The 57,671-nt window shown below is 30.0% G+C and carries 50 protein-coding genes and 5 tRNA genes (1 of these 55 running past the window's edge); 22 read left to right on the top strand and 33 right to left on the bottom strand.

Annotated features, from left to right (window positions below; genetic code table 11):
- Both RSC72_RS08800 and RSC72_RS08795 read right to left on the bottom strand, forming a co-directional pair.
- Positions 1-37: the 5' portion of a hypothetical protein gene (locus tag RSC72_RS08800; RefSeq protein WP_291095395.1), read on the bottom strand. Its footprint begins 743 nt before the window's first position; only the first 37 of its 780 coding nucleotides appear in the window; the start codon lies at positions 35-37; the stop codon falls past the left edge of the window.
- A gap of 13 nt (positions 38-50) precedes the next feature.
- Positions 51-1,517, bottom strand: coding sequence for a hypothetical protein (locus RSC72_RS08795; RefSeq protein WP_291095397.1), 1,467 nt, complete (start codon positions 1,515-1,517; stop codon positions 51-53).
- Positions 1,518-1,593: 76 nt separating this feature from the next.
- Here RSC72_RS08795 and RSC72_RS08790 point away from each other — a divergent pair, with 76 nt between their 5' ends.
- Positions 1,594-1,908, top strand: a complete 315-nt coding sequence (locus RSC72_RS08790; RefSeq protein ID WP_291095399.1) for a DUF805 domain-containing protein — start codon at positions 1,594-1,596, stop codon at positions 1,906-1,908.
- 41 nt (positions 1,909-1,949) lie between these two features.
- On the opposite strand, the gene RSC72_RS08785 is transcribed toward RSC72_RS08790, so the two are convergent.
- From RSC72_RS08785 to RSC72_RS08720, 14 genes are all read right to left on the bottom strand, one after another.
- Positions 1,950-2,843, bottom strand: a complete 894-nt coding sequence (locus RSC72_RS08785) for a hypothetical protein (RefSeq protein WP_332545476.1) — start codon at positions 2,841-2,843, stop codon at positions 1,950-1,952.
- A gap of 2 nt (positions 2,844-2,845) precedes the next feature.
- Positions 2,846-3,541, bottom strand: coding sequence for a hypothetical protein (locus RSC72_RS08780; protein ID WP_291095403.1), 696 nt, complete (start codon positions 3,539-3,541; stop codon positions 2,846-2,848).
- A complete protein-coding gene (locus RSC72_RS08775; protein WP_291095404.1) occupies positions 3,541-3,981 on the bottom strand; it encodes a hypothetical protein in 441 nt (146 codons plus the stop codon). Before RSC72_RS08775 ends, RSC72_RS08780 begins: the two co-directional genes overlap by 1 nt.
- Complete coding sequence (locus RSC72_RS08770; protein ID WP_291095406.1) at positions 3,981-5,510, bottom strand: hypothetical protein; 1,530 nt, start codon at positions 5,508-5,510, stop codon at positions 3,981-3,983. The genes RSC72_RS08775 and RSC72_RS08770 overlap by 1 nt, the downstream gene beginning before the upstream one ends.
- An 11-nt stretch (positions 5,511-5,521) precedes the next feature.
- On the bottom strand, positions 5,522-6,763 hold the full coding sequence (locus tag RSC72_RS08765) for a hypothetical protein (RefSeq protein WP_291095408.1): 1,242 nt from the start codon (positions 6,761-6,763) through the stop codon (positions 5,522-5,524).
- 11 nt (positions 6,764-6,774) lie between these two features.
- The gene (locus RSC72_RS08760; RefSeq protein WP_291095410.1) at positions 6,775-7,563 is read right to left on the bottom strand and encodes a hypothetical protein; all 789 of its coding nucleotides are present in this window, start codon (positions 7,561-7,563) and stop codon (positions 6,775-6,777) included.
- Positions 7,564-7,757: 194 nt separating this feature from the next.
- On the bottom strand, positions 7,758-9,098 hold the full coding sequence (locus tag RSC72_RS08755; protein ID WP_291095412.1) for a S8 family peptidase: 1,341 nt from the start codon (positions 9,096-9,098) through the stop codon (positions 7,758-7,760).
- Complete coding sequence (locus RSC72_RS08750; protein ID WP_291095414.1) at positions 9,098-9,631, bottom strand: hypothetical protein; 534 nt, start codon at positions 9,629-9,631, stop codon at positions 9,098-9,100. Before RSC72_RS08750 ends, RSC72_RS08755 begins: the two co-directional genes overlap by 1 nt.
- Positions 9,632-9,633: 2 nt before the next feature.
- On the bottom strand, positions 9,634-10,401 hold the full coding sequence (locus RSC72_RS08745) for a hypothetical protein (RefSeq protein ID WP_291095416.1): 768 nt from the start codon (positions 10,399-10,401) through the stop codon (positions 9,634-9,636).
- Positions 10,394-13,180, bottom strand: coding sequence for a virulence factor SrfC family protein (locus tag RSC72_RS08740; protein WP_291095418.1), 2,787 nt, complete (start codon positions 13,178-13,180; stop codon positions 10,394-10,396). The genes RSC72_RS08745 and RSC72_RS08740 overlap by 8 nt, the downstream gene beginning before the upstream one ends.
- A gap of 1 nt (position 13,181) precedes the next feature.
- The gene (locus tag RSC72_RS08735) at positions 13,182-16,181 is read right to left on the bottom strand and encodes a virulence factor SrfB (RefSeq protein ID WP_332546686.1); all 3,000 of its coding nucleotides are present in this window, start codon (positions 16,179-16,181) and stop codon (positions 13,182-13,184) included.
- A gap of 604 nt (positions 16,182-16,785) precedes the next feature.
- Positions 16,786-16,856 (bottom strand) — tRNA-Cys (locus RSC72_RS08730).
- A 52-nt stretch (positions 16,857-16,908) separates the two neighbouring features.
- On the bottom strand, positions 16,909-17,265 hold the full coding sequence (gene folB / locus RSC72_RS08725; RefSeq protein WP_332546687.1) for a dihydroneopterin aldolase: 357 nt from the start codon (positions 17,263-17,265) through the stop codon (positions 16,909-16,911).
- Between the two features lie 69 nt (positions 17,266-17,334).
- A complete protein-coding gene (locus RSC72_RS08720) occupies positions 17,335-17,937 on the bottom strand; it encodes a superoxide dismutase (RefSeq protein ID WP_332546689.1) in 603 nt (200 codons plus the stop codon).
- Between the two features lie 135 nt (positions 17,938-18,072).
- On the opposite strand from RSC72_RS08720, the gene RSC72_RS08715 reads away from it, so the two are divergent.
- Entirely contained in the window at positions 18,073-19,278 is a 1,206-nt protein-coding gene (locus RSC72_RS08715; protein WP_332566013.1) for a serine hydrolase domain-containing protein, read from the top strand.
- The gene (locus RSC72_RS08710) at positions 19,253-19,960 is read left to right on the top strand and encodes a 3'-5' exonuclease (RefSeq protein WP_332543674.1); all 708 of its coding nucleotides are present in this window, start codon (positions 19,253-19,255) and stop codon (positions 19,958-19,960) included. The genes RSC72_RS08715 and RSC72_RS08710 overlap by 26 nt, the downstream gene beginning before the upstream one ends.
- A 53-nt stretch (positions 19,961-20,013) precedes the next feature.
- On the opposite strand, the gene RSC72_RS08705 is transcribed toward RSC72_RS08710, so the two are convergent.
- Complete coding sequence (locus RSC72_RS08705) at positions 20,014-21,435, bottom strand: hemolysin family protein (protein ID WP_332543673.1); 1,422 nt, start codon at positions 21,433-21,435, stop codon at positions 20,014-20,016.
- Positions 21,436-21,640: 205 nt separating this feature from the next.
- Between RSC72_RS08705 and RSC72_RS08700 the strand changes: the two genes are divergently transcribed.
- Positions 21,641-23,344 carry an ABC transporter ATP-binding protein gene (locus RSC72_RS08700; RefSeq protein WP_332543672.1) on the top strand — a complete coding sequence of 568 codons (1,704 nt, stop codon included), beginning with the start codon at positions 21,641-21,643 and terminating at the stop codon, positions 23,342-23,344.
- Between the two features lie 120 nt (positions 23,345-23,464).
- Here the strand turns inward: RSC72_RS08700 and RSC72_RS08695 are convergent.
- From RSC72_RS08695 to RSC72_RS08675, 5 genes are all read right to left on the bottom strand, one after another.
- Positions 23,465-23,536, bottom strand: a tRNA-Glu gene (locus RSC72_RS08695).
- A 98-nt stretch (positions 23,537-23,634) separates the two neighbouring features.
- Positions 23,635-23,706: transfer RNA gene (locus tag RSC72_RS08690), tRNA-Glu, on the bottom strand.
- Positions 23,707-23,997: 291 nt separating this feature from the next.
- Positions 23,998-24,069, bottom strand: a tRNA-Glu gene (locus RSC72_RS08685).
- A gap of 14 nt (positions 24,070-24,083) precedes the next feature.
- Positions 24,084-24,338: a 30S ribosomal protein S20 gene (rpsT, locus tag RSC72_RS08680; RefSeq protein WP_332543671.1), complete on the bottom strand. Its 255-nt coding sequence runs from the start codon at positions 24,336-24,338 to the stop codon at positions 24,084-24,086.
- 94 nt (positions 24,339-24,432) lie between these two features.
- Positions 24,433-24,504, bottom strand: a tRNA-Glu gene (locus RSC72_RS08675).
- 215 nt (positions 24,505-24,719) lie between these two features.
- On the opposite strand from RSC72_RS08675, the gene RSC72_RS08670 reads away from it, so the two are divergent.
- On the top strand, positions 24,720-25,352 hold the full coding sequence (locus tag RSC72_RS08670; protein WP_332543670.1) for a C40 family peptidase: 633 nt from the start codon (positions 24,720-24,722) through the stop codon (positions 25,350-25,352).
- A 72-nt stretch (positions 25,353-25,424) separates the two neighbouring features.
- On the opposite strand, the gene RSC72_RS08665 is transcribed toward RSC72_RS08670, so the two are convergent.
- From RSC72_RS08665 to RSC72_RS08650, 4 genes are read right to left on the bottom strand one after another with little or no spacing between them, the layout of a single operon-like run.
- Positions 25,425-26,132, bottom strand: a complete 708-nt coding sequence (locus tag RSC72_RS08665) for a rhomboid family intramembrane serine protease (RefSeq protein ID WP_332543669.1) — start codon at positions 26,130-26,132, stop codon at positions 25,425-25,427.
- Positions 26,133-28,706 (bottom strand): DNA gyrase/topoisomerase IV subunit A, encoded by a 2,574-nt coding sequence (locus tag RSC72_RS08660; protein ID WP_332543668.1) that lies wholly within the window; start codon positions 28,704-28,706, stop codon positions 26,133-26,135. It lies immediately after the preceding gene.
- Positions 28,707-28,710: 4 nt separating this feature from the next.
- Complete coding sequence (locus RSC72_RS08655; protein WP_332543667.1) at positions 28,711-29,217, bottom strand: hypothetical protein; 507 nt, start codon at positions 29,215-29,217, stop codon at positions 28,711-28,713.
- A 35-nt stretch (positions 29,218-29,252) separates the two neighbouring features.
- Complete coding sequence (locus RSC72_RS08650) at positions 29,253-31,100, bottom strand: DNA topoisomerase IV subunit B (RefSeq protein ID WP_332543666.1); 1,848 nt, start codon at positions 31,098-31,100, stop codon at positions 29,253-29,255.
- 108 nt (positions 31,101-31,208) lie between these two features.
- Between RSC72_RS08650 and RSC72_RS08645 the strand changes: the two genes are divergently transcribed.
- Complete coding sequence (locus RSC72_RS08645) at positions 31,209-32,348, top strand: methionine aminotransferase (RefSeq protein ID WP_332543665.1); 1,140 nt, start codon at positions 31,209-31,211, stop codon at positions 32,346-32,348.
- A 37-nt stretch (positions 32,349-32,385) separates the two neighbouring features.
- On the opposite strand, the gene RSC72_RS08640 is transcribed toward RSC72_RS08645, so the two are convergent.
- The 3 genes from RSC72_RS08640 to RSC72_RS08630 all read right to left on the bottom strand — a co-directional run bounded on the left by RSC72_RS08640 (position 32,386) and on the right by RSC72_RS08630 (position 34,861).
- Positions 32,386-33,183: a T9SS-dependent choice-of-anchor J family protein gene (locus tag RSC72_RS08640; RefSeq protein WP_332543664.1), complete on the bottom strand. Its 798-nt coding sequence runs from the start codon at positions 33,181-33,183 to the stop codon at positions 32,386-32,388.
- A gap of 98 nt (positions 33,184-33,281) precedes the next feature.
- Positions 33,282-34,373 carry a redox-regulated ATPase YchF gene (ychF, locus tag RSC72_RS08635; protein ID WP_332543663.1) on the bottom strand — a complete coding sequence of 364 codons (1,092 nt, stop codon included), beginning with the start codon at positions 34,371-34,373 and terminating at the stop codon, positions 33,282-33,284.
- Positions 34,374-34,462: 89 nt separating this feature from the next.
- The gene (locus tag RSC72_RS08630) at positions 34,463-34,861 is read right to left on the bottom strand and encodes a hypothetical protein (RefSeq protein ID WP_332543662.1); all 399 of its coding nucleotides are present in this window, start codon (positions 34,859-34,861) and stop codon (positions 34,463-34,465) included.
- 63 nt (positions 34,862-34,924) lie between these two features.
- Here RSC72_RS08630 and RSC72_RS08625 point away from each other — a divergent pair, with 63 nt between their 5' ends.
- Complete coding sequence (locus RSC72_RS08625; protein WP_332543661.1) at positions 34,925-35,437, top strand: thioredoxin family protein; 513 nt, start codon at positions 34,925-34,927, stop codon at positions 35,435-35,437.
- Between the two features lie 37 nt (positions 35,438-35,474).
- Here RSC72_RS08625 and RSC72_RS08620 read toward each other — a convergent pair whose 3' ends face one another.
- Positions 35,475-36,170, bottom strand: coding sequence for an ABC transporter ATP-binding protein (locus tag RSC72_RS08620; protein ID WP_332543660.1), 696 nt, complete (start codon positions 36,168-36,170; stop codon positions 35,475-35,477).
- 250 nt (positions 36,171-36,420) lie between these two features.
- On the opposite strand from RSC72_RS08620, the gene RSC72_RS08615 reads away from it, so the two are divergent.
- The 5 genes from RSC72_RS08615 to rsgA are packed head-to-tail and all read left to right on the top strand — an operon-like array spanning position 36,421 to position 41,275.
- A complete protein-coding gene (locus tag RSC72_RS08615; RefSeq protein WP_332543659.1) occupies positions 36,421-37,242 on the top strand; it encodes a prephenate dehydratase in 822 nt (273 codons plus the stop codon).
- Entirely contained in the window at positions 37,239-38,381 is a 1,143-nt protein-coding gene (locus RSC72_RS08610; protein ID WP_332543658.1) for a pyridoxal phosphate-dependent aminotransferase, read from the top strand. The genes RSC72_RS08615 and RSC72_RS08610 overlap by 4 nt, the downstream gene beginning before the upstream one ends.
- Positions 38,378-39,226 carry a prephenate dehydrogenase gene (locus RSC72_RS08605; RefSeq protein WP_332543657.1) on the top strand — a complete coding sequence of 283 codons (849 nt, stop codon included), beginning with the start codon at positions 38,378-38,380 and terminating at the stop codon, positions 39,224-39,226. Before RSC72_RS08610 ends, RSC72_RS08605 begins: the two co-directional genes overlap by 4 nt.
- A 45-nt stretch (positions 39,227-39,271) precedes the next feature.
- Complete coding sequence (locus RSC72_RS08600; protein WP_332543656.1) at positions 39,272-40,351, top strand: bifunctional 3-deoxy-7-phosphoheptulonate synthase/chorismate mutase type II; 1,080 nt, start codon at positions 39,272-39,274, stop codon at positions 40,349-40,351.
- Between the two features lie 6 nt (positions 40,352-40,357).
- Positions 40,358-41,275 carry a ribosome small subunit-dependent GTPase A gene (gene rsgA, locus RSC72_RS08595; protein ID WP_332543655.1) on the top strand — a complete coding sequence of 306 codons (918 nt, stop codon included), beginning with the start codon at positions 40,358-40,360 and terminating at the stop codon, positions 41,273-41,275.
- Here rsgA and RSC72_RS08590 read toward each other — a convergent pair whose 3' ends face one another.
- Positions 41,276-42,151 (bottom strand): DUF6268 family outer membrane beta-barrel protein, encoded by an 876-nt coding sequence (locus tag RSC72_RS08590; RefSeq protein WP_332543654.1) that lies wholly within the window; start codon positions 42,149-42,151, stop codon positions 41,276-41,278. It abuts the gene before it with no gap.
- Between the two features lie 212 nt (positions 42,152-42,363).
- On the opposite strand from RSC72_RS08590, the gene RSC72_RS08585 reads away from it, so the two are divergent.
- From RSC72_RS08585 to RSC72_RS08560, 6 genes are all read left to right on the top strand, one after another.
- The gene (locus RSC72_RS08585; RefSeq protein WP_332543653.1) at positions 42,364-42,636 is read left to right on the top strand and encodes a hypothetical protein; all 273 of its coding nucleotides are present in this window, start codon (positions 42,364-42,366) and stop codon (positions 42,634-42,636) included.
- A gap of 158 nt (positions 42,637-42,794) precedes the next feature.
- Positions 42,795-43,244: a D-aminoacyl-tRNA deacylase gene (dtd, locus tag RSC72_RS08580; RefSeq protein ID WP_332543652.1), complete on the top strand. Its 450-nt coding sequence runs from the start codon at positions 42,795-42,797 to the stop codon at positions 43,242-43,244.
- A gap of 23 nt (positions 43,245-43,267) precedes the next feature.
- Entirely contained in the window at positions 43,268-45,160 is a 1,893-nt protein-coding gene (locus RSC72_RS08575) for a DUF3857 domain-containing protein (protein ID WP_332543651.1), read from the top strand.
- Positions 45,161-45,168: 8 nt separating this feature from the next.
- Complete coding sequence (locus RSC72_RS08570; protein ID WP_332543650.1) at positions 45,169-47,163, top strand: DUF3857 domain-containing protein; 1,995 nt, start codon at positions 45,169-45,171, stop codon at positions 47,161-47,163.
- 88 nt (positions 47,164-47,251) lie between these two features.
- Positions 47,252-47,578: a nucleotide pyrophosphohydrolase gene (locus RSC72_RS08565; RefSeq protein ID WP_332543649.1), complete on the top strand. Its 327-nt coding sequence runs from the start codon at positions 47,252-47,254 to the stop codon at positions 47,576-47,578.
- A gap of 2 nt (positions 47,579-47,580) precedes the next feature.
- Positions 47,581-48,810: a 3-phosphoshikimate 1-carboxyvinyltransferase gene (locus RSC72_RS08560; protein WP_332543648.1), complete on the top strand. Its 1,230-nt coding sequence runs from the start codon at positions 47,581-47,583 to the stop codon at positions 48,808-48,810.
- A 57-nt stretch (positions 48,811-48,867) separates the two neighbouring features.
- On the opposite strand, the gene RSC72_RS08555 is transcribed toward RSC72_RS08560, so the two are convergent.
- Positions 48,868-50,703, bottom strand: a complete 1,836-nt coding sequence (locus RSC72_RS08555; protein ID WP_332543647.1) for an ABC transporter ATP-binding protein — start codon at positions 50,701-50,703, stop codon at positions 48,868-48,870.
- A 142-nt stretch (positions 50,704-50,845) separates the two neighbouring features.
- Positions 50,846-51,271 carry a DUF2147 domain-containing protein gene (locus RSC72_RS08550; protein WP_332543646.1) on the bottom strand — a complete coding sequence of 142 codons (426 nt, stop codon included), beginning with the start codon at positions 51,269-51,271 and terminating at the stop codon, positions 50,846-50,848.
- A gap of 432 nt (positions 51,272-51,703) precedes the next feature.
- On the opposite strand from RSC72_RS08550, the gene clpB reads away from it, so the two are divergent.
- From clpB to RSC72_RS08530, 4 genes are all read left to right on the top strand, one after another.
- Positions 51,704-54,316, top strand: coding sequence for an ATP-dependent chaperone ClpB (clpB, locus tag RSC72_RS08545; RefSeq protein WP_332543645.1), 2,613 nt, complete (start codon positions 51,704-51,706; stop codon positions 54,314-54,316).
- Positions 54,317-54,462: 146 nt separating this feature from the next.
- Complete coding sequence (locus RSC72_RS08540) at positions 54,463-55,293, top strand: hypothetical protein (RefSeq protein WP_332543644.1); 831 nt, start codon at positions 54,463-54,465, stop codon at positions 55,291-55,293.
- A complete protein-coding gene (locus tag RSC72_RS08535; RefSeq protein WP_332543643.1) occupies positions 55,293-56,720 on the top strand; it encodes a lectin-like domain-containing protein in 1,428 nt (475 codons plus the stop codon). The genes RSC72_RS08540 and RSC72_RS08535 overlap by 1 nt, the downstream gene beginning before the upstream one ends.
- 56 nt (positions 56,721-56,776) lie before the next feature.
- Positions 56,777-57,451 (top strand): TIGR02117 family protein, encoded by a 675-nt coding sequence (locus tag RSC72_RS08530; protein WP_332543642.1) that lies wholly within the window; start codon positions 56,777-56,779, stop codon positions 57,449-57,451.
- Positions 57,452-57,671: the final 220 nt, after the last annotated feature.

Below are 57,671 nucleotides of genomic sequence, written 5' to 3'. Positions count from 1 at the left end.
TTGCTCCTTCTGGAAAAGAATTAACTTGAATTTTCATCTTGTTCTATAATTTAGTAACCATCATAATAATAAACCGAAGAATCTACTAGAATAACTGAAGGATCAACTTCAGCTACTGCAGAATCAACAACAGAATCATCATAATAATATTGATTAGGTGTAGAATCATCTACGACTACAGAATCAACAACCGCTGCAGCAGAGTCAACATATGCCGCCAGAGAATCAATAACCATAGATTCTTCTTCAGAATTATCTCGAACATAAAAATCTGAAAACACTGCATTATTGTACAAAATAACTATAATCATTGCTACAAATAACAATCCAACATACCACCAAAAAACAGAACGTTGAGTTGTATCTACATATTCAGATGAGTCTTCGACTTCTTTAGGTTTTGGTACTTCATTAGTCACTGCTGAGTTATTAAAATCAACAAAAACATCATTCATTCCATAATAAATATCAATTTTTTTGATATTACTTTTCTCTGTAACAATAATTTGAAAAGGATGATCTCTTTCTTTAATTTCTAACGTATAAGGTGTTCTGCCAAAAACTTCGTACTCACTATCTCGTACTGTTGATCCTGTTGGCGAAGATGTAATGACAATTTTCTGTACTTTTTCATCTGAGCGGGTATCTTCTGGTAAATTTTGTACTGAGTTTTGTACCGGATAATCTTCAGCATTATGATCATTTGAAACTTGATTTTCTGTTTTTTCTGGCTCTACTAAAGCTTCAAAATCAAGGTAATTATTTGCTGCTTGATTCTCATAACTCTTGATTAATGAATAAGCAATAGAATTTTCAATTTGATTTAAATCTTGCGAATTAAATGTAAAAATTAAATTATTAGACTGAATTGAATTATCAGTTTTAGCAATTTCTAATGCACTTAGAATCATTGCAAAAAACGCCAAGTCTTTGTTATGTAAATTGACAAAAGAATCTTTATTAATATTAGTTGTCTCAAACTCTGGAATGTATAAATCGTCTAAAAACGTCAATACTAATTCATTATTAGCGTTTACTCTAATTGTTTTGAATGTTAAATTTCCATGTGCAAATTGCTTTACTTTTAATTGAGAAGATAAATCTTTTAGATCATTTTGAAGTTTTGATACCAATTCTGGCAAAAAAGAAATATTATCAAAATAAGTATCTAATGAAATAGATTGTTGATCATCTAATAAAACAACAGAAGAGGTTTTACCATTGATATTAATTTCATTTTCTTTAAACTCTAATTTTGGGATAAAACTAAGGTTATAATTTCCGATTATTTTTGCTAAACTTTTGTATCTATTTTCAGCATTTTTATTCAGATCTGTGAAGCAAACTAAGATACATTCTTTTCCATCTATTTTACATTTTACATGTAAGGTTTCTTCTCCTGAAAACAATAAATAATTGTTCTCTGAATGTAAAATTTCAACATTGGTTAATGATGAAAAAAAATCAAGTTTATTACTCTGAAATACTTGATTATACGTCAATATATCTGGTTGCATATTTTTGTCTATTTAGTGTTGTATTTTCTCTAAAATTAAATAATTTATTTTATATTTATCAGTATAAAATTTAACTATGTTTTTAAACCCATTTTCTTTAAAAGGACGTATCAGGAGAACTGAATATTGGTTAACCAATTTAATCTACTCAATACTTTATATTACCTATTCAGTTATGATTACTGAATCCCCATATGATTCTCCAATAATTATATTTTTTGGATTATTATTTCTTCCTTTTTTTTGGATTTTGATTGCACAATCTGTAAAACGTAGTCACGATATTGGTAACAGTGGTTGGTTTAACTTAATCCCTTTTTATGGGTTATTTTTACTTTTTGGAAATAGTGATGATGGCGATAATAAATATGGAAGTAACCCCAAAAGATAATTAAAAGTCTCTCTAAAATAAGAGAGACTTTTTTGTATTATTTATTTCGGTAATTCTTCTTTCTTAGCTTCTTCAACCAAAGGTTTCGTTTTATCTTGACAATATTTCTCCTCAATAAAAGTGGATTGATTAAACGATGTAGGATTTTTCTTGACATCATTAATCTTATCTACTAAAAATGGATTGAACATCTTATCTTCATTCATTAATTCATTAAATTTAATAATTGGTTCTTCCGTTTTCTTTTTAGCGATAATATTATCAAAATCCTTCGATTTGAACGTAGCAATAGAAATACCTGATTTTATAACCCCTTGTTGTACTTTCGTTATAACTTCTGTCGCATTACACGCATTATCTTTATAATTAACCAAAGCTTCAGTTATAGAGTTTTTATCTACTTCTACTTTTGATGTTTTATCAAATGTTGGTAAATTATGTAGTCTTGCAATCGCAGACGAAACTTTTACCGAATCGTATTTCTGTTTTAGAATATCTGTATAAACTTCATCCATTGCCTTTAGATAATCTGTAAAAACAATTGATTTTTCAGCTCTTTTATAAATTTCTGAATTCTTATCTTCTGCTGCTAAAATACTTTCTACCATTAATTGTGCTTGGCTAATCGTATTTTTATCTTCTTCCTTTAAAATTTTAAATCCTTGCGTTTTGAAATAATCATCAGAATAAAAATTGTTAAACGTTGAAATAAAATATTTTGAATTTACTTTTGTCAAAATATCTTTTAACTGTTTATTTTCGACTTTCAGTTTTTCTAATTCTTCTTTATCTTTAGAATTTACAACTACAGTTTTTTGTTCATTTTTTGTTTCGACAATCTCAGTATTTTTCACTTTATTCTTATCTCTTTTATCCCTTTTATTTTGAGCAAAAATGATACAAGGTAATAAGATTAAGATGTATTTTATTTTCATAATTATTCAAATTCTACTTCAACACTATTTAACTTTCTTTCTCTGTCGTATTCTTCAAATCTACTTTTGTACGAATTCAATTTAGAAACTGCATTTGATTTGATACTCGTAAATTTTCCTTTTGACTTATATTGATTATCTAATCCAGGCATATTTTCAGCTTCGTTTTTCAATGAAGTGTATTTTCCTGTAGAAAAACTTGCCAGATTTCCATTGGTAAAAGATGTTACTTTCCCAGGAAACGAATTGGCATAATAATCGTATTTCGGGATTTGAGTTTTATAAAAATCTATTCTAGCATCCTTTCCTATCGCTTTTTCTAAACTTGACAAATAAGACAAAACCGTATTTTTATCTCCATTTCCTTGGTTAAGGAAATAATCAGCCTTGTTAAATACATGTTTTTTGTAAACACTATTTAATTCTTCTGTTAAATAAATTACTGATGAAGATTCTATCAAACCTTGTTCTTTTGATGAATTAATTTCCATTAACAAGGTTGAATATTGCTCTGGTTGAAAATTATCTTTTCTGAAATTTTCAATCTTTTTTTCTAAATCATTTTTATTAGAACCTGCTTTATTATTCACCATTTCTGGTCCCGAAATACTAGAACCTTCAAAAACTGTAATTCCACCTATCAATAACAAACCGATGACAATTACACTTCCTAATATGATTAATTTTCTTTTTTCCATTACTGTAAAATTGTATTAACCTCTAAACCTCTTTTATTTTCTGTCTCTATTTTTTTAGGAATAGAATTTTCGATTTTCACCTTTTCTATTACTTTTGGTTTAGGGACTTCTATTTTAGACTCTATAATTTTGTTTTTTTTCTCAGAAACAGTAGGACTTGAATTCTTAAATTGAATCTTTTTTTCTTCTTGATAAATTGAATCTTTTTTCAAGGCAGACTTTATAGAATCGTTTATTTTAATTTTTTTTAACTCGACTTCTTCTTTTTTTTCGAATTCTTTTACCCGATTTTCTAATAATTCAATTTTCTTTTCAAACTTTTCTGCTGTCCCTTTTTCTCTTTTTGAAATTGAATCATCATCAATCATCATTATCCCACACATAAAAATAAAGCTTGAGAACAATGCACTTCCTAATATGATTAAATTTCGTTTATTCATTATTGTAAACCTATATTTGGTTCAAGGCTTTTTACGGTTTTCACTTCTTTTACTGTTTTAGTCTTTTCTTCAGCCTTTGGTTTAGAAACTTCTGTTTTAGGTTCAGTCGCATTATTATTTTTAGGTTTAGGAGAAGTTACTTTATCTGTATTATTTGTAGAATTAACATTGTTATCAACGGATGTATTTTCTTTTGGGGAAGTTGTAGTTGTTTCGCTATCATTAGGTAATTTTAAACCTTGATATTTTGCTTCTTCTACAATTTTATTCCATTGAATTTCTGTAATATTATTGCTTTTTAAAAAGATTGAAAGATTGTCCTTATTTAACCTTTCTAATTCTCCTTTGTTATATAATTCATCAAATGACTTATAATATTCTACAGATTTTTCATCTTTATTTTTGAAATAATAATTTCTCAAACTTGGGCTAACAGTATCTATTTGATAATAATCATTATTAATTGGCACTTTTTTCCCTCCAAAAGAAATCGTATCTTTTGAGTTATGTTTTACTATAATAAATGTTGGCTCGTATAAAACATTACTATCTTTCACTACTTCTTCATTATTTATTTTTTCAACTTCAGTATCTTCTTTTTCTTTAAAGAATTTATCATATGAGAAATATCCTCCTATTCCCAATGCAAAAACGCCTAAAATTGCTACAATAATAATTGGTGTGTTATCTTTTTTGGGTTGAGTTGATCTTGGTTGGATAGGTTTAGAAATTACAATAGGTTTTCTTAATTCATTAAAATCTGCAACTGGAATATTTTTCTTTTCTGTTGTAGAATATTTTAACGTTCCTGCTAAACTTGATGGATAAATTATTTTAAAATTTTCTTGACTAACTGTTCTAAAATCAATTGGTAGATTATTTTGTGTAATTTCTCTTAAGATATGGTCAGAATTATCAAAGTTTGCCTTCTTTGTTTTGTAATCATTAAAGGAATCTAATCCATACGCTTTCACTTGATCTTCTGCTAATGATTTTGTAACATCAAAAACATAGAGTTTTTCTATTGTAAAAACCTTTTCATCGTTCAACTTTTCTGTTAAAGCTGTAAAATTATTTGGATCAAAATAAGCGACAAATTGTTTTTTCTCTGTCAAATAAAGAAATGATTTAACTTCTGTTCCGTCCAATAAATTTTGAATTATTGTATAATCTTGTCCAGCTAAAGTATTATTGTTTTTATGTTCTAAATATTTAGCTTCAATTTTATCAAAAAGACTAATCAGATTAATTGGTTTGATAAACTTATTGTTGAAATATAATTTGATTGCATAATAACCAGAACGTCCAAACTCATCGGTAACATTAGGGTTAACGTAAGTATATACTTTGTATGATTTTGTAACCTCAACACTATAAAATTTTGATTGATTGACTAATTGCGTCGCCAAAATTCTTTCGTCTTGCGTTGTTTGGATTACTTCACTATTATTACTATCTAAATCAGAAGAAATGTATTGTGTGTTTAACCCTGACGTTGTTTCTTGTATAATTATTCCGAATTGATTCATAGTTTTTTAGATTAATTAAATAAACTCCATTTTCCTCCTTTTACAACAAAAGAATCTTCTATCAAATTGTTTAGCACAATTGAAGAATAGTTACGATTAAAATCTTCTACAATAAATTCATAACTTACTTTACCAATAGAATATGGTAAAACTTTAATTTTAAATTTATTCTTTGACTCATCTCTGATACTCGTACAGTTATTTAATAAGTTTTTGAATTCTTCATTCAAAAATTCATATGCTAAATCAACATCCGGACGATTATCTCCATCATATCGACTTTCTTTTATAGCATCAAATTTATTAGCAACTAAATAAACTGCATCAGTTTGATTTAAGATTCCGCTACTTTTGAACATATTAAGAATATTCACATAAACTAAACTTTGATCTAAAGCACTTTTAGCGTCAGCATAATTTGTATCATGTGCCAAAGAATCAATCACAAAAATTAAAATCTTTTTGTTAGAATTTTTGATGTATTTCAATAAATCGTCCACATTCGCATTGTTGAACATATTAACATACAACTCTCCTGGAACCTCAACGACATTAAATGGATGTTTCTTTTTATTATCATCATTTAAAGACATTGCTACATAGTTATATGAACCCGAAGCGGTAGCATTAGGTAAAACACCCCTTGATAAATCTGAAACGATTTGCGTTTGATAAACTGCTCCATCATTACTGTAAGTATCTGGCAAAAGAATACCTTCTTTATTCGCAACATTCAATAAACCTGAGAGCATAGTCGATTTTCCTGAACCTGGTAATCCTACAAAATAAACATCTGTACGACCTTCTTCCATCGGCGGTAAATCATCAATTTTCTTAAAAATAGTTACGCGATTAGAGTTTGAATAATATTTGATTGAATTAATTATCCTTTGAGAAATTCCTTCATCTTCTAAATCATCAAATGAGATATATCCATTGTTTATTTTATTTCTTATCTCATCAACCGTAACTCTTTTACGAACAACTTTTTTAAGAAATTCATTTTTTTCTTCTTGAATTTTAAATTTAGCTAATCGTTCTTCTTCTTCTTTTCTAGCAATCTCTGCTGCTGCGCGTTCTTTAGCCGCTTCAAGATTTATTTGACCTTCAATTTGGCGAATTTTTTCTACTGTTAACCCAGCTTGTTTAAATTCTTCTATAGAAATTTCTCCTTTTTCTATTAATGAAATAAGATTAGAAACTTCTAAAGTATTTGCATTTTGTAATATGATTCTTTTCTGTACGTCGTTCATGGTGTTTTCTTTTATAATTCTATAGATCCTCCGTTATTACTTGATCCCTCTTGCATTTTATTTGTCGTATTATTATACGATCTTACTTTTTCTGTAAAAAATGGAATTAAAATAAAACCATTGATCAATAACACAACGATAATTGGAAGTATGTAATTTGGGGTAAATTTTTTATTAAATTCATTTGGAGTGCCTAATGGAAGGCTTTCTTTGTTGTAATTAATTACAATAGGAGAATTATCAATCGGAAATTGTGCTATTTTTTCATTAATTAAATTGATGGATTGATCTATATAATCATTCAAAGTAGAATATGTACCTACTAAACTTAATCTTTTCCAGTTAGTAAAAGTACTTTTATATTTCTCCGTATTTTTCTTCGTTATTGAATCAAAGTTAGCGGCGTTTGTTTCTATATTTTTGATGATTGGTGTCAATTTAGCGTTCGCAACTTGATCAACATTAAGATACGTTCTGTCACTTAAAACCTTTGCATCAATACTATAAGGTTTTGAAGTTAATTCATTAAGAGTACTATTAGAACCTGTGTTTTTATAACTTTTAAGTTTAGTTTTAAGATCATTTTCAAAATCTTCTATTACTTTTTTAGAACGGTCTTTGTAAATAGTTGTCGCACTATCTACAATTGTTAATTTTGATAATGCATCGTCTTGAATTTGTTTTTTAGCATTGAATTCAACATTCACAAAATGTGACATCAAAACAAAACTAACGAAGAATAATCCAATGTAAAAAAACCACAAAACAGATGAAGAATGAATAAATTTATTTTTAAACATTAACTCCTTGTTCTTAGCTAATAATTGAACTAAGAAATAGTAACATATTATAATTAATGTACTTACTAATGCACTGAATATAATATTCCCTTGTAAGATATATAATAACCCTAAAAAATTCGCGATAAATAATATTAATAAAAATATCGACGATACGATATCTACAAATAAAAAATTCTGTTGTTTCATTTTTTCTAAATTGATTTTATTCTAAGTTGTTTTATACTGTTGACTTCTTCTGTATTCTTCATCAATAATGACATCACATCATTAAATTTGTAATTAGGATATTTAGATTTTATTAAACCTATAAACCCACTAATAATTGGTGCTGACATACTTGTACCGTCTAAATATTCGTATTGATTATTTGGTTTAGCTCCATAAATTTCTTCGCCAGGAGCATAAATTGTATTATAATTTCCGAAATTACTAAAACTCGCAATGGTATTTTTACGGGAAACCGTACCGACCTTAATTGTTTGATTAGATCGTTGAAAAGCATCAAGACCTGTTAAGACACTACTATTCCCTGCAGCAATTACACAAATAGAATTTCGTTCGTTTGCATAAAGAAATAAATCATTCCAAAACTCTTGTAAATCACCTGCATCAGAATTGATTACTTCCTTTTGTTGTTGTAAAGAAAGATTTCCCAATTCTAACGGAATTTCTGATCCTAATGATAAATTAATAACAGCTGCTTTATTTTTTACCGCATATAGAATAGCATCAATCACATAAGACATCGACATTATTCCATTTTCGTCCTCAACTTTTATCGGCATATAATCACAATTTGGACATATACCTTGATACCTATTGCTGTTACCTACTGCAATTGATGCAACGTGTGTACCATGATTCTGACTAGATGGATTAACCTGATTTGTTTTTGAAATAACATTATAAGACTTTACATCTTTTCCTCGCAACGATTCGTGCTGGGTATCAAAACCATTGTCAATAACCGCAATAATTGTTTTTTTTGTTCCTAAAGTTGTTCTCCAAGCATTCCGAATGTCTATTTGATTCATAAACGGAGCTTCTTCTTCGTTTATAGCAACATTGTTATTTGTGCTTTCAAAAATCATCTCATCCCAAACAAGCAAACTGTCATTCTTCATATTTTTCTTAACCTCATCTTTAAAAATTTCTCGATCTAAATCGGGTAATTTTACTTGAAGACGATTGATGACAGAATCTATATAAACAATTTGATAAGTAGAATCTTTGTAGACTTTTTTCAATTCATCTGCAAATTGATAAATGTCTTTCGACTTATTTTTTAATGCAATATTAACCAGGTTGGAAACGATTCGTCTATTTGCAATAGAATCTATAATTAAATCGTCTTGATTAATAGGTTGTAATACATGTACAGCTTTATCTTGTCTATAATCAATCTCTTGTTGTGAAAAATATTTTCCATTTGAAAAATTATTGAAGACAACCCACCAAAAAAAAACACTTACAATCACAAAAAAAATGATTGAGAAATAATAATAAAAAGGGTATTTAATTTTTTCTTTCATTATTGTGGACAGTTAACAACATATTCCCACATTGTACCAGCTTCTGGTGCAGACATTTTTACTATACATGTATTTGGTTGACCAGGTAACGCTTGATAATTGAAACTTAAATTCCCTTGTCCAGAAACCAAATTTGTTGAAGTCGCTACTATTTTTCCGTTGTAGATAACCTCAATCTTATCTGGAACATCCATCATATCAAAATTTATAACTACTCTACCAGGTGAATTTCCTAGATTATGAGTTGTCTCTGTCATACCTTGTCCTCCAGATTCTACTTTTGCGTTACATTGTACTGTATTTTGCTTTTCACGTAAGTTACATTGCGCTAATTGTTCCTCCAGATTCTTGATATAACGATCTTTTCCTTTCAAACTTTCGCGTGCATCAACTAATTCAGTGTTTTTCTGATTAATTATATCTTGATAAGGTTTAAAATTAACCTTCCATAACAAAGCATATATCAATAAGCCTAATAATGAAAATAATAGGATGTAATATAACCACCAATATTTATAAAAAAACTTGCTCATAATTAAGAATATAACAATGATTTGTAAACAAAAACTAAAACAATAAGTACGAGTAAAACGATCAGAAACCACCAATAAGTTCCAGCAAACCATTTCAGAAACTCTAGAAAACCTGGTTTTCTTTCTAAAGACTCATCTTTTGGAAATTCATCCTCCTTTTCTATTATTTCTTCTGGTAATTCTTCTTCAACTTTTGGTTCATCGATTGGTAAATCTTCTACAATTTCATCCTCAAGAACCGGTTCATTATTTTCACCAATTGGCTCTGTTATGTTTTCTACTATTGGCGTATTTTCTTCAATAATTTCTTCTTCTATCGGAGGATTAGCTAATTGTAAGGCAGGTTTATAAATTTGGCTATTTTCAAATTTCCATCCCCAAACTATAGAAATATCTTTTCCGTTCGTATAAATAAAATTATCTTGCTCATTGAACACTTTTTCTAAAATCTCTGCCCAATTAATCGCATCTTGATCGCGTTGAGATTTAAAATTTTCAATACGTTGTTTTATAACTTCTAAAAACTCATAATATTTACGATAAGCAAACTCTTCGTGTTCAGAACCTTGTGCATTTACAAGATTTGGATAAATTGAAAACCATTCTATATTATATCCACTTTTAATTGGTTTTGCTAATAAATTGCGGTATTGTTGATCTATATTAAATGTCAAAAAATTCGTAATTCTATCATAATGGTTAAACAGATAATTATTATCATGCGACAAAGGCAAATAATGATCTGTTGCTATTTCGTAAAATTTATTCATACTCTAGTTGAAGATTAAAATTAGTAAGGTTTTGGATGTATGATTTCAGTTGTAAATTTGCTTGCTCATCGTAGTTGACAAAACCACAGTTCACTAGCAAAGAAATTCTCAAAAACTCAATCCATTTATTATATTTTTCTAACATAATTGCTTCCGAATTCAAAATTGCAGACTCCTCAAATAAATCAGATAAATCATTATTTGGTTCTAAATTAAATTTTTGATAATTAATAAATTGACGATAATTCGGCATTTTATTAATTTCTGAAATTTCATCTTTTGAAAAGAAATCTAAGTCAAAATTGATGGTAATATCATTGATTATAGTAGAAAATGTTTCGGCTAAAAACTCTTCAATACCTCTATTACTTTCCGTTTCTGAAACAATATCATTTAGCACTTTTGTCAATTTACTTTCGATATTTCTATTCTTAACAATTGAAAATAAATGATCGGCTAAAAAGACAATACTACTTTGAGATAATCCATTATTTGTAAAATATTGATAATTAGAAAAATTCATAATCTTCGATTTCCAATTTTCAAAAATCAACTCAGTATAAATTTCTGGTTTAGATTTTGAAACTTTTTGTTCAAACAACTTCGTTTTATCAATATTTTGATGGTGTAAAAAATCTTCAACTTCTTCACTCGTTCCTAGCCATAGACTAGATTTTAAGATTTCTATTGCTTCTTGATAAGATTTTGCATTTTTTAATTCTGGATATTGAAGGAACAAGATATTGCTTTGATCAAATGAATTATTACTTACTTGAGAAGAATCAACAACAATATTTTCGTTCAATAAATTGAAATTTTCTACCGTATCTGTTCCAATAATTTTAAGAAAAGAATTGAATGCATTTGTGTCTTTCGTCAAAATATTATTGAAGGAAAACTGAAATGTATTGGTATCCTTCATTCGATTTGCTCTTATCACTGAAACATCATCTGAATGTACAAGTGACTCTAAAAACGATTTTATATCAGTAATTAATTCGTTTAATTTATTCAAATAATAATTTGTCTTCGTATGATTATTTGAAACTAGATTAAGATTGTTGATAATACGTAAAGATCCGTCAGAATTGAGAGATGTAGAATCTTCCCAAACATCAGTTGGATTTTTAAAATGTTTATTTACGAATTCAAAATTCTCAAAAGATGATTTTAATGCATTCAAGTAATCAACTCTTTCAGGTTTTAAATTGGTTTCTCTACCTTCAATCTCAAAACCGTCAAATGTATCTGAGGAATATTTATAATCGCGTAATAAGTAAAAGTTTTGGAAATGATGATTCATCAACGTCCATTCTGTATCCCAATCTTTGGTTTGAGTAACAATCTCGTTTTTAAAAAAACGATTAAATCGAGTATCCCATTTGTAGTTTAAAGAATCTGAATCCTCTTTGTAATGTAAATCGTTTGTTATATCAAATTTTAACTGATTATTGAAAAATGTAAAAATTACAAATAACGGTGGAACTTCTGTATTTTGAAGCGCATTAGATCGTTCAATTTTATTTTCACCGATGTTATTTTTTATCCAATTAAAAAGTAATGCAGGAATCTCATTAACATCTAATTGTTTGTCATTTGTACAAAATAGTAAATTATTAATACTATAATTATCGGAATATTTATTGAATAGATAAGAAACCTTACCTCTCAACAACATATCAGGAATTATTTGGTTATCAATATCTTCTAATTCTATTGCCAAACGACTTCTTGCACCAGGAAAATCTAATAAATCTGATTGTTTTAAGAATGGTTTTTCATCCACCAATTCTTTTGGTACAGTAAAAATCAATTCTGACGTTAAAGCTGTAATCAACGATTGTAAAATCTGTACAACTTGTCCATCTTCCGTTTTAACTTGTGTAATGACAGATGATGTATAAATTTCTTTTAGACGTTGTACATCTAAGATTTCTCCTCCGCCACGTAAAACCTCATTAAATTTGATAAAGGCATTCTTAGAAAAATTAAATTTGACCAAAGAATCAATCAACAAACTATACAATTGATTTAGATTATCATTCTTTAACCATAAAATACTAAAGATAGATAACCATTGATTCTGCGAATAGTTTTTAATAATCATACCAACACGTTCAAAGAATTTAGATTCTCGTAAGCTCTCAAATAAAATGGTATGTTTTGATAAATGATTTTCGAAATATTCTTTGATTTCTAAAACATCAAAATCTGTTAAATAATCTTGTTGATTATCAGAGATATTTTGTTCTAACTTCTCTAGATGTTCATTCAAATCGGATAAAGCAACATATTTCTTGATTTTTTTGAGATCAAGAAAAAAGCTATCTAAAACGATTATTAAAATATCTTTTGCGGATAATAATTTTATCTGAATAGGAAAATCTGGAAATTTCAAGTTTTGATCTATTGTAAATCGTGTTACAACTCCCGTACTTTCTGCACCTACACCTGGAGGATTAATATCTTTTAAGAAATCATAATCTATTTCATTATTTTTTATAAGAAATGGTTCTCCTTCAGAACTTAATAAATTTTTTATTAGATATGATTTCCCAACTTGACTTCCTCCGAAAACTGCCATAACAGGCTTAGATTCTATATTCTCGTAAATTCTGTGAAATACATTTTTAGAATTTTTTATTTTTAAAAGAAACTGATCTTTTTCTTCATAACGTAGGTTTTCATTTCCCCAATTAATAAGCTGATCTAAAATAGAAACATTATTTTCTATTCCAAGTTTTATTGTATTTATAAATTGATCTGAATAGTTTTTCATTTTAATTGCTTCTAATTCCTAATGTAAATTCGCATGTATCTAACCAATATCCATCTTCAGTTCCTAATGTTTGAGGAGTTAGTTTAAATAATTTTATTGGTAAATCATCTCCTTCATTATTCTCTATACTTTCTAAAAATATGTTTTCTTTCGATTCGTCATACTCTCTAGAAATCGTAATTTTTAAAGGTAATTTTTCGAATATTTTGGCTTTTATTTTATTTATTTCTTCTTCTTTTCCTTCGGCACGTTGACTTATATAAGCCTCATTAATGCTTATACTATACAAATTTGAGATAGGATAATTTTTACTTTCATACTTAGAATAACCAAATTGAAAAGGCAAATTTTCAATCAAAATAGTATTTTCATTTTTCTTCGGAGTCAAAATGATTTCTGTTGAATCGAAGTCTTTTCTCAAAATATAATCAGCTGTAGAAATCACTTCTTTTCTTAAGGTTTCTATATTCAATTTCAAATCTTCTAAATTTTTCAGACGATTAGATGTTAAAGAGATCATAGCACCAACAGTTACCATTGTTTTAGCATCTTCTACATAACCTTTGTGATCAGAAAACGGGAACCATTTACCTATCCAATAAGTGTTGAGATTGATTAAATTATTCGGTGAAATTGATAAATATTTTAAGAATAAATTCTCTAAACTGTTTAACGACGCGGGTTTTCCTGATAAAACAATATAATCACAATTATAATGATTAAGAACTAAAGCTAATTGTTTTACCAATCCATCAAAAACTGATGCAATTATTTGATCTAATTTTTTAGGTTGGATTGTAAATTTGATATCAAGAAAACTGAAGCCAAAATGTCTTTCGAAATAACTAATTAAATCTTTATTTGTGAAAGATTTTCCTATTATTTCTTCAAAAGTTTTTACTTCAACTTCATTCTTATTCGAGTTATTTAGATAATACATCGCAATCGGAATAGCAACTTGATGAATAAATCCTTTTCTCATCATTTTCCCTAAATACCCTACTTTATTACTATCTACACCAAAAAAACCGTTTAGTTTATCTGATACATTATTAATGCCATTATTAATCGCGTAATTTTCTATAACTCCCGTACAACCTTCATCAATAGGACTATTAATTTTTCCTTCAATAATTACTTGTTGAATAATTTCTTTTAATAAATCATCTCCAGCAATTTTGAAACTGTCCCAATATTTTGGTTTAGGTTCTAATTCTATTGTTTTATTCTCTTGATTAAGCAAATAATCTGCAATCATAATATCTGTTGTTCCTGCACCAATATCAATAGAACCAATCGTTAAATTAGGTTTATTTTTATAAATGAAATTAGAAATTACATATTGATTACTATTTAATTTTTTAGAAATCAAACTATATAGAAATACTAGTTGACAACTCGTTGCCTCATCGTACATCCAATCTTTACGATCTTCTAATTCTGTGTTTTTCTTTTTTATATCTTCTATTGACGGAATAATCTCTGGCATTTCAAACCAAAATTTATTTTCATCTGAATCGAAATAAAATTTTACATAATTATTCAATAATTTACAAGCATCAACAGCCGCTTGTCTCAAAGCAACTTGTTCATATTGTATCATTGCTGTTGGGCAGGAAATTGTGATTCGTCGTAAAGTTCTTGGAATTGTTAAATTACCATGTTCTTGACGAAAATGAAAAGAATTAATTTGAATATAAGCGTGTATTAACATTTCTAAGAACACAAATTTCATCAAACTATTTCTTGAAAAAAGAGATTTAGATCCAAAAATTTCACCTTGTTTAGTTAATGATCCATCTGCATTTAGTTGCTCTGAAATTCCATTTAAGTAAACTTTTTTGATTCGATTCGTATAATCTGGTGAAAATTCCCATTCTATATTAGATGGATTATTATCCCATAAATATCTTTTTGGACTAGAGTTATATGTTTTTAATTCATATCCTAAATCCAAATTAATTCCTTTTTTGTTGATTAAATCATCTGCCTCGAAACCAATTCGAACAAAACTTGGTATAACAAATTTATTATTGTGGTATTTTTCTTTATTGATCTCTCCAAAATTAGATTCCTTGAAAATCAAATTCATCGGAAAAGGTTTATCATACTCAATGTGAGGTTGAGTATAATCTTGTATAATTAATTTTTTAACCTTATCAAACTGAATATTTTCATTATTATTATTCTCAAACAACAATGCACAAGTAGATGAATTTCCTACATCAATAACCAAGTCTACAGGTATTTTTTTTGTATCATCGGTAAAAAGCTGTATTTCTGGCAAATCCATTAATCTTGATAACCATTTCAGTAACAATAAATAATGAGAAATATATTGTTTAACAGGTTGTTCAAATCTTAAGTCTTCATTATTTCCGTAAAAAACATCTGCTATATACCCTTCTAACCATTTTGTTTGGCTATCATCATTATAAAGAAAATTACTAATCAAACTTTCTTCAAATTTTAATTTATATATATTTTCTTCTGGATTAAAACTTAGTTGCGGACTAGTTTTATCATACTCATTTTTTGCTAAACTTGTATCTATCGCAAGTACAAATTCTGCTTTCGAATAATCTTCATTGCATGTAATAAAAAGGCGAACCCAATCTGTCGGATAAGTTAAATCTTTGTTGATTGAATTATCTTTAAAAAATGGTAACGGAATCCATTTATTGTTAAAGTGTTTTAGAACTTTTTTTAGATTTGATAGTTCATAATATTCAGTAAAAGTTTTACAATCCTCTAAATTTGAATCACTTTTTAATTTATTATTGATAATATAATCCTTTTCAATTAGTTCGTTTTTACGATAAAACAAATCTTCATTATCTGTTTTAACTTTAAAAAGAGGATCATAGATAAAATCAAGTAAGTTATTGTCAAATGGTTGGTGAAAAAATAATTTATTATCTTTTCCAAAATCTAAATCAATATTTCTCGAAAATTTATGGTACTGTATACTCGAATTTGCTATTAAGGAAATTCTTAACATGTAAAAGTTGTTTTTATAATTTGGTTGTTTTAATTATTGTAAATATATAAAATGCATTTAAACAACTATATATTAATCATTACAATATTTAAAAATTATTGGAGATCAAAAAAACAAAATATTATTCAATATTAATTATGGTTTTCCGTAATTGTGGTAAAGTTTTTAGACAATTCTATTTTTTTTGATTAAGTTATAAATGATATTTTAAATTCTTGCACCTATTTATAATGTACATTTTATGAAAATAAACTAGCAAAATAGAGATTTAAGATTATTAACAAGCTCCGTAATAAATGTAAATGCACTAAAATTCCAATAAAAAAAATGCAACCAACTTGTTTCTGATTGATTATTCTTGTTTAATTATAAAATATAAAAAAATATAAAAATTTTTTGAAGCTACTTACTATATAGAAATTATGAATGGAAAGAGGGAGGAGATTTAAGAGGATACGGAGGAAGGGGGTGTATGAAATTAAATAAATATGGTTTATATTAGTAGGAGAATTTAAGTATTAGAGTAGAAATCGGACTAATGTCGGACTATTGAAAAACAAAAAAAGTTAACTATCTAAATACAAGACAATTAACTTTTTAATTGAGGTTCCTAGCGGATTCGAACCGCTGTGGACGGTTTTGCAGACCGCTACCTAACCGCTCGGTCAAGGAACCATTCCCGTTCTTTTGGATTGCAAATATAAGGATATTTTCAGAAAAAAAAAGTTTAAAACGTTTTTTCTAAAATTACACTTACTTTTTCTACATGTCCACCAATAGGAGGATTCAACTTAGATAATTTTACTTTTGCATACGTAACATTTGTAAGTTCCTGTCCTATACGATCTAAGACACGTTTACAAACATGTTCTAATAATTTTGAGCGAATTCCAACCTCTTCTTTCACAATTTTATTTAACGAAACATAATCCAACGCATCTACCAATTCATCCGATTCGCTTGCTTTTATAAAATCTGCATGCGCTTCCAAATCAACCAAATAATCAGATCCAATACGTGCTTCTTCGTCTAAACATCCGTGATTTGAATAGATTTTTATATTTTCTAAAATAATAATTCCCATAGTCCAAATATAAAAAAGACTTGCGTATTTCTACACAAGTCTTGTATTGTTTAATTTTTTTAACCTTAATTATTTTGCAGATGCAAATCTTTCTGCAACTTTATCCCAGTTAATTACACTGAAGAAAGCCTCAATATAATCAGGACGACGGTTTTGGTAGTTTAAGTAGTAGGCATGTTCCCAAACATCTAATCCTAAAACTGGAAATCCTTGTACATCAGCAACTGGCATCAATGTAGAATCTTGATTTGGAGTTGATGTTACCACAACTTTTCCATCTTTTACGATTAACCAAGCCCATCCAGAACCAAAACGTGTTGCAGCAGCTTTAGAAAACTCATCTTTGAAAGCTTCAAAAGAACCATAAGCAGCATTTATTGCTTCAGCAACTTCTGCAGTTGGTTGATTTGCTCCTCCTGGAGTTAAAATTTCCCAGAATAAGTTATGATTGTAAAAACCACCACCATTGTTACGAACCGCTGGTTTATCAGTTCCTTTTGCTAGAATTTCTTCGATTGTAGCGTTTGCTAAATCTGTTCCTTCTATCGCAGCATTCAAGTTATTTGTATATGCAGCATGATGTTTATCGTGGTGAATCTCCATTGTTTTAGCGTCAATGTGTGGTTCTAAAGCATCAAATGCGTAAGGTAATTTTGCTAATTCAAAAGCCATAATATTTTATTTTTTTAGATTTATTTCTTGCATAAAGATAATCAATAACTCAACAATAATAATTCCGAAGTGATAGAATTTTAACATTATTTAATAGTAAAAGCTTATTTTAGTAAAAGATTCTAAATTTTTGAAATGAAAATACTTTGGAAAATAATAAAATGGTTCATCATAATCATTTGTGTATTAATCCTAATTCTTTATGCTACAGGAAATGATTACATTTTTCGTGGCGTAAAACTAACTTATCTTAAAGGTGAAAAAACTGCAAATATTGATGATTATAAAGATTTTGATAATAATATAATTATGGCTGGAGCACCACGCGTTTGGCAGCAACATTTAGATTATAATCAATTTCCGTTATCTCCTAAATTCGAAAAAGAAATGAACGATTTCGGAACTGCAGGTTTTATTATCATTAAAGACAATCAAATCTTAAGTGAATATTATTTTAATGGTTATGCTCAAAATGATTTAACAAATTCTTTTTCTATGGCGAAAACTTTCACAACAATGATGTTAGGAAAAGCGATTGAACAAGGATATATCAAAAGTTTGGATCAAAAAATAACAGATTTTTTACCAGAATTTAAAAATGATAAATTTGGAGCTGAATGTACAGTTGGCGATTTATCTGCAATGACATCTGGTTATGATTGGGACGAAGATTATTATTTCCCACTAAATCCTACCGCAAAAGCGTATTATGGCGATGATATTATAAAACAAATGTTAGATAGAAAATTTGTTGCTCAGCCTGGTGGACATTTCAAATATCAATCAAGTGACACACAACTTTTAGGAATTGTAATAGAGCGTGCGCTAAAAAATAAATCATTATCACAATATTTTCAAGAAGAATTTTGGCAACCAATGGGTATGGAATTAGACGCACAATGGTCGAAAGATAATCCGAAAGGAATGGAGAAAACCTATTGTTGTTTCAATGCAACTGCACGAGATTTCGGAAAACTTGGACAATTATTATTGAATGATGGAAATTGGTACGGAAAACAAATTTTAGATTCTGCTTTTGTCAAGAAAATGGTTCTTCCAAACGCAAAAGCTTTCGCGCCAAATGAACCAAAAATTTATGGATATTCGGTTTGGATGGATTATGATTACAAAACACCTTTTTACTCTATGTTAGGGCATTTGGGACAGCGTGTAACGGTAATTCCTTCAGAAAAAATAGTGATTGTCCGAACTGGAAAAACACATAACGACCAGCCTAATAATCGTCCAATTGCAGACGGCGATGTATATCGATTAGTGGACGAAGCGATGCGTATTAATCAAAAAGTAAAAGAAAATGATCCAACGAATTCCTTACAGTAAAATATTATTTTTAGATATAGAAACAGTTCCACAAACTGATGATTGGAATCTTTTATCCGAAAGAACACAAGCTCTTTGGGAAAAAAAAACGGCTTTTCAACGCAATAATAATGAAGTTTCTCCAGAGGAATTTTACCACGAACGTGCTGGTATTATGGCAGAATTTGGAAAAATAGTTTGTATTTCTGTCGGAATTATTGTCAAAGATTCTTTTATTCATATCAAAAGTTTTTATGGTCATGATGAAAAGAAATTATTAGAAGATTTTAATTCTATGTTAGTTGAAAACTTTTTTAAACCAGATCATATTTTATGTGCGCACAACGGAAAAGAATTTGATTTTCCTTATATCGCTCGTCGAATGTTAATTAATCAAATAGAAATTCCGACAATTTTACAATTATTTGGTAAAAAACCGTGGGAAATTCAACATTTAGATACAATGGAATTATGGAAATTTGGTGACTATAAAAATTATACTTCACTTGATTTATTGGCTAATATTTTCGAAATTCCAACGCCAAAAGATGATATTGACGGCTCTCAAGTTGCACGTGTTTATTATGACGAAAATAATATAGAACGTATAAAAGATTATTGCGAAAAGGATGTTATAACGCTGATTAATGTTTTCAGAAAAATGCGCTACGACGGATCTTTACAGCGAAAAGAAGATTTATAAACAACAAAATCCGCTTATAAAGCGGATTTTGTTGTTTATATAGTGTAGAAAAATTAATTTTCATCATCAGAGGCAGAATCTGGCTCATCTTTATAATTTTCAATAAATTCTTCTTTTACTTTTAATTGTACTTGTTCCACAGAATTGCGGTACATTTTGATAATTGTCCCTGTGTATTCTTCTAAATCAATCAAATCACCTTCAACTAATTCACGATCAGGATAACTTTCAGAAATCAATCCAGCCAAAGTATCATAAAGTTCGCTTTCTTCAAATCTAAATGGAATTAAACGATTAATATCACTTATTACATTGTGTGCATTTACATTATAAACACCTTCTGAAACACGAGAAACTATCGGATCTTCATTATCATATTCATCTTGAATTTCTCCAACCAATTCCTCCAAAATATCTTCCATCGATACAATTCCTGCAACCTCACCAACTTCATTCGTTACAATTGCAAATTGCATGTGTTTTTTCTGAAATTGTTTCATTACATTTTTAATCAACGCGTTTTCTGAAATAAAAATTGGCTCACGCAACAAACCAGAAATATCTGTTTGATTTGGATTTTGAAGTAATTGTTTGATTAAATCCTTCGCGTAAATAACACCTTTTATATTATCAAATTCATCTTCGTAAACTGGATAGCGCGAATAACCTTCATTTATAGCAAAATCTAACGCCTCTTTTACAGGCGTGTTGATGTTGATTGCTGATACATTTTTACGCAAAGTTTGAATATTCATCACACGACGATCATCAAACTCAAATACATTTTGAATTAAATTACGTTCAGACTCCTCTATTGCTCCACCTTCAGTACTTTCTGTGATAATCATTTTCAATTCTTCTTCTGAGTGAATTTCTCCACCATGAATTGGATGAATACCAAAAGCACGTAAAATAACATTTGCTAAACCATTCATCAACATAATCAACGGTTTGAAAACAAAATAAAATGCGCGAAGTGGCCAAGCTACACTAAATGTAGTTTTTGTAGGATATTGAATTGCAATAGATTTTGGTGCTAATTCTCCAAATACAATGTGTAAAACTGTAATAATAACGAATGCAATAGGAAAAGCAGCATTATGAGCAATTACCGTCCAAGATGGCGATGTTAAACCAAAAATTTCAAATAATTTTATAATAACTGGCGAAAGAGAGCTTTCTCCAACCCAACCCAAACCTAAAGAGGCAAGTGTTATACCTAATTGTGTTGCTGCAAGGTAAGAATCTAAATGACTTACGATAAGTTTTGCAACGTTAGATGTACTTTCATTAATGTCTTGATTAACTTCAATTTGCGACGAACGCACTTTTACAATTGCAAATTCTGCTGCAACGAAAAAACCATTTAATAAGACAAGAAAAATTGTTAGCAAAAGTTTTGCTATAGAAATTTCATCGGTGACATTGTGATTAGCAACTAAAAACAATGTCGAAATCTGGGAGTATGTATCCATTCTTCGAATTTAAAATCTGGCATGTTTAAGTTTTTGAAAGCCAGAGAATCATTTCATCTAAATTAATAAAAAAATTAAAAATTACAACGTTTTGATTCGTAACAAATTTATGAAATAATTAAATACAAAATTTGAGAATTTAATGATTCGGAAAAATGCCTAAAAAATCACTAAATTTCCACTTCATTTCAAAGCATTCAATTTCATGCAAAAGCAAGCGTTAGAATATATCATTGAAGTAAAAAATCTTTCGATTTCTTTCGGAGATAAACAGGTTTTAAATAACATCAATTTCAAGGTTCATCAAGGTGATACATTAGGAATTGTAGGAGAATCTGGCTCGGGAAAATCGTTAACTTCTTTGGCTATTATGAGTTTATTGTCTCCAAATGCGACAATTGATCCAAAAAGTGAAATTCTTTTTCGCCAGAATGATGAAATGATTGATTTATTAAAACTTTCGCCAAAAGAATTAGAAAAAATTAGAGGAAATGAAATTGGAATGATTTTTCAAGAACCGATGACTTCTCTTAATCCAAGTTTGCGTTGTGGCGAACAAGTTGAAGAAGCGATTCGTTTACATCAAAATTTATCAAAAAGTGAAGCTAAAATAAAAGTTATTCATCTTTTCGAACAAGTAAAATTACCAAATCCAGAACGTATTTATAAAGCTTATCCACACGAATTATCGGGCGGACAAAAGCAACGTGTTATGATTGCGATGGCGATTTCTTGCGAACCAAAATTATTGATTGCAGATGAGCCTACAACAGCTTTGGATGTAACCGTACAAAAAGCAACGTTGGATTTACTGAAAGAATTACAAGAAAAACACAATATGAGTATGTTGTTTATTTCGCATGATTTGGGTGTAATTGCAAATGTTTGCGAAGAAGTTTTGGTCATGTTTCGTGGAAATGTAGTAGAACAAGGAAAAGTGGAAACAATTTTCAATCATCCAAAAGAAAACTACACAAAAGGTTTGATTGCTTGTCGACCAAGATTAGACGAACGTGCGAAACGTTTGCCAACTGTGAAAGATTTTCTGGAGAATCAAGATTTCAAAACTGAAATTTATACAGAAGAAGAACGAAATGAATTTCATGAAAAAATTTATGCAAATCCACCAATCTTAGAAGTTAAGAATCTAAAAAAATATTTTTATCCTTCAACTTTATTCGGAAATGCAAAAAATCCGAGTGTAAAAGCTGTAGATGATATTTCGTTTAAAGTATATCCTGGCGAAACAATGGGTTTGGTTGGAGAATCTGGTTCGGGAAAAACAACGTTAAGTAGAACAGTTTTGTTGTTAGAAAAACCAACAGCTGGTGAAATATATTATAAAGGAATAGATATTACAAAACTGAAAAAAGAAGAAATCAGAAAATTAAGACGTGATATTCAAATTATTTTTCAGGATCCATATTCAAGTTTAAATCCTCGTCAAACAGTTTTACAAATTATCACCGAACCTATGCAAGTGCATAAAATTGGAAAAAATAAAACTGAACGAATAGAAACTGCTGCAACACTATTAGAAAAAGTAGGATTAACAGTTCAAGATTTAGACAAATATCCACATGAATTTTCAGGAGGGCAACGTCAACGTATCGGAATTGCACGTGCATTAGCACTGAATCCTCAATTCATAATCTGTGACGAATCTGTTTCGGCATTAGATGTTTCGGTACAAGCACAAGTTTTAAACTTGTTAAATGATCTTAAATCAGAGTTTGGGTTTACCTATATATTCATCTCGCATGATTTGGCTGTTGTAAAATATATGAGTGATCAATTATTAGTGATGCAACATGGCGAAATGAAAGAATTAGATGATGCGGATAAAGTTTATGCACATCCCACAACAACGTATACAAAAGAATTGATAGATGCTATTCCGAAACTATAAACGGAAGTTGTAGAAAAGACAAAAGGGTATGAAATAAATTTCATACCCTTTCTAATATCCAATAATTGGAAGCTATTGAATATATATTAAAAAAAGCATTCAAAGTAGAATGCTTTTTTGTAGTCCCTAGGGGAATCGAACCCCTCTTTCTAGGATGAAAACCTAGTGTCCTAACCGATAGACGAAGGGACCTCCTTTCGTATTATTGTGGTGCAAAAATAAGCGTTTATTTTTACTTACCAAACAATTTTCGAAAATTTTTAATATTTTTTTTTATTAAGCCAAATTTGTAGTCCCTAGGGGAATCGAACCCCTCTTTCTAGGATGAAAACCTAGTGTCCTAACCGATAGACGAAGGGACCAACTTAAATATGAATTAATAATTCGTATATTTTTTTTTAAAGAACGTCTGTACTTTGCTTTGGGATTTTCAGAAAAGTCGATGTATAATTCTAAATTATTGAACCAAGTTGAATTATACAGCGACATTTTCATTCCCGATTAATCATCAAAACAAATATGATTAACCTTTACAAACAAAACACAAAAAACAATTTCCTTTACACAGTATTCTACTGGTTGTTTAATTAAAATCAACAACTATGAACAAGGAAAAAAAAGATTGCAATAAATGCAATCTATCTATTAATTTGTAGTCCCTAGGGGAATCGAACCCCTCTTTCTAGGATGAAAACCTAGTGTCCTAACCGATAGACGAAGGGACCACTTATATCTTTTATTAAGCTAATCCAGCGATGTGCTTAGCTAACTTAGATTTTAAGTTTGAAGCTTTATTCTTGTGAATAATGTTTCTTTTAGCTAATTTATCAATGATTGAAGAAACTTTTGGAAAAACTGTTTCTGCTTCATTCTTATCAGTTTCAGTTCTTAAAGCTTTGATAGCTGTACGAGCTGATTTGTGATAATATTTATTACGATCGCGTCTAACCGCTGATTGTCTAATTCTTTTTAATGCTGACTTATGATTTGCCATAACTTTAAATCTCTTTCTATTTTAGTTTGCAAAGATAAATACAAAAATTCAATCTTTCCAAAAAAATCTTACAAATTTCTAAAACACTTTTATGTAGCCCATAGGAGAATCGAACTCCTGTTTCCAGGATGAAAACCTGATGTCCTAACCACTAGACGAATGGGCCGCATGACGACTTACATTTCTTGTGAAAAGCGAGTGCAAATTTAGAACTATTTTTTAACTATCCAAATTAAAATGAACTATTTTTCGAATAAATAAATGTTAAAAAATGTTAAGGAAGTTAATATTTTGTCAAAATGAAACTTATATAGAATGAGTTATAGTATTAACAACTACTTTAGCGTCACTATTAAAATTTATACAAAGAAATCTCAATATATGAAAGCATCGATATTAGGTGTAGCTGCAGTAGTGTGCACGATGTTTATTACATCATGTTCATCTTTGACTCCTGTAAATGAGGCTACAGAATATTCCTCGAGAAGTTTCATTCCGAAACCAAGAGCTATTGAAGCTCAAGCTAAAATAATCAATAAACATGCCAATTTAGATATTTCGCCTATCGAAATTAACGATGAAGCAAAATCTATGGTTGTGTTAAACAGTGTTTTAGAAGAAACTAATGATTTATTCGCAGGATTTTTATTAAAAGAAGCAGAAACGTATATTGGTACACCATACCGATACGGAGGCACAACAAGAAGTGGTATTGATTGTTCTGCCTTTGTTAGAAACGTATTTGAAAGTTTTAATAAAAACTTACCTCGTGTTTCAGCTGATCAAGCAAGAGAAGGAATTGCAGTTTCTACGGATGATGCAAAAGAAGGAGATTTAGTTTTCTTTGCGACAAGAGGAAGAGGAAGAGTTTCACATGTTGGTATTGTACATGGAAGAAATGCTGACGGAGTTTTAGAATTTATTCATTCTTCTACATCTCAAGGCGTTATGGTTTCTTCTTTAAATGATAAATACTGGGGACCTAAATTTCTATATGTTAAGAGAGTTTTATAATCGAACATAATTTTATAATCATAAAAAAAGCATCAAGTTATCTTGATGCTTTTTTCGTTTTGTATATTTTTATTACTTTCTGTTATCTTTCAATACCATTCCAAAAAGTACAATTAGTGGTAAAATCATTCCTATAATATAATACGTATTGATTTGTAGAATTGTTGGATAATAAATAACAGTTGCTAACATCCCGACAATTGCTCCTCCTAAATGTGCTGAATGTCCTATATTACCAAGGTTTGTTCGCATTCCGTAAACTGAATATCCTAAATATAGAATTCCAAAAACCCATGCTGGAATTGGAATTGCAAAAAGCAAACGAAGCTCCATTTCAGGAAATGCAGCAATTGCAGCAAATAAAATTCCTGTTACTCCTCCCGAAGCTCCAACAGCGGAATAATAATTTTCTTTTTTATGAATTAATAATGATAATAAATTTCCGCCTATTACTGCTACTAAAAATATTAACAAGAACATTCCGTAACCCATTTTTAGATTTCCTTGAGAAAAATCTCCGAAAAGAAAACCTTCTGGACTTGCAAAAAAACCAATTACTGTATTTGCAAAAAAGTATAAGGTTAACATATTAAACAACAAATGTGTAAAATCTACATGTAAAAACCCTGAGCTTAAAATCCTATAATATTCTTTATTATGTATAATTGAACCAACTTGAAATTTATATTTATCAAAAAAAGCATGATCATTAAAGCCTTTCCAGCTTACTAATATATTAAGCCCAATAACGCCTAATGCAACAATCGATATATCTCCCATTTATTCTTCTTCTAAAATTTCTTCTTCGTTATTATCTTCATCTATTGTATCAAATAAAGTTGGTTGCGTATCATCTTCAACTTCCTCCTCTATTTCATCAGGTTCATCAAAAGGCAAAGGTGCTAACACATTTATTTGCTTCAATTTATATGTTGTTAATTGATTTCCTTGCGCTTTTATTCCTTTTACGGTAATAAATTCTTCTACATTAATCACTTCTGGATCTTTTTCAAGACCTTTTATTTTCGGAAAAATTAATTCAATAACTGGTAAATAATCAGTTGAAATCACTTTTATTGACGATTTATCATCCTCTAATGTATAAAATGCTTGTGGTGAAAAAGTATCTTCTAAAAGAAAACGTTTCACAAAATAACGGTCTTTTTCAGCATCATAATAAACACAAGAAATAGGTTTTGTAGGTTTCCATTTTTCAATAATTTCTAATTCTTCATCAAAACGATTACTCAATTCGAACGAAACTAATTTGGCTTCACCTTTTTTATTAATTGTTAAAATTTTATCTTCTCCTTTGAAAGATCCCAATAAAATTCCCAATCCATCAGCGTTAAGACGTTTTGTATCTGTATCAAACCAAATTTGACGAGGCGCTAAAGTTGAAACACCCTCCTCTTTTAACTCGACTTTTTTGATTGGAAATTTAGTCACTAAGTTTCCTTTAGAAGCACGACCTTTTATCGCTAAATCGGCAAAATTAATATCAAATTTTAACTTTTTGATGCGTTGATGTGTTTTCAAAATTACTGAAACTACTTCCGCTTCACCATTAGGATTTGCCGAAAAATAAAGAACTTCAGAACCTTTGTTACCAGCCGTCAAATCGTATTCTTTATCGCGTGTAATTCCCGTAACAGCAAAACGTTTTTGATAAGCTGGACCATTTTTACCATCGCGATAAATTAAATTATAGATGGTACGTTTATCATTTTTGTGCCAAATATCGATGTGAATAATTCCTTTTCCTACAAAAGTTTTTGCGTCAACTTTTGTTACAATCATCGAACCATCGTCTTTGAAAACTACGATATCATCAATGTCAGAACATTCAAATAAAAATTCGTCTTTTTTGAGAGAAGTTCCGATAAAACCTTCTTCTCTATCAACATAAAAACGTGTATTTGCTACTGCAACTTTTGTCGCGTCAATTGTATCAAACGTTCTTATTTCTGTTTTACGCTCTTTTCCTTTACCGTATTTCGTCTTTAGATTTTTGAAATATTCAACTGCAAAATCAATCAAATTAGCTAAATGATGTTTTACATTTTCGATTTTTTCTTCTAAAGATTCTATATACTGTTGCGCTTTATCTAAATCAAATTTAGAAATACGCTTAATTCTAATTTCTGTTAATCTGGTAATATCTTCTTCTGTAACTGGACGAATTAAATGCGCAATATATGGCTTCAATCCTTTATCTATCGCAGAAATAACACCTTCCCATGTTTCTTCTTCCTCGATATCATGATAAATTCTATTCTCGATAAAAATTCGTTCTAACGAAGAAAAATGCCATTGTTCTTGCAATTCGTCTAACTCAATTTCTAACTCACTTTTTAATAATTTTACAGTATTGTTTGTGTTATGCGTTAAAATCTCTGTGACAGTTAAAAACTCTGGTGTTTGATCGGTAATAACACAGGCGTTTGGTGAAACCGAAATTTCACAATCTGTAAACGCATAAAGTGCATCAATCGTTTTGTCTGGACTACTTCCCGGAACAAGATGAATCAAAATTTCAACCTCAGCGGCTGTATTATCTTCAATCTTTTTTATTTTTATTTTACCTTTTTCATTTGCTTTCAGAACAGAATCAATCAAAGAACCCGTTGTTGTACCGAAAGGAATTTCAGTAATTTTTAAGATTGTTTTGTCTTCTTGTGAAATTTTTGCTCTAATACGAACTTTTCCACCGCGAAGACCATCATTATAATCAGAAACATCAATTGAACCAGCCGTTAAGAAATCTGGGAAAACCTGAAATTTCTTTCCTCTAAGATGCGCAATTGAAGCGTCAATCAATTCAATAAAATTATGCGGTAAAATCTTTGTTGATAAACCAACTGCAATCCCTTCTACTCCTTGCGCTAAAAGCAAAGGAAATTTTATAGGAAGATCTATTGGCTCTTTATTACGACCATCATAAGAAGGTTGCCATTTTGTAGTTTTAGGATTATAGACAACTTCTAATGCAAATTTAGTTAAACGCGCTTCTATGTAACGAGAAGCCGCAGCACGGTCGCCAGTATAAGTATTACCCCAGTTTCCTTGCATATCGATCAATAATTCTTTTTGACCAATTTGCACCATTGCATCCGAAATCGCCATATCTCCATGTGGATGATATTTCATCGTATTTCCGACAATGTTCGCTACTTTATTATATCGTCCGTCTTCTAACTCGCGCATCGAATGTAAAATTCGACGTTGAACTGGCTTCAAACCATCATAAATAGACGGAATTGCGCGTTCTAAAATTACATAAGAGGCATAGTCAAGAAACCATTCTTGGTACATACCAGAAACTTTCTTGATGCTCTCTTGATTGTCTTGCATCATGTTAAATTACTACTTCTACGTTAGTTTTGATATGATAATTAGTTTCTACAATTTTATCTAACTCACTCAAAATACTATTAATATTAAGTTTAGAAATATAAGCTAAACGAAATTTTACTTTTGTTAATTGTGATGGATTTTTTTTACTGTTGATGTAAAAAATTATTCCTTTTGAAATTAATCCGTTCTGAAATTCATATTTGATTAATTTATATTTTGGTAAATCAATTTTATTTGATTTTGAATCAAGAAATGATAAAAAACCAACATTTTTTGTCTCAAAGGTTATTGTTTCACCTTTTGTATCTATTGCAAAAAATTGATTGCCCATTCTTGAGCTTAAAAAAATCAAGAATACAATAAATAGAGTGACCACATAAGGTGGTATAGTATGGTATTTATTAGGCAAAATACCAAAATACATGATAAGGTTTAGAATGATTAAAATAACGATTGAGAAATTCAGCGCTTTAAAAAGCTGAATTACATTTTTATTATTCTTTTTCATAATTAATATAGGTTTTAGGTAAAGATTGGTTTGATTTAATTTTTTATAGACTCTATTGCTAAATTATTAATAATAAACTCTTGTCTTGTTGGGGTATTTTTTCCCATATAAAATTCTAAAAGACTTTCTATTGTTTGATCTTTACCGATCATAACTGGCTCTAAACGAATATCTTTTCCGATAAAATTTTTAAATTCATCTGGAGAAATTTCACCAAGACCTTTAAAGCGTGTAATTTCAGGGTTTTTAACTTCTTCCAATGCTTTTAGACGCTCTGGTTCTGAATAACAATATCGCGTTTCCTTCTTATTTCTCACACGGAAAAGTGGCGTTTGCAAAATATACAAATGTCCTTCTTTTATCAATTCTGGGAAAAATTGTAAGAAAAATGTAATAATCAACAAACGAATGTGCATACCGTCTACATCGGCATCAGTTGCAATAACTACATTATTATAACGTAAATCTTCTAATCCTTCTTCAATATTAAGTGCCGCTTGCAAAAGATTAAACTCTTCGTTTTCGTACACAATCTTTTTTGATAATCCATACGAGTTTAATGGTTTTCCACGTAAACTAAAAACGGCTTGCGTTTCTACACTTCTACTTTTGGTAATTGATCCACTTGCTGAATCTCCCTCTGTAATAAAAATTGTAGAATCAAGTCGTAATTCCGCTTTTGGATCATTATAATGTTGGCGACAATCTCTTAACTTTTTGTTGTGTAAACTTACTTTTTTGGCACGATCTCGGGCTAATTTTCTAATTCCAGAAAGTTCTTTACGTTCTGTTTCAGATTGTTTTATTTTACGCTCAAGCGCTTGTGCAACTTCAGTATTTTTATGTAAAAAATTATCAAGATTCGTTTTGATAAAATCATTAACAAACGTACGAACCGTCGTCATTCCTGGTCCAATTTCGTTAGAACCTAACTTTGTTTTGGTCTGAGATTCGAAAACTGGCTCAATAACTTTTATAGCAATTGCTCCAATAATTGATTTTCTGATATCAGCAGGATCATAATTTTTGTTATAAAATTCGCGAACAGTTTTTACAATAGCCTCCTTAAAAGCTGTTAAATGCGTACCTCCTTGCGTTGTATTTTGTCCATTCACAAAAGAATAATAAGTTTCCGAATATGATTTCGAGCTGTGCGTCATCGCGATTTCAATATCCTCTCCTTTAAGATGAACAATATCGTAAATCGTTTCTTCCTCTATATTATCTTTCAATAAATCCTTTAAACCATCTTTCGAAAAGAATTCTTCTCCATTGAAAATGATTTTCAATCCTGGATTTAAGTAAACATAGTTTTTCAACATTTTGTCTACATATTCTTTTCTAAATTTGAAATTAAGAAAAATCGTTTTATCTGGAACAAATGTAATTTTAGTTCCTTTGCGCAAAGACGTTTCTTTTTCGTCTTCTTGCCCGATTAAATTTCCTTTTTCAAATTCTGCAATACGGGTTTTTCCATCACGAATAGACTGTACTTTAAATGATGATGACAACGCATTTACAGCTTTTGTACCAACACCGTTCAATCCTACAGATTTTTTAAATGCTTGCGAATCGTATTTACCACCAGTATTCATTTTAGAAACAGCGTCAACCATTTTTCCTAAAGGAATTCCACGTCCATAGTCACGAACAACTACTTCTTCTTCGCGCAAATTAATCTCAATTGTTTTTCCTGCACCCATCACAAATTCATCGATACAGTTATCTACAATTTCTTTCAGTAAAATATAAATACCATCATCCTGCGACGAACCATCTCCTAGCTTCCCGATGTACATACCAGGTCGCATACGAATGTGCTCTCGCCAGTCTAAGGTTTTTATATTATCCTCAGTATAATTTACTTGATCTATTTCTGACATTTGAGTTGTTAAGTGTTTTTAAACGAGTTTTACAAAAATAAGAAAAATTTAATAAAATATTATGGTTTATTGTTTTGATTTTGAGTAAAATCACGCTAATTTAACTTTATGATAAAATCAAAGCTACCACACGTTTCTACGACTATTTTCTCTGTAATGAGCCAATTAGCACAAAAAAATAATGCTATAAATTTGGCGCAAGGTTTCCCAGATTTTAATACAGATTCTGAATTAATTAACCGTTTAAATTATTATTCGACACAAAATTACAATCAATACGCGCCAATGTTTGGCGTCGAAAAATTAAGAATCTTACTTTCCGAAAAATATTCTAAACTTTATGATTCTGATTATGATTTTCAGAATGAAATAAATATAACATCTGGTGCAAGCCAAGCCATTTTTAATGTCATTTCTACTTTAGTTTATCCAAATGATGAAGTAATTATTTTTGAACCTGCATACGATTTGTATCAACCAACGGTCGAATTATTTGGAGGAAAAGTTATTCCTATTCAATTAAAATATCCCGAATATTCTATTGATTTTGAAGAATTAAAACAAAAAATAACGGATAAAACGAAATTAATTATCATCAATAATCCGAATAATCCATCTGGACGAATTTTATCTGAAGAAGATTTAAAGCAATTTGAGAAAATTATCAGTGAAACAAACGCTTATATTTTGGCTGATGAAGTTTATGAACACATTACTTTTGACGGAAAACAACATCAAAGTTTTGCGAAATTGAAAACCTTAAAAGACCGTGTTTTTATAGTTGGTTCATTTGGAAAATTATTTCATATTACGGGTTGGAAAATCGGTTATATTTTAGCTGAAAAAGAATTGATGAAAGAGTTTAGAAAATGTCATCAATTCAATACTTTTTCTACACATACTCCATCGCAATATGCAATTGCAGATTATATGGAAAACCCCGATCATTACTTATATCTGAATGATTTTTTCCAAGAAAAAAGAAATCTTTTTATTGATGGATTAGCGTCTACATATTTTGATATTTTACCATGTGAGGGAACTTATTTTATGAGTGCAAATTATTCAAAAATAAGTAATCTATCCGACGATGAATTTGCAAAAGAATTAACCATAAAACATAAAGTTGCAACAATTCCGTTTTCGGCATTTTATCAGGATAAAACAGATCATAAAGTAATCCGTTTTTGTTTTGCAAAGAAAGATGAAACTTTAGAACAAGCTCTAGAAAAACTAACCAAATTATAACAAAAAAGGCGTTTATTATAAACGCCTTTTCTTAAAATTATTTTTTAATTATTTTTCTTGAAATAACCTCATCATTCGTATAAAAATTAACGATATAAATACCTTTTGGTAAATTTGAAATGTTCATTTCAGAGTGATTTACATTTGAAATAAGTTTTCCTGACAAATCAAATAATTTCACTTTTTTCACATCATTTAGACCTGATATTTTAACCAAACCATTCGCTTCATCTTGATAAACAGCCACTTTTGATTTATTAACATCATTTGTTGATAATTGAGATTGGGTAATTACAACATCATCTAAGCCAATATAAAAAATATCTGGTGATTTATAATGTCTAAAAACCAATTGAATATTTTGTCCTGCATAGCTCGAAATGTCTACATTAACGTTTTTCGCAACATCTTCATAAGAAGCATCTAATGTTTCTTCAAAAACTGGTGTTTCCGAACCTGTAAAAGTTGAATTAGCAGGAATTGCATAAACCGCATAATGTTCATTAAACAATTCAACATCTCCAGAAGCTACTTTAAAATCTAACATAATATTATTTCCTTCTGGTAATTTTATTGAAGGACTTGTTAATGTATTATCAGGATCAAAGGCGTCAAAATACCATGAAAAAGACGCTGCAAAATCTCCAGAAAAATTAGGTAACTCATTTTCTACTGCATTTAAGAATTCCCAGGTATCATCGTCTCCATCTCGATCTCCTATTGTCCATAGCGCTTGTTTTTCTGGAGTATCAAAATTCTCTTCGAAAATTACTGTTTGCGCAGACAGTTGAGAAGTAAGCATTAAAGCACTTAAAAAAAATAAATTTTTAATCATATATAATTGTGTTAAAATATTAATTGTGATAAATATATATAAAAAAAGGCTCAATCAAAAAGATTGAGCCAAACATTAAAAAAATATATTATTTTATCTTATACATTAAATAAGAAGTGCATAATATCACCATCTTTTACAATGTAAGTTTTTCCTTCTACGTTTAATTTTCCTGCTTCACGGCATTTAGCTTCAGAACCGTAAGTAATAAAATCTTCAAATTTAATTACCTCAGCACGAATAAATCCTTTCTCGAAATCAGTGTGAATAACTCCTGCAGCTTGTGGTCCTGTAGAACCTTTTTTGATTGTCCAAGCACGTACTTCTTTTACACCCGCTGTGAAATAAGTCTCTAAATCTAACAATGTATAAGCCGAACGAATCAAACGATTAACTCCTGGTTCTTGTAAACCTAATTCTTCTAAAAAGATTTGACGTTCGTCAAAAGTTTCTAATTCATTGATGTCAGCTTCAATTTGCGCTGCTAAAATTAACACTTCTGCGTGCTCATCTTTTACGGCTTCTTTTACTTTCTCCACCCATTCGTTTCCATCTTTTGCCGCAGCTTCATCTACATTACATAAATAAAGCACTGGTTTAGCCGTAATCAATTGTAATGTATCTACAATTTCTTGCTCTTTTTCATCTAAATCCATTTCACGAACATTCTTCAACTCCTCTAAGTGAGCCGTAACAGCAGTTAAAATTTCTACTACTTTTTGTTCGTCTTTATTTCCTGCTTTCGCTGCTTTTTTAGATTTATCAATACGTTTTGTAACTGTATCTAAATCTTTTAATTGCAATTCGATATCAATCGTTTCTTTATCACGAATAGGATTAATAGAACCATCAACGTGTGTAATATTTTCGTTTTCGAAACAACGTAAAACGTGAATAATTGCATTACACTCGCGGATATTTCCTAAGAATTGGTTTCCTAAACCTTCTCCTTTACTCGCTCCTTTTACCAATCCTGCAATATCAACAATCTCTACAACTGCTGGCACAACGCGCTCCGGGTTCACAATTTCTTCTAATTGATTAAGACGAGTATCTGGCACAGAAACAGTTCCTACATTAGGTTCTATAGTACAGAAAGGATAGTTTGCCGATTGTGCTTTTGCATTTGACAAACAGTTAAATAAAGTAGATTTACCTACGTTTGGTAATCCAACAATTCCACATTTCATATATGATGTATCTTATTTTTAAACAATTGAATAATAGAACTTCTGTCCTAAAATTTGGTGCAAAGATAATGATTTCATTTTTTAATCTACTAACGTGCAGAAACTCTGTTCAATTTTATATTGAGAATATTTCCCGAAAAAGACTTCATTTCACCTAAAAAACAATCGCAATTTGGTTGATAAATCAAACTATAATAATTGGACGATTTATCTAAATTAATTTTTCTGAATTTGAGTTGAGGATACTTAAAGCCTACCGAATCTGTTTTATCTTTTTCGTAACCATCATTAAAGTCGAATTCAATTTTCAATGTATTTTCATCTTTTTTAATATCAATCAAAGCTGCATTGTGTGTCACGGGAACACTTGTTTTCTCGGTTTTATATCCTAAAAATTCTTGTTCCCATTTTCCTTCAATTGTTTTTATTTTATTTGACGCACAACTTGTAAATAAAATCAGTATTCCAAATCCGTAAAAATGTTTCATAAGGTGTTAGTTTTTTATTGAAAATACTATTTATTTATTAAATTTACTTAAATACTTATTATAATGAAATTAAAACCTTTAATCGTTAGTCTTATGATTCTTTTTGCAGGAATTGTAAACGCACAAACAGCAACAGAAATATTAGCGAAAGCTCAAAACCAAGCGAAAGTCGAAAATAAAAATGTCTTTCTAATTTTTCATGCCTCATGGTGTGGTTGGTGTAAAAAAATGGAAAAAAACATGGACGATCCTATTGTAAAATCATATTTTGATTCTAATTATGTAAAAACTTTTATCACGGTACAAGAACGTGCAGAGAAAAAGAATTTAGAAACACCTGGTGGTGCAGAAATTAACGAGAAATTAGGTGGAAAAGATCAAGGTTTACCATTTTGGGTGATTTTAGATGCAAACGGAAAAGTTTTGGAAGATTCTCGTGTAAATGGTGAAAACATTGGTGGTCCTGCTTCTGAAGATGAAGTTGGAAACTTAATTGCAAAATTAGAAACAACATCGAAAAATGAAAAAGTTAATCCAGAAAAAATAAAAGAAGTTTTTATCTTGAAAAAGAAATAAATTTATAACAATAAATCCGCTCTACGAGCGGATTTATTTATTTTGTTAAAACATGAAAAGCTTCTTCCAAGTTTTTATATTGTCCTTTAAATTCTTCTATAGATTGATCTGCAACAATTCGTCCATTATTCAACAAAATAACACGTGAACAAAGCGCTTCCACTTCCTGCATAATATGAGTAGAAAGAATAACGGTTTTCTCCTTCCCTATTTCCTTTATCACTTCTCTAATCTCTATAATCTGATTTGGATCCAAACCATTTGTAGGTTCGTCTAAAATCAAAATTTCTGGGCTAGAAATTATCGCTTGCGCTAAACCAACACGTTGTTTATAACCTTTAGATAATTGATGAATTTTCTTATGTTTTTCTGGCGTTAAACCAACTCTATCTATCACTTCGTCAATTTTTGACTTCGGTACTTTTCTGATATTCGTAACAAATTCTAAATATTCTTTCACATACATATCCATATACAATGGATTATTTTCTTGTAAAAAACCAATTAATTTCTTTGTTTCAATTGGCTGAGAAGAAACATTGTAATCATTTACCGAAATTTCTCCCGAATCGGGATTGATTGCATTGGTAATACTTTTCATCAAAGTAGATTTTCCAGCACCATTAGGCCCTAATAATCCTACTACTTCTCCATTATTTATCGAAAACGAAACTTTATCTAAAGCTAACTGTTCTCCGTATTTCTTTGTTAAATCTTTAATAACAATTCCCATTTGATAAAAATTTTTTGATAAATTTAGTAAAAAATAGTTGTTCATTTAGAAAATAAATATCTAGATTTGTAGCTCAAATTTATAGAGAAACCAAGAATGACAACATTCAATTATTTTAACGCATTTTTCTTTTACTTTTTTGGATATTATCCAGGAGAGCAGGGACTGCGTTGTCAAAATTGATTGTTAACATCATATTAAGATAATATAAAGTCCCACGTTTGTGGGACTTTTTTTTTGCACAAAACACATGAAAACAAAAGTTGCAATACAAGGATATATTGGCTCATATCATCACGAAGCTGCCAATATTTATTTAGGAAATGATATCGAAATTGTAGAATGTGACACGTTTAAAACTTTAGCAAAGTCGCTTGCAAAGGGAAAGGTAGATAAAGCAATAATGGCAATAGAAAACACAATTGCTGGAGCTATTTTACCAAATTACGCGCTGTTAACAAAATATAATTTAAAAGTTGTTGGAGAAATTTATTTATCAATTCAACATCAATTGATGGTTAAGAAAGGACAAAATTTAGATGATATAAAAGAAGTTCGCTCTCACCAAATGGCTTTATTGCAATGTGATAAATTCCTTGAAAAACATGCAAATTGGCGCATTGTGAATGATATTGACACAGCTTTAACAGCAAAAGATATTGTAAATCAAGATTTGAATGATGTTGCAGCAATTGCGTCGAGAAAAGCCGCAGAAGTTTATGGATTAGACATTTTGGCATCGAGCATACAAACTTTTCAAGATAATTTCACACGATTTTTTGTTTTGCAACGTGAGCATAACGATTATGAAGATTTTAATAAAGTTTCGATGCGTTTTTCGGTTCCACACAAATCTGGTGCTTTGGTTGATGTGTTAAATCAAATTGCAGAATGTGGAATTAATATGGACAAAATACAATCTGTTCCGATCATAGAAAAACCTTGGGAATACTCTTTTCATATCGATATTACATTCGAGCAAAAAGAACAGTATTATGAATTACTTGGAAAAATTGCACGAAAATTAACTGATTTAGAAATATTAGGCGAATTCAAAAAAGGGAAAGAATGATAGCAGAAGCCCAACGATTACAAAGTGTTCAGGAATACTATTTCTCACAAAAATTACAAGAAATAGCAAACATGAAAACCGATATTCCAATTATTTCATTAGGAATTGGAAGTCCAGATTTACAACCTCATCCATCAGTTATAGAGGAATTAATCAACAGCTCACAAAGCGGAATCAATGGTTATCAGAGTTATCGCGGAATTCCAGAAATGAGGGAAGCTATTGCAACTTTCTATCAATCAAAATTTAATGTAGACACAAATCCGTCTACAGAAATTTTACCGCTAATAGGATCTAAGGAAGGAATTATGCATATTTCTTTGGCTTTTCTGAATGAAGGTGACAAAGTTTTAATACCAAATCCTGGTTATCCGACCTATACTTCGGTAACAGAATTAGTACAAGCAGAACCGTTGTATTACGATTTGAAAGATGAAAATGATTGGCTACCAGATTTTGATCAATTAGAAAAATTAGCCGAACAAAAACCGAAAATTATGTGGCTTAATTACCCACATATGCCCACTGGAGCAAAGGCTCCGAAAGACGTTCTTAGAAAATTAGTAGAGTTTGCAACTCGTCATCAAATCTTAATCGTGAATGATAATCCATATAGTTTTATCCTAAATGATGAACCGACAAGTATTTTGTCTATAGATGGCGCAAAGGACGTTTGTATTGAATTGAATTCGTTAAGCAAAACCTTTAATATTGCTGGTTGGCGTGTCGGAATGGTAATTGGAAAAGAAAATTTTATCAATTCTATTCTAAAAGTGAAATCAAATATGGATTCGGGAATGAATTTTGCGATACAAAAAGCTGCTACAAAAGCACTTTTGGTTGACGATTCTTGGTACGAAGTGTTGACAAAAATATACGCAGAAAGACGAAAAGTAATTTGGGAAATTGCTGATTTGTTAAACGTAAAATACAACGAAGATTCTGCCGGAATGTTTATTTGGGCAAAATTACCAGAAGGCATAAATGATAAAGATTTTATTGATACTATTTTATATGACAAAAAAGTATTTATCACACCAGGAAGTATTTTTGGAAGCAATGGCGAAGGATTTATCAGATTTTCACTTTGTGCACCAATAGAGAAGTTAATTGAAGTCAAAAAAAGATTAGAATCATGAAAACAATTTCAGTCATCGGACTTGGATTAATTGGAGGTTCTTTCGCTTTAGCCTTAAAAAAAGTTGGCGTTGCCGAAAAAATTATTGGTATAGATAAAGATGTAAAACATCAAATTGAAGCCTTAGAATTAGGAATTGTAGATGAAATTGCAGAATTGGATGAAGCTCTAAAACAATCAGATTTGGTTGTAGTAGCAGTTCCGATAAATTCTATTCAAAATGTTTTACCAGAAATTTTAGATAAAATAAATGATAAAACAATTGTAATGGATATGGGTTCTACAAAAGCTGGAATTTGCAAAAAGGTTTTGAATCATCCCAAAAGAAAACAATTTGTTGCAACGCATCCTATTGCAGGAACAGAAAATTCGGGACCAAAAGCTGCATTTCCAGAGTTGTTCTTGAACAAAGTTGTCATTTTATGCGACGTTGATAAAAGTGAAAAAGACGCGGTAAAAAAAGTGAAAAAAATTTACCAATCACTTTGGATGAATGTTAGTACAATGACTTCAGAAGCTCATGATGCACACATTGCGTACGTTTCGCACCTTTCGCACATTACGTCTTTTGCTTTAGGACAGACGGTTTTGGAGGAAGAAAAAAACGAAGAAGCTATTTTTGATATGGCAGGTTCTGGTTTTGAATCGACGGTTCGTTTAGCAAAAAGTTCTCCTGATATGTGGACGCCAATTTTGATTCAGAATCGAGAAAATTTGCTTAATGCAATAGACGCTTATCAAACACAATTATCAAAAATTAGAAAAATGATTGATGAAAAAGATTCAGAAAAAATTCATCATTATTTAAAAAACACAAACGACATACGTCGAATATTAAATAAATAATTACTCTCAAATAAATAGATTTTAAACCTTAAATTTGCAAATGTTATGGAAAATAATAACTGGATAAAAGAATACGATAAACCAATGATCATCGCTGGACCTTGTAGTGCAGAAAGTGAAAAACAAATGATGACAATCGCCGAAGATTTGGACAAAGATTATGTACAAATTTTTCGTGCTGGAATTTGGAAACCTCGTACAAAACCAAATTGTTTTGAAGGAGTTGGTGCAATTGGACTAAACTGGTTGAAGAAAGTAAAGGACGAATTCGGAATGAAAATCGCAACTGAAATCGCCAATGCAAATCACGCTAAATTAGCGTTAGAATATGATGTTGACGTTCTTTGGATTGGTGCTCGTTCTACTGTAAATCCTTTTACGGTACAAGAAATTGCTGAAGCTTTACGCGGAACAGACAAAATTGTATTAGTAAAAAATCCTGTAAATCCAGATTTAGATTTATGGATTGGTGCTTTAGAGCGTTTAGAGGCTCAAGGAATCAAAAATTTAGGTGCAATTCACCGTGGTTTTTCTACGTATAAAAAGACTAAATACCGCAATAACCCACAATGGCAAATTGCGTTAGATTTCAAAAATAAATTACCAAATATTCCTATTATCTGTGATCCATCTCACATTTGTGGTAACAGAGAAGGTTTATTTGATGTTGCTCAACAAGCATTCAATTTTGAATACAATGGATTGATGATAGAATCTCATAACAATCCAGACGAAGCGTGGTCTGATGCAGCTCAGCAAGTTACTCCAGCTCGTTTATTAGAGATCTTGAAAGATTTAGAAATTCGTCAATCTGATGATCCAGACGCAATTTACAAAACTGGAATAGAGAATTTACGTCATCAAATAGATGAGTTAGACAACTCTATTTTAGATACTATTTCTCAACGAATGAAAGTTGCAAACTCTATCGGAGAATTGAAAAAAGATCATAACGTTGCGGTTTTTCAACCAGATCGTTGGAAACAAATCAAAGACAACTCCATAAAAGCAGGAGTTTCTTTAGGTTTATCTGAAGATTTTGTTGATAAATTGTTACAGGCAATTCACCAAGAATCTGTAGCGCAACAAAACCAAATTATGGTTAAAAAAGAAGAAAAAATATAATACATATTGAAAGGAATTGTAATAAAATCTACTGGTAGCTGGTACCATCTTCTTACAGAAGATGGTGCGACTTACCAAGCAAGAATAAGAGGGAAGTTTAGAATAGCGAACATCAAACACACTAATCCTATTGCGGTTGGTGATGAAGTTGATTTCGAGATTGATAAAGATGATATTGCCGTGATTACAAAAATACACGAGCGCAAAAATTACATCATCAGAAAATCGGTAAATCTTTCCAAAAAAACACACATTATTGCCTCAAACATTGATGTTGCTTTTTTGGTTGTAACACTTTCTAATCCAAAAACTTCTTTTGGTTTTATTGATCGATTTTTGATCACAGCAGAAGCTTACCAAATTCCTGTCGTTATTTTATTCAATAAAATTGACATTTACAAGGAAGATGAATTAGCAGATTTAGCTATTTATAAATCGATTTACAATTCTATCGGATATGAAAGCATGGATATCTCAGCAGAAACTGGTCTAAATTTAAATTCCGTAAAGGATCAAATGAAAGATAAAGTAAGTTTAGTTTCCGGGCATTCTGGTGTTGGAAAATCTACGTTATTGAATGCTTTGAATCCTGAATTAAATATTAAAACTCATCAAGTTTCTGATTTTAACAGCAAAGGACAACATACCACTACTTTTGCACAGATGTACCAATGGCCTTTTGGTGGCTTTATAATTGATACACCTGGTATAAAAGAGTTTGGTTTAGTTCATATTGATAAATCTGATTTACAAGGTTATTTTCCTGAAATTCTAGCCTTGAAACACGAATGTAAATTTGATAATTGTATTCATCTTAATGAACCTAAATGTGCGGTAAAAGACGCTGTGAAAAATGAAGAAATTGCCATTTCTCGCTACGAAAATTACCTTACTTTTTTGGAGGAAGAAATTTATAACGAATAATTATTCTAATCTATAACTAACTCCAAGTCCAAAAAATAATCCTGATTTTATTTTATTGTCATCAGTATAAGCGACATCTTTAAAATCATCATTTAATACCTGATAACGTCTAAACATTGCGTAACCCGCTTTTGCATTTAACCAAAATTTACCACTAAAATTGTATCCAAATGTTGGCGCAATAGTTATGTTAGACGTTTTCATATAAATTTGTGGATTAGTTTCTAATCCTTTATCTGTATGGAAAATTGCTGCATCAAGATTGTAGCTCAAACCATATTCTATCTTATCTGTTGGCGTCAAAATAACATAAGCAAAACTTGGTAAAATAGCATTAATTCTTAATTTTTCCGTTTCATATCTCAAATAACCTAAAGGAATTATTGTATTTTTATTCAAATCATTATTATACGAAACTCCAAGACCATAAGAAAGTTTTTCTATTTTTTTAGATGATTTTATTCCAATCAGATTAAGGCTCGGGAAAATTCCATATTTAGTAGAATTATCAGAAAAATCAGTTCTAAGATTTGCTCTTGGTGAAATAATCATTTCCCAATTTTCAGCCAATTTCTGGCGAATAATTAATCCCAATCTTATATCATTTAATTGATCTGGAAAAATTTCTTCCGATTTTTCTAAATCATACATATACGATTTGTAATTGATATTTGTATAAACCTCTGTTGTTTTTGTAAGATCAAATTTTGGTAAAATTACATTGGCTTCTATAAGATTCAAAGTCGCTTCATTATCTATTTTATCCATTTTAGAATTAGGAAAATAACTGTAATTTACATAAATAGGATCGTTATTTGTTTGAGAAAACAGCGTGCTTGTAAACGCTAGAAAAGAGAATAAGGTAATTTTTTTCATGGTAGCTTTTTATTAATATAACACTAAAATAGCGTTTATTTTGATATAATCATAAATATCTAATCATTTGCAATTGATTATATTAAATAAAACCGCAAAAAATTAAATAAAAACATATTGTAAAAATTAAGATTTTTATTTATTTACTCAGAATACGGTTTCCCGTAAAATATATCTTTTTGTACCATCTACCTTTGTTAAAATTGATGAAGATGGATAATTTATACATACAAGTTGCTTTAGATTTTGTGGAATGTACAAAAGAACAGAAAATAAAATTCACTAACCATTTAGAATCGATTAACTGGCAATCTATCAATCCAAATACATTATGGAATGTTGCTTGCCATGATCAAAATGATCACTTAGAAATTATTCATAAAATTGAAAGAGAATTATTAATTGCGAAAGAAATTTCGAATCTTTATGAATTAGATTATGTTATAATTTCTCCAGAAGACATCTATTTTAATCAACTGAATTAATATATAAATAACTTTTACCTATTTTACAACGCTATAACTTTATCCTAACAAAGTTATAGCGTTTTTGTTATTGCTTCAAACCTCTTAAAATTATTTAAATAAAATCATAAAAAATCACTAAATTTCTACTCATTTTATCTAATTATAAGAAACATAATATGCGAACGATCTTACAACGTGTTCAACACGCGTCTGTAACTGTAGATGGAAAAATTACAGGAAATATTAATCACGGAATTTTAGTTTTAGTTGGTTTTGAACCTGAAGACATAAATGAAGATTTTGAATGGATCATAAAGAAAATAATACAATTAAGAATTTTTAATGATGAAAACAACGTGATGAATTTAGATATACAACAAACTAATGGAGAAATTTTAGTAATTTCGCAATTTACGTTGCATGCAGCTGTTAAGAAAGGAAATAGACCTTCTTATATCAAAGCGTCGAAACCAGATTTAGCAAATGAGCAATATGAAGAATTTTTAAATCTTTTAGAAAATAATTTCAAACCTGTACAAAAAGGAATTTTTGGCGCAGACATGAAAGTTGAATTGCTAAACGATGGTCCAGTAACCATTTTTATCGATTCTAAAAATAGAGAATAAACGACTAAACACTAAAATTAATAATGAAAAAAACTCTACTTTTTTCCACATTTATTTGTTCATTTATTTATGCACAAAATTATGCTGTAGATCAAATTCCGGCAGATTTGGTAAAAGACGCTTATGCGGTTGTTCGTCAAAACGACGAAAAAATTGAATTACTAAAAGTCGACGAACTAAAATACACAGAAAATGTTGTTGTAACTGTGCTAAGCAAAGCTGGAGACAACTACGTTGGCGCACAAGCTTACTACAATCCAAATACAAAAATTGATGTATTTGAAGCTACACTATATGATGCTTTTGGTAAAGAAGTAAAGAAATTTAAATCAAAAGATTTATTAGATCAAAGCGCTGTTTCTAACGGACAAATGTATACAGATGATCGCATAAAATATTTAAATTTTACACCAACATCTTACCCGTATACCATCCATTATAAAATTACAACAACAACCAAAAATACTATAGGAATACCAAAATGGTTTCCGATAAAAGCACCAAATCTTTCCGTAGAAAAATCGAGTTATCAGTTTTCTAATAAAACAAATGCTACAATTCGTCTTAAAGAAAATAATTTTACTGGATTTAATATTCAAAAAACGGGAGATCAAAACAATTTAAACTATACATATAATCATATTCCTGCTTTTAACGAAGAAGATAAAATGGTTAGTATTCGTAATATTTTCCCAAATGCAATTTTAGCTTCAAATCAAATCAATATTGATGGTGTAAAAGGAAATTACGACAATTGGAACGATTACGGAAAATGGACGTACACTTATCTTGTAAACGGAAAACAAGATTTTACTTCGCCTCAAAAAGAATATTTTAAAGGATTGGTAAAAGAAGCAAAATCTGACAAAGAAAAAGTTCAGATTCTGTACAAACATTTACAGAAAAAAGTACGTTATATTGGTGTACAACTGGGTATTGGAGGACTTTCCCCTTATCCTGCGTCTTATGTAGAAAGCAAAAGTTATGGTGACTGTAAAGCGTTAACAAACTACATGCTATCTATGCTAGATGCTGTTGGTATAAAATCGTATTACACCGAAGTACACTCTGGCTCTTCGCCAAAAGACATGACCGAAGATATGATGTATTTACAAGGTGATCATGTTATTTTATATGTTCCACTAAAAGACGAAGATATCTGGTTAGAAACTACAAGTCAAACTGCTGCATTTAATTATTTAGGTGATTTTACAGCTAATCGTAAAGTTTTTATTTTAGATGAAACTGGTGGAAAAATAATTCCTTCTCAACAATTTAAGCCAGAAACAAATCAATTATTGGTAAATGGATCAGCTACTATTTCTGCTGATGGAACACTTAATACAAAGCTATCAGAAGTTTCTAAAGGTTTGATTTATGAAAACCTTGCACGATATGCCCAATTAACGGAAAAGGATTTGGATTTAAGATTAAAAAATCGTTTTTCTAATTTACAAGGAATTAAATTTAATAAGAAAGAGTTTAATGACAATTGGAATGATGCAATCTTTACGTCAAATTTTGATTTTTCTGTTCCAAATTATGCGAAAATTCAAGGAAATAATATTATCATCAATATCATTCCTATTAATCGTGAAGAAACTTCTTTGAAAAAAACAAAAGATAGAAAGTTCGATTTTAAAGTTGAATCTGGTTATGTTGACGAAGTTTCTTATGTATTAACTATTCCAAGTGGATATAAAGTACCACAGCATTTTGAAACTATAAAAGTAAAGTCTGTTTTTGGTGAATATAGCTTAGAAATTAATCCAAAAGATCAAAATAATTTCGAAATAAAAAGAGTTTACACACAATTAACCGGTGATTTTTCTAAAGAAAAATACAACGAATATGTCGAATTCAGAAGACAAATTGCAGGTTATGATAATACAAAACTATTACTAGAAAAACTATAATAACACTTATGAAGACATTAATAACACTTGTAGCTTCTATTGCTACGTTATCTAGTTTTGCACAAGATGTAAAATTTGGAAAAGTAACAAAACAAGATTTTGAGAAAACAAAAAGTACCATACAAACTGATGCTCCAGCCGAAGTTCTTTATGCAGATGGTAATTACAAAATTAGTTTTAATACAAACCAAGGTGGTGTAGAACAAACAAAAAAAGTTTTTTATCGCGTTATTGTTTTTGATAAGGATAAAACACCTGATGATGTATTAAAAATAGAAATTCCATTATACAAAGGAAATGGATCGGGTAATGAGGATAAAATTTTATCACTTAAAGCCGTTACATACAATCTCGAAAATGGGAAAGTTGTAGAACAAAAGGTCGAGAAGAAAGATATTTTTACAGAAAAAGTTCATCGTTTTTTAGACAAACAGACGTTTTCATTTCCTAATGTAAAAAACGGCTCTATTTTAGAATATACATACGAAATTCTTTCTCCATTTTATAGTGATACAGATACATGGTATTTTCAACAATCTGTACCAGTTGTAAATAGTAACTTTACTTTAGAATCTCACGAATTCTTGATTTATCAACATGATTTACGAGGTGGATTTTCCCCAAAAGTAGTTAGAGATTCAAAACAAGATACTTATACTTTAAATGAATTTGTAAGAGGACGAAATTCAAATACGAGTGTATCTGAACAAAAATTATCTATAAACACGGTAAAATATACTCTAACAAACCTACCAAACTATACAAGAGAAGCTTACGTATTAAATTCTCGCAATTTATTAGCAAGTATACGTTTCGAATTATCATCATATATAGTTCCTGGTAGAACCACTGAAAATTTTTCGACAACTTGGGAAAAAATTGGAAAGGACTTACTAGACAATGATAACTTTGGACGAGAACTTAACGGAAATGGTTTTTTAGATGAACCTGTAAATGCTATTATTGCAGGAAAAAATACGCCTGAAGAAAAAATGCAGACTTTATTTGATTATGTTCGCAATACTTACACATTCAATGATTATGTAAGTAAATATACTGATAACGGAATTAAAAAAACATTTAATGAAAAATCAGGAAACTCTGCAGATATTAATCTAATGTTAATCGCTATGCTTCGAAAAGCTGGTCTTGATGCAAATCCTATTGTTTTAAGTACTGTTAATAATGGTGTTTTAAACTATTCTTTTCCTTCTCGAAATAAATTAAATTATGTAATTGCTGGTGTAACAATCAATAAAGAGTTTTACTTGATGGATGCTACAGACAAAAACTCTCAAATTAATTTATTACCTATTCGCGCTATTAACGATAGAGGATTTATGGTAACAGATAAAGGAATGAAAGAAATTACACTTCGTAATTCTACTATGTCGGCTGATAAAAAAACAATTACAGCAGATCTTAAAGCAGACGGAAATCTTACAGGAATATACTCTAGTGTACGCGACAATTATTTCTACATGTCCGATTTGAATGATATCGCAAATGATCCTAAAGCATTCGAAAAAGAATACACAGAAGATTATAATTTTGAGATTTCTGATTTTAAAACACAAGACAATAAACAAAATTTAATTCGTCATCAATTCAAATTTAATGATGTAAAAGTAGATGTTGCAGGAAATAAAATTTTATTCAATCCATTCTTATTTTTAGCTAATACAAAGCATAATCTAAATTTAGAACAACGTAATTATAATATTGAATTTGGTGCACCTACAACGAATACAAACACCATCAAAATAAAAATTCCAGAAGGATACAAAGTAGAATCTTTACCTACAGAAAAGCAATTTACAATGCCTGATCAAGCTGGTGGATATGCTTATAAAGTAATCGAAAAAGATGGTTTTATAATTGCTCAAGCGCAAAAAATAATGCCTTATAGTGTTTTACCTGCACAGTATTATAAACCTTTAAAAGAATTTTTAACAAATATTATTAATACAGAAGGACAACAAGTAATTTTGGTAAAACAATAATCAAAAAAATTATAACTCTAGACTAAAACCACTCATTGAGTGGTTTTTTATTTTGTACTTTTAGCTTCTCAAACAAAAAATAAAAATCATGAGTCTTCAACAAGCACAATTAGATGTCGATAATTGGATAAAAGAACATGGCGTTCGTTATTTTAATGAGCTAACAAATATGGCACAACTTACAGAAGAAGTTGGAGAAGTTGCGCGTATTATTGCTCGTAGATATGGGGAACAATCAGAAAAAGAATCAGATAAAAATAAAGATTTAGGCGAAGAATTAGCCGACGTAATTTTTGTAGCAATTTGTTTAGCCAATCAAACTGGTGTTGATTTAGAATCTGCTTTTTATAAAAAGTTAGATTACAAAACAAAACGCGACCACGATCGTCATCAAAATAATGATAAATTAAAATAAAAATGATTGAAATTTCAGCACATCAATCCCCAATAAATAATCAATTAGCCGTTACAGGCTCTAAAAGTGAAAGCAATCGTTTATTGTTATTAAATCAATTATTTGAGAATGTTTTGAAACTCGAAAATGTTTCAAATTCAGAAGATTCTCAATTGATGCAAAAAGCATTAGCAAACCAATCAGATTTAATCGATATTCATCACGCTGGAACAGCAATGCGTTTTTTAACTGCTTATTATTCTATTCAAAATGATAGAAATATCACGCTTACAGGCTCAGAAAGAATGAAACAACGCCCAATAAAGGTTTTGGTTGATGCATTAAACAAATTGGGAGCAGAAATTTCGTATCAAGAAAATGAAGGATTTCCTCCATTACAAATCAAAGGGAAAAAAATAACTCAAGATTCTATCACAATTCCATCAAACATCAGCTCGCAATATATCTCGGCTCTGTGTTTGATTGGAACGAAATTAGAGAATGGATTAACGATTAATTTGGATGGAAAAATAATTTCAGTTCCATATATTCAAATGACTATTCAATTATTAAATAGAGCTGGAATTAATGCAAATTTTGAAGGAAATACAATTTCAATTCCTTTCACAGCATCTATTCAATCTCAAACAATACAAGTTGAATCGGATTGGAGTTCGGCTTCATATTATTACAGCTTGATTGCTTTAGCTAAAAATTCTGAAATTAAAATTTCTACTTATTTCGAAGATTCTTTACAAGGAGATTCTGCCTTACAGACAATTTATACGGACAATTTTGGCGTAATTTCTACTTTTGAAAATGGAATTTTAACGTTAAAAAATAATCCAGAATTTCAATTTAAAGAATCAGTCGAATTGAATTTAATCAACACTCCAGACATTGCACAAACTATTGCTGCAACTTGTGTTGGATTGAAATTAAAATGCCATTTAACAGGTTTAGAAACGCTAAAAATTAAAGAAACAGATCGTTTAGTTGCATTAAAAAATGAGTTAGAAAAATTTGGAGCAATTATTACAATTACAGACGATTCTTTAACAATAGAAGGTTATCAAGATTTTACTGAAACACCAACTTTAGAAACTTATAACGATCATCGTATGGCAATGTGTATGGCACCACTGGCACAGCTTTTTACAATAAGAATAAAAGATGAAATGGTAGTAGAAAAATCCTACCCAACTTTTTGGGAAGATTGGAAACAATTAGGTTTTACTATAAAATCAATTTAAAATAATACAAAAAAATCCGCTTAAGTAGCGGATTTTTTAATGATATAGAATTAAGTTTTATTCAAAATTCTGCATATTCACTAAATTCGCATAAACTCCATTTTTTTCTATAAGCGAAGAATGACTTCCTTGTTCTATAATTTTACCAGCGTCCATCACAACAATTTTATCTGCTTGTTGAATCGTCGATAAACGGTGTGCAATAACCAAAGAAGTTCGGTTTTGCATCATATTATTCAATGCACCTTGTACCAATTTTTCAGATTTTGTGTCCAAAGCAGAAGTTGCTTCGTCTAAAACCATAATTGGCGGATTTTTATACACTGCACGCGCAATACTCAATCGTTGTTTTTGACCTCCAGAAAGCTTTCCTCCTCCTTCACCAACAGATTCTTGATACTTCTCTGGCATTTTTACAATAAACTCTTCTGCATTCGCAATTTGAGCGGCATGTTCTACTTTTTCTTGACTCGGATTTTTATCTCCTAAAGCAATATTATTAAAAATAGTATCATTAAATAAAATTGAATCTTGCGTTACCAATCCAAATAGGGTACGATAATCGTTTAATTTGACATGTTTGATATCAATTCCATCAATCAAAATCTCACCAGATTTCACGTCCCAAAATCGTGTAATTAAATTTGCTAAAGTCGATTTTCCTGAGCCAGATTGTCCAACCAAAGCCACTGTTTCTCCTTTATTTATTGTTAAATTAAAATTCTCAATAACATTATGTTTTCCATAACCAAACGTTACATTTCTGAATTCTATTTTATCTTCAAAAGCATCAATTCCTTTTGCATTTGGTAAGTCTTTTATCGAAACATCAGAATCTAATACATCAAAAATTCGTTTTGCAGAAACTTCTCCTTTTTGTACATCTGATAATGCTTTCGAAAAACGTTTAATCGGATCTAATAATGTATAAAAAGTTGCGATATAAAAGATGAATTCTGAACCTGATAAACCATTTCCTTCTAATGATAATTTTCCTCCAAAAAATACGATCAAACCAATTGTTATTGCACCTAAAAACTCACTTGTTGGTGAAGCCAAAGCACGTTTTTTCATTACTTTTTGCAAGTATTTTCGATACAAATTTATCGACGTATCGAAACGACCTTTTACTTGATCTTCTGCATTAAAAATCTTAATAATTTTAAGCGAAGTCAACGTTTCATCAACATAAGCAATAATATTTGATAATTCATCTTGCGCGTGTTCAGCAGCTTTTTTCAAGCTTTTACCAATCAATGAAATGATTGTTCCCATTATTGGAAATACCAAAATAGCAAATATTGTTAACTGATAACTTATTGTAAATAAAAACGTTACAAATACAATTATCATAATTGGTGAACGCACAAGCTCTACAAAAGAATTCAGAATATTAGATTCTACTTCGTTAACATCACTCGAAATACGGTTTATCATATCACCTTTTCGTTTTTCTGTGAAGTATGCAACAGGTAAATCGATAATTTTATTGTGAATATCCACACGTAAATCGCGTGTAACACCTGAACGCAAATCGACTAAACATGTCTCCGAAAGAAAACTGAAAATATTTCTGAACAAAAATGCCACAATAAATACAACACAAGAAATTGCCAAAACATAAACTGGTCCTTCGGTTTGCGAAAGTTGATTCATATAATATCCTGAATATTCAGAAAAGAATTGTTTCAAATCAACCAAATGCCCCGAATAAATTGGTTTACTCGTAATATGTTTTTTATCTTCTCCAAAGAGAACGCTCAATATAGGCATCATAAACGCTAAAGCAATAATGTTAAATAATGCATATAATAAATTGAAAATAATTGCCGTAACAAATGATGATTTGTAAGGTTTTATATAAGAAAATGCTCTGTTTTTATATGAACTCATTGATTTTTTTTAAAACGCTCAAAAGAAACTTTTGAAGCTACAAATTTACGCAAAAAAAATAATGACTACTTTAAATATAAAATAGTCATTATAGAGTAAAAATTTTGTGGGTTTGATTACTCAGAGTAACCTTTTTTTGTTTTTATTTAACTCGTTGCCAAGTTTGTGTTCTTCCTACCAATGAAATTCCAATGTAACCTCTTACATCTAATTTATCACTTCCATTTAGGGTCATTTTTGCTTTGTATTCTTTTCCTTTATTAGGATCTAAGATTTTACCTCCACTCCATTCATTTCCATCTTTTTTAAGACCAGAAAGAATTTGCATTCCTAAAATTGGTTTATTTTTTAATGCGCCAGCACATTCTGTACATTTAGCATTTTCTTTTCCTTTTGTTAAAATCCTAGAGACTTTACCATAAAGTTTACCATCTTTCTCGAAAATCTCTACGTAAGACTTCGCCTGTTTCGTTTCATCATCAATTGTTTTCCAAGTTCCAATTGGCGATTGCGCATACATTAAAGATGTCAACATAAAGAATAATCCGAATAAAATTGACTTTTTCATATTTTTATCCTTTAAAATTTATTTCACTAAAGTATATTAAATTTTAGTGTAATCAAAACACTACATCTAAATTTTTACAAAATTTAATTATTTTACATAACAAAACACAATTAAACAACTCAAAAACAATTAAATAGCTTTAAATAAAATTATAGATAAATTTTTAATAACATTATTCATTAAAGACAATTTAGTGTAAACTATGCTAACATAATAATTATTTTTAAAATCTATATTTTTATAAAATAGATCATTTATCATTCTTTATATCTACATAAATTAAATTTTATAAAAATGCGAAAATGACCTATTGTCAAAATGTCTCCTTTTTTATTTTTTAACGTCAAAAAGTCAGTTATTTTAAATTAAAATCAGTTTGGAATTTTTTTTGATGACTATTAAACACAATCAAACATAAAAAACTAAAAAACAATGGATTTTAATCAATTTACTATAAAAGGGCGAGAAGCAATTCAGTCCGCCCAACAAATTGCTGTTGAGCATAAAAATCAAGCAATAGAGCCTGCCCATATTTTTGGAGGAATGTTGGATGTTGATGAAAATGTAATTTCATTAATCTTAGAAAAACAAGGTGTTAAAATAGATCTTTTAAAACCGGAATTAGACCTTGAGATCAATAAGTACCCAAAAATTGAGGGACAGCAAGGAAATCATCTTTCTAATTCATCTAATCAAATTCTGCAAGTTGCAAAAGAAATTGCAAAAGAGATGAATGATGATTTTATCACTTTAGAACATTTATTATTAGGTTTAATCAAGAATGTTTCGCCTGTAAGTCAATTACTAAAAAACAAAGGCGTTACATTCGATAACACAAAAAAACTAGTAACAGAATTGAGAAACGGAGAAAGAGTAACTTCTGAAAACGCAGAAGGCACATATAATTCATTAAATAAATTTGCTAAAAACTTAACAGATTTAGCAAAAGAAGGAAAGTTAGATCCTGTAATTGGACGTGATGAAGAAATTCGACGTGTATTACAAATTCTATCTCGTCGTACAAAAAACAATCCGATCTTGATTGGTGAACCTGGAGTTGGTAAAACTGCTATTGCAGAAGGATTAGCGCATAGAATCATCAACGGAGATGTTCCTGAAAATCTATTAAACAAACAGATTTTCTCTTTAGACATGGGAGCTTTGGTCGCGGGAGCAAAATATAAAGGGGAATTTGAGGAACGTCTAAAAGCGGTTGTCAAAGAGGTAACTTCTTCTAATGGAGAAATAATTTTGTTTATCGATGAAATTCACACGCTGGTTGGTGCTGGTGGTGGAGGAGAAGGTGCTATGGATGCTGCAAATATCCTAAAACCTGCCTTGGCTCGTGGTGAATTACGTTCTATCGGAGCAACAACGCTTAACGAGTATCAAAAATATTTTGAGAAAGACAAAGCCTTAGAACGTCGTTTCCAAAAAGTAATGGTGGAAGAGCCAGATGAAGAGTCTGCAATTTCTATCTTACGAGGAATTAAAGATAAATACGAGCAACATCATAAAATCGGAATTAAAGACGAAGCAATTATAGCAGCTGTTAAATTATCAACTCGTTATATTACAGATCGATTTTTACCTGATAAAGCGATTGACTTAATGGACGAAGCCGCTTCTAAATTAAGAATGGAAATGAATTCTAAACCAGAAGATTTAGATAAGTTAGATCGTCGAATTATTCAGTTAGAAATCGAAATTGAAGCAATAAAACGTGAAGATGATGAGAAAAAATTGAATCTTTTGAAGGAAGAATTATCTAATCTTCAAGATGAAAGAAGTCAATTAAACTCAAAATGGCAAGCAGAAAAAAATCGTGCAGATGAAGTACAAGATTTGCGTAAAAATATCGAAAACATAAAATTTGATATAGAACGTGCAAAACGTGATTATGACTATGCTACAGCTTCTAAATTAGAATTTGAAGATTTAGTAAATGCTAAAAAAGATTTAGAAGATGCCGAAGCAAATCTTGAGAAAAATTCGCAAAACAAGTTGGTAAAAGAATTTGTTGATTCGGATGATATTGCAGAAGTTGTATCAAAATGGACAGGTGTTCCTGCTCAGAAAATGATGCAATCTGACCGTGAAAAACTCTTAAATTTAGAAGAACAATTACACAAACGTGTTTTAGGTCAGGAAGAAGCAATTACAGCTGTATCGGACGCAATTCGTCGTTCTAGAGCGGGATTAAGTGACGAAGGAAAACCGATTGGTTCGTTCTTATTCTTAGGTTCTACGGGTGTCGGTAAAACCGAATTAGCGAAAGCTTTAGCTGAGTTTCTATTTGATGACGAAAACGCAATGACACGTATAGACATGTCCGAATATCAAGAACGTCATGCTGTTTCACGTTTGGTAGGAGCACCTCCAGGTTATGTTGGTTATGATGAAGGTGGACAATTAACAGAAGCTGTTCGTCGTCGTCCATATTCTGTAATTTTGTTAGATGAAATAGAGAAAGCACATCCAGATGTTTTCAATATATTATTGCAAGTTTTAGATGATGGTCGATTAACAGACAACAAAGGACGCGTTGTTAACTTCAAAAACACGATAATCATTATGACGTCTAACTTTGGTTCGCATACTATTTTAGAAAAATTTGCAGATATTGATGAAAATAATGTTGGACAAGTTTATAATGAAACAAAAGAGGTTGTTTTTGACGAATTGAAACAAAATTTCCGTCCTGAATTCTTGAATCGTATCGACGAAATTATTTTATTCCGTCCGTTAAGCGAAAATCAAATTTCTGGAATTGTAACAATCTACTTGAATGCTGTAGCTAAAAAATTAGCTCTTCGTGATATAACACTAGATATTACACCAGAAGCAATAGATTATTTAGCGAAAAAAGGGTACGATCCACAATTTGGTGCACGACCATTGAAAAGAGTTATTCAACAAGATGTTTTGAATGAACTTTCTAAAGAAATTTTAAAAGGTGAAATTAATGATAATGATGCCGTTTTAGTTGATTATTTCGATGAAAAACCTGGTGACAATAAATTAGTTTTCCGAACAAACAAATAAGAGTACTAAGTTTTAATAAAGAGTCCGTTAATCTGTTAATTTACAAGATTAACGGATTCTTTATTTATGTAAAACATAATAGAAGTCATTATTCAAGACTAAAGTTAATTGTAACTTTGCATCTTTATATATAATTTATAATCAACATGTTTAAAATAATAATAACAAGTATATTACTATTATTTAGTTCAATAATTTTTAGCCAGGTAGGTATTGGAACTAGCACTCCAAATGTTTCTTCTATTCTAGATGTTAAATCATCTACACAAGGAATATTAATAACTAGAATTGCATTAACCAATACAACAACTTTTACTCTAGCAGGTTCTACAACAACTGCACAACAATACGAAGCAAATTCTATGCTTGTTTACAATACTGCAACGAAAAATGATGTAACAGAGGGATACTATTATTGGAAACAAACCGATGCTGCAAATGCTGGTAAATGGATAAAAATGATGAATGGACAAGATAATGTTCTTTCTGCCATCAACGGATTAAATATTAATTCTAACCAAAATGTAGCATTAGGTGGTGCTTTAACAACTCCTACAACAGTTGCTACAACAGCTACAAATACACTTGCTCTTAGCGGATTAACAAACGGAGATTCTACTACAGATAAAGTTGTAGTTGCAAGTACAAATGGTGTTTTAAAAGCTGTAAATACTGTATTACCAAAAGTATTTTACATGCCTTCTATCACAATTGATGTATCAACATTAGGAACTGGACGTACAATAGATTTATATAGTCAATATTTATCTCAATATTCTACACCAAGAGTAGCAAGTAGCGGTGCTCCTGCGACAATTCCTTCTTACACAAAAGATCAATTGTATTATTATGTAACCTATTTTGACCCAACAGTTTTCAATGTAACATCTATAAGTGCAGATGGCGTTATGACGTATAATGTAATTGGATCTGCCACTTCTGCATCGTATATGAATATTGTATTTGTCGTAAAATAATGAAGAATTTATTTATAATACTAATCGTATTGATTGGATCTAAAATAGTTGATGCACAATTCATTATCAATGAAAATTTCAAATCTAAAACAACTACAAGCACTATCAAATTTGGTGGAGTTGCAGAATTAACAGGAGGAAAATCTGATCCTGATGGTGACGGTTGGCTAAGATTAACAACTGCTGAAGCAAATAAAAGAGGTTATGCTTTTATCGATCAAGCCTTTTCGTCTACATTAGGAATTATTTCTGAATTTGAATTCAAAGCATGGCGCTCTAAACAAGATCTCTCTTATACTGGTGGTGACGGATTCTCTGTTTTTCTGTTTGATGGTACTGTAAATTCATCTAACTTTCGTCTTGGCGGTTACGGAAGTTCGTTAGGATATGCCAAAAATACAGCTACTGCTCCAGCTGTACCCAATGGTTTACGAGGTGGTTATATTGGTATTGGATTAGATTCTTTTGGAAATTTCGGAAATACAGGAGAGGGTAAAAGTGGTTTATTAGTTGGAGGAGGATCAATACCTAAAGATCCTAACACACCCACGGATGAATCAACAATTCCAAATACAATTGTTTTGAGGGGTGCTACAAACGAATCCACTCCAGCATCATCAAACCAAATCCTTGCGTATTACAAACTGGGTGATAGAACAGGTACTGCTAATAACATGCGTTTAAGAAGTGAATTAGATTATGATGTTTTAACTCCTACCCGACCAACTGATGCTCAATTCTACAGAAAAATAAAAATTATTGTAAAACCTATTGCAGGAACACCTGTAAGATATCAGATACAAGTTTTTATGGCAAGAGCTATCAATACAGACTATGACGCAACTCCATTAATCAATTATACAACTACTCAAACAATTCCCTCTACATTAAAAATTGGTTTTGCAGCGTCTACTGGTGGAGCGTATAATAATCATGAAATTAGAAATTTACAAATTACAACAACAGGAAATTTAAGTGTTTTTAACTCTGTAGATGTTCCATTAGCTTGTAATGAATTACAAAAACAAGATGTAACTTTTCGTATTAATGTTAATAATTCTAATTCTACCGCGATAAATTCTATTCAAGTTGATAGTAAATTTTTAGATAAAGTTGGAGGAGCTTTAATTAATACAAACTTATTTACTATAAAATCAATCACTTATTCCTCTAATATTACAAATCCTACAGTTCAGAATAATGGAAATAATTTTAAAGCAACAATAGGTTTACCAGCCGATTCTACTGGAGTAATTTTTGTAAATGGAACCATAAACAAACCTAATATTCAAGTTGCTAATACAGTAGATGTGTCTTCTACACAAATTGTAGACCCAGATTTAAGTAACAATACTTCTACAGATATTATAAGGCGATATCAATGTAAAGTGACAACAAATCCTATGATGTATATAAAATCAAAATAACAAAAACCTACTCTATTTGAGTAGGTTTTATTATTTTAGCATAAACCAACATTATTATGAAAAAATTCTTTCGACTACTTTTCAAATCAATTGTCTTTATATTAGGATTTCTTGTACTCTATATTTCGGCTGTTTTTTTACTTCCATTAATACCCGTTAATAAAACTCAAAATGATTCTAATAATCAAATAACAGCTTATATTTTGACCAATGGCGTACACACAGACATTGTGGTTCCTGTAAAATCTGAAGCAATAGATTGGTCAACTTTTATACCTTTTACAGATACAAAATCAAAAAAAGGATATAAATACATTGCTTTTGGTTGGGGCGATAAAGGTTTTTATTTGGACACACCCGAATGGAAAGATCTTAAATTCTCTACAGCATTCAAAGCAGCTTTTTGGTTAGGAGATTCAGCCATGCACACTACTTTTTATGATGAAATGATAATTGGAGAAGATTGTAAAAGAGTTGATATGAGCCTCGAAGAATACAAACAATTAATCTCTTATATTAAGAATTCGTATGATTTGGATCAAAATAATAAAGTTGAATTAATAAAAACAGATGCTGTTTACGGAAATAATGATGCTTTTTATGAAGCAAAAGGTAGTTATAGCTTATTTTTCACATGTAATACATGGGCTAGTAACGCTTTAAAATCGGCAAATAAAGAAGCACCTTTATGGACGGCTACACAACAAGGAATCTTTTATCATTACAAATAGAATTCAAATTAAGATTTAAGATAAATATTTTCAAAAAAAATAAAATTTTTTATCATTCATTTTCAAAGAGTTGTCTGTTTTAGGGCATTCAACGCATCATTTTTTTTAATTTTAGATTTGGAAGTAACAAAATTTGCTCTATATTTGCAACACAATATCGATAACGATACTCCTCCTTAGCTCAGTTGGTTAGAGCATCTGACTGTTAATCAGAGGGTCC

This window comes from Algoriella sp., from assembly GCF_036647415.1.
In the GTDB taxonomy this organism is placed as follows: domain Bacteria; phylum Bacteroidota; class Bacteroidia; order Flavobacteriales; family Weeksellaceae; genus Empedobacter.
Note: the sequence above shows the minus strand (reverse complement) of the source record. Positions and strands in the feature narration are given on the sequence as shown.

Excerpts from the sequence above, each read along its gene's own strand:
- RSC72_RS08590 (WP_332543654.1), bottom strand. The coding sequence starts at position 42,151 with ATGAAAAAAATTACCTTATTCTCTTTTCTAGCGTTTACAAGCACGCTG.
- RSC72_RS08615 (WP_332543659.1), top strand. The coding sequence starts at position 36,421 with ATGAAAACAAAAGTTGCAATACAAGGATATATTGGCTCATATCATCAC.
- RSC72_RS08610 (WP_332543658.1), top strand. The coding sequence starts at position 37,239 with ATGATAGCAGAAGCCCAACGATTACAAAGTGTTCAGGAATACTATTTC.
- RSC72_RS08715 (WP_332566013.1), top strand. The coding sequence starts at position 18,073 with ATGAAAATACTTTGGAAAATAATAAAATGGTTCATCATAATCATTTGT.
- folB (WP_332546687.1), bottom strand. The coding sequence starts at position 17,265 with ATGGGAATTATTATTTTAGAAAATATAAAAATCTATTCAAATCACGGA.
- ychF (WP_332543663.1), bottom strand. The coding sequence starts at position 34,373 with ATGAAATGTGGAATTGTTGGATTACCAAACGTAGGTAAATCTACTTTA.
- RSC72_RS08705 (WP_332543673.1), bottom strand. The coding sequence starts at position 21,435 with ATGGATACATACTCCCAGATTTCGACATTGTTTTTAGTTGCTAATCAC.
- RSC72_RS08670 (WP_332543670.1), top strand. The coding sequence starts at position 24,720 with ATGAAAGCATCGATATTAGGTGTAGCTGCAGTAGTGTGCACGATGTTT.
- RSC72_RS08560 (WP_332543648.1), top strand. The coding sequence starts at position 47,581 with ATGATTGAAATTTCAGCACATCAATCCCCAATAAATAATCAATTAGCC.
- RSC72_RS08645 (WP_332543665.1), top strand. The coding sequence starts at position 31,209 with ATGATAAAATCAAAGCTACCACACGTTTCTACGACTATTTTCTCTGTA.
- RSC72_RS08665 (WP_332543669.1), bottom strand. The coding sequence starts at position 26,132 with ATGGGAGATATATCGATTGTTGCATTAGGCGTTATTGGGCTTAATATA.
- RSC72_RS08535 (WP_332543643.1), top strand. The coding sequence starts at position 55,293 with ATGAAGAATTTATTTATAATACTAATCGTATTGATTGGATCTAAAATA.
- RSC72_RS08540 (WP_332543644.1), top strand. The coding sequence starts at position 54,463 with ATGTTTAAAATAATAATAACAAGTATATTACTATTATTTAGTTCAATA.
- RSC72_RS08740 (WP_291095418.1), bottom strand. The coding sequence starts at position 13,180 with ATGAAAAACTATTCAGATCAATTTATAAATACAATAAAACTTGGAATA.
- RSC72_RS08630 (WP_332543662.1), bottom strand. The coding sequence starts at position 34,861 with ATGAAACATTTTTACGGATTTGGAATACTGATTTTATTTACAAGTTGT.
- RSC72_RS08760 (WP_291095410.1), bottom strand. The coding sequence starts at position 7,563 with ATGTTTAAAAATAAATTTATTCATTCTTCATCTGTTTTGTGGTTTTTT.
- RSC72_RS08795 (WP_291095397.1), bottom strand. The coding sequence starts at position 1,517 with ATGCAACCAGATATATTGACGTATAATCAAGTATTTCAGAGTAATAAA.
- RSC72_RS08575 (WP_332543651.1), top strand. The coding sequence starts at position 43,268 with ATGAAAAAAACTCTACTTTTTTCCACATTTATTTGTTCATTTATTTAT.
- RSC72_RS08780 (WP_291095403.1), bottom strand. The coding sequence starts at position 3,541 with ATGGAAAAAAGAAAATTAATCATATTAGGAAGTGTAATTGTCATCGGT.
- RSC72_RS08785 (WP_332545476.1), bottom strand. The coding sequence starts at position 2,843 with ATGAAAATAAAATACATCTTAATCTTATTACCTTGTATCATTTTTGCT.
- RSC72_RS08585 (WP_332543653.1), top strand. The coding sequence starts at position 42,364 with ATGGATAATTTATACATACAAGTTGCTTTAGATTTTGTGGAATGTACA.
- RSC72_RS08650 (WP_332543666.1), bottom strand. The coding sequence starts at position 31,100 with ATGTCAGAAATAGATCAAGTAAATTATACTGAGGATAATATAAAAACC.
- RSC72_RS08570 (WP_332543650.1), top strand. The coding sequence starts at position 45,169 with ATGAAGACATTAATAACACTTGTAGCTTCTATTGCTACGTTATCTAGT.
- RSC72_RS08770 (WP_291095406.1), bottom strand. The coding sequence starts at position 5,510 with ATGAATCAATTCGGAATAATTATACAAGAAACAACGTCAGGGTTAAAC.
- RSC72_RS08620 (WP_332543660.1), bottom strand. The coding sequence starts at position 36,170 with ATGGGAATTGTTATTAAAGATTTAACAAAGAAATACGGAGAACAGTTA.
- dtd (WP_332543652.1), top strand. The coding sequence starts at position 42,795 with ATGCGAACGATCTTACAACGTGTTCAACACGCGTCTGTAACTGTAGAT.
- RSC72_RS08625 (WP_332543661.1), top strand. The coding sequence starts at position 34,925 with ATGAAATTAAAACCTTTAATCGTTAGTCTTATGATTCTTTTTGCAGGA.
- RSC72_RS08755 (WP_291095412.1), bottom strand. The coding sequence starts at position 9,098 with ATGAAAGAAAAAATTAAATACCCTTTTTATTATTATTTCTCAATCATT.
- RSC72_RS08550 (WP_332543646.1), bottom strand. The coding sequence starts at position 51,271 with ATGAAAAAGTCAATTTTATTCGGATTATTCTTTATGTTGACATCTTTA.
- clpB (WP_332543645.1), top strand. The coding sequence starts at position 51,704 with ATGGATTTTAATCAATTTACTATAAAAGGGCGAGAAGCAATTCAGTCC.
- RSC72_RS08790 (WP_291095399.1), top strand. The coding sequence starts at position 1,594 with ATGTTTTTAAACCCATTTTCTTTAAAAGGACGTATCAGGAGAACTGAA.
- RSC72_RS08765 (WP_291095408.1), bottom strand. The coding sequence starts at position 6,763 with ATGAACGACGTACAGAAAAGAATCATATTACAAAATGCAAATACTTTA.
- RSC72_RS08530 (WP_332543642.1), top strand. The coding sequence starts at position 56,777 with ATGAAAAAATTCTTTCGACTACTTTTCAAATCAATTGTCTTTATATTA.
- RSC72_RS08735 (WP_332546686.1), bottom strand. The coding sequence starts at position 16,181 with ATGTTAAGAATTTCCTTAATAGCAAATTCGAGTATACAGTACCATAAA.
- RSC72_RS08700 (WP_332543672.1), top strand. The coding sequence starts at position 21,641 with ATGCAAAAGCAAGCGTTAGAATATATCATTGAAGTAAAAAATCTTTCG.
- RSC72_RS08660 (WP_332543668.1), bottom strand. The coding sequence starts at position 28,706 with ATGCAAGACAATCAAGAGAGCATCAAGAAAGTTTCTGGTATGTACCAA.
- RSC72_RS08605 (WP_332543657.1), top strand. The coding sequence starts at position 38,378 with ATGAAAACAATTTCAGTCATCGGACTTGGATTAATTGGAGGTTCTTTC.
- rpsT (WP_332543671.1), bottom strand. The coding sequence starts at position 24,338 with ATGGCAAATCATAAGTCAGCATTAAAAAGAATTAGACAATCAGCGGTT.
- RSC72_RS08745 (WP_291095416.1), bottom strand. The coding sequence starts at position 10,401 with ATGAATAAATTTTACGAAATAGCAACAGATCATTATTTGCCTTTGTCG.
- RSC72_RS08720 (WP_332546689.1), bottom strand. The coding sequence starts at position 17,937 with ATGGCTTTTGAATTAGCAAAATTACCTTACGCATTTGATGCTTTAGAA.
- RSC72_RS08640 (WP_332543664.1), bottom strand. The coding sequence starts at position 33,183 with ATGATTAAAAATTTATTTTTTTTAAGTGCTTTAATGCTTACTTCTCAA.
- RSC72_RS08565 (WP_332543649.1), top strand. The coding sequence starts at position 47,252 with ATGAGTCTTCAACAAGCACAATTAGATGTCGATAATTGGATAAAAGAA.
- RSC72_RS08555 (WP_332543647.1), bottom strand. The coding sequence starts at position 50,703 with ATGAGTTCATATAAAAACAGAGCATTTTCTTATATAAAACCTTACAAA.
- RSC72_RS08655 (WP_332543667.1), bottom strand. The coding sequence starts at position 29,217 with ATGAAAAAGAATAATAAAAATGTAATTCAGCTTTTTAAAGCGCTGAAT.
- RSC72_RS08775 (WP_291095404.1), bottom strand. The coding sequence starts at position 3,981 with ATGAATAAACGAAATTTAATCATATTAGGAAGTGCATTGTTCTCAAGC.
- RSC72_RS08710 (WP_332543674.1), top strand. The coding sequence starts at position 19,253 with ATGATCCAACGAATTCCTTACAGTAAAATATTATTTTTAGATATAGAA.
- RSC72_RS08750 (WP_291095414.1), bottom strand. The coding sequence starts at position 9,631 with ATGAGCAAGTTTTTTTATAAATATTGGTGGTTATATTACATCCTATTA.
- RSC72_RS08600 (WP_332543656.1), top strand. The coding sequence starts at position 39,272 with ATGGAAAATAATAACTGGATAAAAGAATACGATAAACCAATGATCATC.